This window comes from Bradyrhizobium sp. LMG 9283 (assembly GCF_045571415.1).
Taxonomy (GTDB): Bacteria; Pseudomonadota; Alphaproteobacteria; order Rhizobiales; family Xanthobacteraceae; genus Bradyrhizobium.
In genome coordinates this window covers 2,106,032-2,162,305 of record NZ_CP120691.1, presented here as the reverse complement: position 1 = coordinate 2,162,305, position 56,274 = coordinate 2,106,032, and the positions used below count along the sequence as shown (strand labels likewise).

Here is a 56,274-nt window from a genome sequence, read left to right as displayed (position 1 = left end):
CCGGCCACGCCGGCGCTTCGAGGACCGAGGTGGCGCCAACCAGAAGCTCGCCGTTGCGCAGACCTAGCGCCTGGAACACGTCCTTGGTGGCAACCGGCACGCGCGGATTGACCATGACGCAGGGCATGCTTGGCAGCGCGAGCGGCAGCAGCTGCTCGCCGACGCCGGTCATGTCGCAGGCGCGCGAGAGGAGGCACACCGGCACGTCGGCGCCGGTCGCGAGCGCGACTTTCTGAACGCGGGGATCATCGAGCGACAGATCGTTGAGACGCGCCAGGAGACGCAGCGCCGCTGCGGCATCCGCCGAGCCGCCGCCGATGCCGGCGGCAACCGGAAGCACCTTGTCGAGCGAGAAGGCGCCGAGCTTCAGGCCCGGCACGGCCTCGGCCAGAAGCTTGGCGGCCTTGAACACGAGATTGTCAGCGGTGTCGCCGCAAGCCGCAGCCAGCGGCCCGGTGGTGGTGAGCTTCAGCTCGCCGCCCGGCTCCAGCGTGAGCCGGTCAGCGCAATCGGCGAACGCGACCACGCTCTCGAGATCATGATAACCATCGGCACGACGGCCGACGACGCGAAGGCTCAAATTGACCTTCGCCCGCCCCTCTTCAATCAACGCCGGCATCGGCGACAGCCCCCAACTACACCCAGCTCAACCGCCCTTGCCGTCGTCCTTCTTCTTCTCGGCCTGCGCCGCGGAAGAGTTGGAATTGTCGTCGGTCAAACCGTTGGCGATCTTGGCCTCGATCTTCGGCAGCTCTTCCGGCTCGGGCTTGAGATCGCGCGCATGCGACCACTGGAATTTGGCTTCCAGCGTGCGGCCGACGCGCCAATAGGCGTCGCCGAGATGGTCGTTGATGGTGGGATCCTCGGGCTTGAGATCGATCGCGCGTTCGAGGTTCTTCACCGCCTCCTCATAATTGCCGATGCGGTAATAGGCCCAGCCGAGGGAATCAACGATGTAGCCGTCGTCGGGACGCTGCTCGACGGCGCGCTTGATCATCTTCATGCCCTCGTCGAGGTTGATGCCCTGGTCGATCCAGGAATAACCGAGATAGTTGAGGACATGCGGCTGGTCGGGCTGCAGCTCGAGCGCCTTCTTCATGTCGGCTTCGGCCTTGGCCCACTGCTTGGAGCGCTCCTCGCAGATGCCGCGATAATAGTACCAGACGCTGTTGGCCTTGTCGTTGCCGGCCGGCAGCACGTCGATGCCTTGCGAATAGGTCGCGCCACAGTCGCCAAACTTCTTGCGGCCGCGCTCGATGTTGCCGAGCGCCATGATGGCTTCAAGGTCCTTGGGATCCTCTGTGGTAACGCCTTTGAGGATCTTGATCGCCTCGTCGGTGCGGTCGGCGGCGTCGAGATCGATGGCGAGCTGAATCTGCGCATTGCGCTTGAGCGGCGAGGTCGCGGGCACGCGCTCATAGACCTTGATCGCCATCTGCGGCCGCTTCACCGATTCGTAGAGATCGGCGAGCGAGAGCAGCGCCAGCGGATGGCTCGGCTGCAGGTAGAGCGAGAGCTGGAGATAGACCAGCGCCAGATCCTCGCCGCCGCGGCGGGTCAGCGTGGCGCCGATGCCATAGAGCGCTTCCGCGGCGCCGGCCTGCGCGGAGTCGACGAGCGGCGGCATCTTCTTGCCGGCCTTGGTCTCGCGCAGACCTTCCTGGATCAGCGGATGGCGCGCGAGCTTCTTGTCGAAGGCCTGGTAGACCGTGGTCGCGGCGGCGGAATCCTTGTTGCGCGACAGCCAGCGCGCATAGGCCTCGGTCACGCGCAGCATGGAATCGTCGAGCTTGTAGGCACGCTCGAAGCGGGTGCCGGCGTCCTTCTCCTTGCCGGAGAGCTCCAGGATCATGCCGGCATGAAGGTCCTTGAACAGCGGATACCATTCCGGACCTGCCAGCTTGTCGATGGTGGCGACACCACCCTTGGCATCGCCCGCACCATAGGCGGCCCAACCCGACAGCAGCGTGGCGACGAGATCGGTAATCGGACCGCGGATCGACTGGTTGATGTTGGTCTGCGCGGCCGCGTACTTCTTCAGCTTGAGATCATGCACGCCGACGACGAGACGTGCGACGCGGTTGGTCTTGTCGATAGTGAGGATGCGCTCGGCGAGCTTGACCGCCTCGTCGATGTCGCCGTCCGCGACCGAGGAGATGAAGGCACGGTCGAGCAGCTCGTTGTTCTTCGGATCGGTGCGGAGCGCCGAACGGTAGAATGCGGCGGCGGACGCCGCGTCACGCTCAACGCTGGCGTGGCGCGCGGCGAGATAGCTGCCGGCACCGGTCAGCGATTTCAGATCGTTTCGGGTCGGAAACTGCGCCGCCGTGTTTTCCGGATGATCCGGCGTCTGCGCCAGGACCGCGCCGGGGACCGTCGTGATCGCGGTGCCCATAAGAACGATGGCGGCAGCAGTCCAGCGGTTGAAACGATTTGAAAACATCAGGGCTCGCCTTGAGTTGGTAGTGCCTGGGTTTGCAGCAGAAGGCCGTATCGCATGCGAACGCGGCCGGTGGCATCGGGACCCGGAACCGTCAGGCCGACAATGCCGCTTTTGGCGGTTCACCGCAAGGATTCGGACCGGGCGATCCCCTCCGCACGCCACAAACCGGCCATCCGCGCCCCAAGACGCCGCTACTATGGCCTTATCGTGGCCGCGGCGGGTCGCCGCGGCTCGGTTCTCACGCGAACGTGCGCCAGATCGCCAGTGCGGCCCCGCCCTTACATCGCCTCGTAGTTCGGGCCGCCGCCGCCCTCGGGGGGAACCCAGGTGATGTTGCCGTTGGGATCCTTCACGTCGCAGGTTTTGCAGTGGACGCAGTTCTGGGCGTTGATCTGGAAGCGCGGGCCGGAGCCCTCCTCGATCCATTCATAGACGCCGGCCGGGCAGTAGCGATTCGAGGGACCGGCGAAGACGTCGTGCTCGGAGGTCTTCTGGAGGGTCATGTCCGCCACCTTCAGATGGATCGGCTGGTCCTCCTCGTGATTGGTGTTGGACAAAAACACCGAGGACAGCTTGTCGAACGTGAGCTTGCCATCGGGCTTCGGGTAATTCCTGGGCGCGTGGCTCTTGGCAGGATCGAGTGTGGCGCGGTCATGCTTGAGATGCGACTGGGTGCCGAACAGCGAAGCGCCGAACAGCGTGTTGCACCACATGTCGAAGCCGCCGAGCGCGACGCCGAGCACGGTGCCGAACTTCGACCACAGCGGCTTGACGTTGCGGACCAGGAACAAATCCTTGCCGACCGACGACCTGCGCCAGGCATTCTCGTATTCGACGAGTTCGTCATTGGCGCGATCGGCGGCAAGCGCGGCTGCGACGTGCTCGGCAGCGAGCATGCCGGTGCCCATCGCATTGTGCACGCCCTTGATGCGCGGCACGTTGACGAAGCCCGCGGCGCAACCGATCAGCGCGCCGCCGGGGAAGCTCAGCTTCGGCACCGACTGATAGCCGCCTTCGGTGATGGCGCGCGCGCCATAAGCGAGCCGCTTGGCGCCTTCGAAGGTGCCGCGGATCGAGGGATGGGTCTTGAAGCGCTGGAATTCGTCGAACGGGGACAAATAGGGATCGTCGTAGTTGAGATGGACGACGAAGCCGACGGCGACGAGATTGTCGTCATAATGATAGAGGAACGAGCCGCCGCCGGTCTTCATGTCGAGCGGCCAGCCGAACGAATGCTGGATCAGGCCCTTCTGGTGCTTGGCGGGATCGATCTGCCAAACCTCCTTGAGGCCGATGCCGAATTTTGGCGGCTCGGCCTTGGCGTCGAGTGCGAATTTGTTGATGAGCTGCTTGGTCAGGCTGCCTCGGGCGCCTTCGGCAAACAGCGTGTACTTGCCGAGCAATTCCATGCCGCGGGTAAAGGAGTCCTTCGGCTTGCCGTCGCGGCCGATGCCCATGTCGCCGGTGGCGACGCCCTTGACCTTGCCGTCCTCGTCATAAAGCACTTCGGCCGCGGCGAAGCCCGGATAGATCTCGACGCCGAGCGCCTCGGCCCTGCGCGCCAGCCAGCGGCAGACATTGCCGAGCGAGCCGATGTAACAGTGATGATTGTCCATCAGCGGCGGCATCATAAAATTCGGCAGCTTGATCGCGCCGCCGCCGGTCATCCAGTAGAAGCGGTCGTCCTTGACCTGCGTCTTCAGCGGGCAGTCGGCATCCTCCCGCCAGTCCGGGATGAGCTTGTCGAGCCCGGCCGGGTCGATCACGGCGCCCGAGAGAATATGCGCGCCGACCTCGGAGCCTTTCTCCACCACGACGACGTTGAGATCGGCGTTGAGCTGCTTCAGCCGGATCGCGGCCGACAGACCCGAGGGGCCGGCGCCGACGATGACGACGTCGAATTCCATGGATTCGCGCGGGGGAAGTTCTTCGGTGCTCATCTGATCTCAGCCCTTGAGACGGTCCTCGGTCGTTTGCGCCCTCTTGTTTCCGATTTTTCCGGGTAGGACAACCTCGGAATCGCGTTCCGCCCGGATGCAAGACGCCCCAAACTGATATAAATGTCAGACTTTCCCATGCTCCCCGAACCCGCACCCACCGTCCGTGAGCTGCTCGCCTTCTATCTGGAGGCCGGAGTCGACTGCGCGCTGGCGGAGGAACCGATAGACCGCCTGGCGGAAATCGATGCGCCGCCACCTCCGCCACGCGCGGCACCGCTCGAGGCGCCGCGGCCGGTCGCCGCGCCCGCGGTCATGCGCGGCGAAGCCGCGCCTGCACCGGACGTCGCCATCGCCTCGGCGCGTGAGGGCGCGCGCACCGCGCCGACGCTGGAGGCATTGCGCGAGTTGATGCAGAATTTCGAGGGCTGCGCGTTGAAGCACACGGCGACGCGGCTGGTGTTCGCCGACGGCAATCCCAAGGCGCGCATCATGTTCGTCGGCGAGGCGCCCGGGCGCGACGAGGACATCGAGGGACTGCCCTTCGTCGGGCGCAGCGGCAAGCTGCTCGATCTGATGATAGGAGCTATAGGCCTCAACCGCACCACCGCCTATATCGCCAACGTCATTCCCTGGCGGCCGCCCGGCAACCGCACGCCGACGCCGCAGGAGACGCAGATCTGCCTGCCCTTCATCCAGCGCCAGATCGAGCTGGTGAATCCCGACGTGCTGGTGACGCTCGGCAATCCCTCGACCCAGACGCTGCTGGGAACGCGCGAGGGCATCATGCGCACCCGCGGGCGCTGGTTCGATTATGACACCGGCGCACGCACTATCCGCGCGCTGCCGACCTTCCATCCGGCGTATTTGTTGCGCTCGCCGTCATACAAGCGGCTGGCCTGGCAGGATCTGCGCGCGGTCGCGAAGGTGCTGGCGGGATGATGCGCTCGTGCCCCGGACGCGATGCAGCGCGTCGCGCTGCTTCGCGGAGCCGGGACCCAGGAAGCAACACAGTGCGATGCGGCGAGATGGGCCCCGGCTCTGCAGCGCACCGCCGAAGAGGCGCTGCGGTGCGTCCGGGGCACGAGACCGGCCTCACGTCCCCTTCGGCCGAACGATGGCCCAGCCGATGCGCAGCAGCGGCTGGCGACCCGTCACCAGCCATTCGAAGGCGCGCGGGACTTCCGGCACGATGCCGGGGAAGCGCTTGAGGATGTCCGGCGGCGGGGTGCCGGCGGTATCGGAGGCGCGCCAGACCACGACGCCGCCAGTCTCGCTGAACTTGGCCTGATTCATCCAGGGCGTACGCGCAGGATCGGCGTCGATGAAGAGATGCGGCCGGCCGGAATGCAGTGCGATCAGGCTGGCGAGTTGGGTCTCGCCGGCGACGGCACGCAGGCGATGGTTGGTGCGGCGGGCAAAGCTCTCGTCGAAGAAGTCCGAGATCGCGCGCGCCGGCATCGAGGTCGCAATCTCGTTGGCACCGGTCCAAGGCAGGAACAGCACGGCGAGCACCACGCCGGCGGCGGGTGCGACGACGGCGGCAGCCCAGACCATGCGCAGCATCCGCGCGCGGCGCATCGCGACGAGATCGCCGGCCGCGACGACCACGGCAAGCCCCGACATGACCAGCACGATACCGGCGCCGCCGACGACGGAGTCGAGCCCCAGCAAGCCGGAGATCAGCACCGCGCCGAGCGGCAGAGCCAGCGCGAAAAAGTAGACGAAGCTGCGCGCGAGCGGCTCGACCGGCGGGCGGTAGATGATCGGCGGCTCCTCGCCCTTGCGGGCGAACAGCCCGGTATTGAGAAAGGTCAGCGCCGGGATCGCCGCCGCCCCAAGCACCAATCCTCCGAGCAGCCAGGCCGCATGCAGCGCGCGGGCGTTGAGCTCGGCGACTTGCGGCAAAGCCGGCAGCGTCAACGTCTCGGCGCGCATCAGCCAGACCGCATAGGGCAGCGCCAGCACGCCGACGACGATCAGCGCAAACAGCGGATCGAGCCCGCGCAGCGTCCTGCGGCCGGCTGCAGTCGAGATCGCGAAGACGACGATCAGGAGGAGCAGAAAGATCGCCGCAGGCGTCGTCAGCAGCAAGAGCCCCGCTTCGATCGACCAGGCGAACCAGGCATTGCCGCGGCGCTGGCCGATGATCTGCCAGGAGTGCAGCAGCAGCAGCGCCCAGAGCGGCCGCGCCAGCACCAGCGGGCCGAAGTCGAGCGCGGACGAGGAGAACGCCAGCGCGGTCATGGTCAGGAGCACGGCGAGCACCGCGTGCTGGGAGCCGACCACGGCGCGAGACAGATGAAAGAGCGCGATGAAGGTCGCGATCTCGCACACCTCGGCAAGCACATAGACGCCGAACATATGACCGCCGGCCGCGCGATAGGCGATGTCGGCGAGCCAGACCGGCAGCGGCGGGCCGAGATCGGTGCCGACCTGGTACTCGCGGCCGAAGGCCAGCAGCGTCGCAAGAGTGCCGGGCGGGCTGCGGTAGAACACCAGCGCCACGAACAGCCACATCGCCGCCTGAAGCAGCACGGCGATCCACACGATCAGCCGCGGCCGGGCGCGAATGAGCTCGATGACCAGGGAGGTAAACCGCATGCAACGTCCGAATGATGCAGCCAGTCCAGCCGGCCCTATTCGCTCACATTCGTTTTGATAATGGGCGCTGCGCGTCGTGGCAACTTCGGTGTGCTCCCTCTCCCCGTTCTTACGGGGCCGCGACGAGCTTCGCTCGCGCTGGGAGGGTTGGGGTGAGGGGCTGTATCGGCAATCACGGCGACGGATGGGCTCGCGGAGAGTGCCCCTCACCCGGAAGCATCTTCTATGCATTCCGGCCTCTGCCCGCGTGCGGGGAGAGGCGAACAGACCGCGGCGGAATAGGAATGCTAGAGACCGGTGGAGACGTCGATCTCGACTTGCGCGTCCACCTGCACCTCGACCTCGGTCACCGAGAACAAGTCCCGCTCCGGCTCGACGGTCCAGGGCATGTGCTTGGCGCGGGCGGCGGCGACGGGGGCGAAGAAGCTGCGGTGGTGGATGGACGGGCCGAGACGGTCGAGCGCTTCGAGATGTTCGGGGACGGCATAGCCCTTGTGCTGCTCGAATCCGTAGCCGGGGCAGTCCTGCGCCAGCGCGCACATCAGCCGGTCGCGGGTGACCTTGGCGACAATGGATGCCGCGGCGATCGACAGCACGATGCCGTCGCCGCCGATCACTGCCTCGCAATCACATTCCGTGTCGAGCCGGTCGCGACCATCGACGAAGACGTGCCTGGGCGCCTCGGGCAGTGCCACCACGGCGCGCTTCAGCGCCCATAGCGAGGCGCGCAGGATGTTATCGCGGTCGATCCGCGTGGGCGAGGCGACGGCGACCGAGACCTGCGCGGTAGCGCAGATCTTGTCGAACAGTTTTTCGCGCTCCTCGGCGGTCAGGCGCTTGGAATCATCGATGCCGCGCGGAATGCGGTCGGGATCGAGAATCACCGCCGCCGCCACCACGGGGCCGGCGAGCGGGCCGCGGCCGGCCTCGTCGCAACCAGCGACCGGCCAGACGCCGCGTTTGATCAGCGCGCGCTCGCGGCGAAAGCTCGGGGGAGCAATGGCAATGATGCCTTTCTTGCCGGCAGCAACCTCCGGAGCCTTGACTGCAGACGTTTTGGCCACAGGCGTCTCAACCACTTTGTCAGGCGCGGCCTTCTTCGCGGCCTGCTTCTTGGGCGCGTCTTTGGCTGGGTTCTTGGCGGACTTGTCCCGAATCATGGCCGGGATCGTGCGCAAGGGGCTTCGCCAGCGCAACCTGGAACCCAGGATAATTCCCGTTATTCAGGCTGGCCGCCCCTACTCCGCCAGATGCACCCGCCGGTCCTCGCGCACTTCGATGCCGGGCGCGACCACGACCTCCCAGACATGTCCGTCGGGATCGGCAAAATAGCCGCAATAGCCGCCGTAATCCGTCTCGTGCGCCCCCTTCAGCAAGGCGGCTCCCTTCCCGATGGCGAAGGCCAGCACCTGGTCGACCTCCTCGCGCGTCGCGCAGTTCCAGGCGAGCGTCGTGCCACGAAAGGTCGTGGGCCTCGGCCGGTCCGGCAAGGATGCGTCGGCCGCGAGCCGATCCCAGTGATAAAGCGCGAGCACCGGACCGCCGGTGTCGTAGAACGCGACCGCCTCGCCGGTCGCCTTCAGCCGGCGCGAGAAGCCGAGTGCGTCGTAGAAGGCGATGCTGGCACGGATGTCGCTGACACCTAACGTAATGACAGTCAGTCGCGGCACGGGCACGGCGAGTTCCTTGATCATGCTATGCCTCTTCCGTTTTCCCGGTCAGAACAGGCTAAGCTGGTCGCCGTTCCGCTTCGGCCGCGCAAAGTGGTCCGTCGTCAGCTTGGAGCGCCGCTTGTTGAGGCCGAGCCTGTCGCAGGCGATCTCGAAACGGCGGCCGATGGTCCAGGCCATCGGACCGGTGCCCTTCATCCGCTCGCCCCATTTCGCATCGTAGTCGCGCCCGCCGCGCATGTCGCGAATCAGGGTGAAGACGTGGCGATAGCGGTCGGGATAGTTCGCCATCAGCCATTCGCGGAAGAGATCGCGCACCTCCAGCGGCAACCGCAGCAGGACATAAGAGGCTTCCTTGACGCCGGCATGGGCGGCGGCATCGAGGATGCGCTCGATCTCGGAATCGTTCAGCGCAGGGATCACGGGCGCAACCATCACGGTGGTGGGAATGCCGGCATCTGAGAGCTTCTTCAGCGTCTCCAGCCGCTTCGGCGGCGTCGAGGCCCTCGGCTCCATTGTGCGCGCCAGCTTCGGATCGAGCGAGGTGACCGAGATCGCGACCTTAGCGAGGTTGCGCTTGGCCATCCGCGCGAGAATGTCGATGTCGCGCACCACCAGTGCCGACTTGGTGACGATGCCGACCGGATGGCCGGCACGTTCCAGCACTTCGAGGATGCCGCGCATGATCTTTCGCTCGCGCTCGATCGGCTGATAGGGATCTGTGTTGGTGCCGATCGCTATCATCCGCGGCTCGTAGCCGGGCGCGGCGAGCTCCTTCTCGAGCAGCGCCGGTGCCTCGGGCTTCACGAACAGTTTCGATTCGAAGTCGAGCCCCGGCGAGAGGCCGAGATAGGCGTGGGTCGGCCGCGCGAAGCAATAGACGCAGCCATGCTCGCAGCCGCGATACGGATTGATCGACCGGTCGAAGCCGATGTCGGGGGAATCGTTCCGGGTGATGACCTTGCGCGAGGTGTCGACACCGACCGTGGTCTTGAACGGCGGCAGCTCCTCCAGGCTCTGCCAGCCGTCATCGAAAGCGACGCGCGCCTCGGCCTCGTAGCGGCCGCTGGCATTGGATTGTGCGCCCCGCCCTCGCCTGCGCGCGCGGTCGATGGCGACGCCGAGCTCGGAGAAATCTGAAGGCGCACCCGCCGGCTCGGAGGGCGCCGTGACCGGCGGGTGCTTGAGGGCACGAGAGGATGCTCGACTCATGAGGCCAAGATAGCACGCAAATGGAACAAATCAAGAACAAGAACAAAAAACGCGAAAACAAACCCATGCGAAGTAGCCGCCCAAATTTCGGGCGCGCGCCTTTGACCTCACGCAACCCGGCGGTCGCGACGATTTCGTTTGATCCCGCACAGGGATCGATCGCGCCGGAACAAAGTTGATGACGATCGCTGGGTGAAAGCCGACAGGAACATGACAATTCAACAAAAAACGGCCGCCGCGAGCGGCGACCTCGATCTGCTCGATCGCTATTGGCGCGCCGCCAACTACCTCTCCGTCGGGCAAATCTACCTGCTCGACAATCCGCTGCTGCGCGAGCCGTTACGGCCCGAGCACATCAAGCCGCGTTTGCTCGGCCATTGGGGCACGACGCCCGGCCTGAACTTCATCTATGCCCATCTCAACCGCGTCATCCGCGCGCTGGACCTCAACGTGATCTATGTCTGCGGTCCCGGCCATGGTGGACCGGGCATGGTCGCCAACACCTATCTCGAAGGCAGCTACAGCGAGATCTATCCCGACATCGCGCGCGATACACACGGATTGCGCAAGCTGTTCAAGCAGTTCTCCTTCCCCGGCGGCATCCCGAGCCATGCGGCGCCGGAGACGCCGGGCTCGATCCACGAAGGCGGTGAGCTCGGCTACGCGCTGGTGCACGCCTATGGCGCGGCATTCGACAACGCTGATTTGATCGTCGCCTGCGTCGTCGGCGATGGCGAGGCCGAGACTGGCCCGTTAGCCGCGTCCTGGCATTCGAACAAGTTCCTGAATCCGGCCCATGACGGTGCGGTGCTGCCGATCCTGCATCTCAACGGCTACAAGATCGCAAATCCCACCGTGCTTGGACGGATGCAAGATGCGGAGATCCGCGATCTCTTCCATGGGTTCGGCCATGAGCCGCTGTTCGTCGCGGGCGATGATTCCAAATTGATGCATCACGCCATGGCGGATGCGCTCGATGTTGCGCTCGCCAGTATCCGCTCGATCCAGCAGCACGCCCGTGACGGGCGCACAAGCGTCGAGCGGCTGCGCTGGCCGATGATCGTGCTGCGCAGCCCGAAGGGCTGGACCGGCCCGAAGGAAGTCGACGGCAAGAAGGTCGAGGGTTTTTGGCGCGCGCATCAAGTGCCGGTCGCGAGCTGCCGCGAGAACCCGGCGCACCTCAAGGTGCTCGAAGACTGGATGCGTAGCTATGAGCCCGAAAAGCTGTTCGACGCGAACGGCGCACTCATTCCCGAGCTCCAGGCGCTCGCGCCCGAAGGTGTCAGGCGCATGGGCGCCAATCCACATGCCAATGGCGGCCTCCTGAAGAAAGAGCTGAAGCTGCCCGACTTTCGCAGCTTCGCAATCGAGGTGCCGCAGCCCGGCGGCACCGTAGCCGAAGCGACGCGCGAGCTCGGTAAATTCCTGCGCGATGTCATTCGCCTCAACGCGCAACAGCGCAATTTCCGCATCGCGGGCCCGGACGAGACGGCGTCGAACCGGTTAGACGCCGTGTTCGAAGCCACCGAACGCGTCTGGATGGAGACGATCGAGCCTTACGACGTGCATCTCGCGCAGGATGGACGCGTGATGGAAGTCTTGAGCGAGCATCTCTGCCAGGGCTGGCTGGAAGGCTATCTGCTGACCGGACGGCACGGCTTCTTCTCCTGCTACGAGGCCTTCATCCACATCGTGGATTCCATGTTCAACCAACATGCCAAATGGCTGAAGGTCACGCGCGACCTGCCGTGGCGGCGCCCGATCGCCTCGCTCAATTATCTCCTGACCTCGCATGTCTGGCGGCAGGACCATAACGGCTTCAGCCATCAGGATCCCGGTTTCGTCGACCTCGTCGCCAACAAGAAGGCCGAGATCGTCCGGATCTACTTTCCGCCGGATGCCAACACGCTACTGTGGATCGCCGACCATTGCCTGCGCACCTACAACCGCATCAACGTGATCGTCGCCGGCAAGCAGCCGGCGCCGCAATGGCTGTCGATGCAGGACGCGGCGACGCATTGCGATGCCGGCATCGGAATCTGGACCTGGGCCGGAACGGAGGACGAAATGGGCGAGCCCGACGTGGTGATGGCCTGCGCCGGCGACGTGCCGACATTGGAGACGCTCGCCGCGGTCGATCTCTTGCGCAAGGCGCTGCCGGATCTGAAGATCCGCGTCGTCAACGTCGTCGATCTCATGACGCTGCAACCCAGGGAGCAGCACCCGCACGGACTCTCCGATCGCGACTTCGACGGCCTGTTCACGCGCGACAAGCCCGTCATCTTCGCCTATCACGGTTACCCCTATCTCATTCACCGGCTGACCTATAACCGCACCAACCATGCCGGCATGCACGTGCGGGGCTTTGCCGAGGAAGGCACCACCACGACCCCGTTCGATATGGTCGTTCTCAACGAGCTCGATCGCTACCACCTCGCCATCGAGGCGATCGAGCGCGTGCCCGGGCTCGCGATCAAGGCCGCGCAGGTGAAGCAGCAGTTCCGCGACAGACTGATCGAGCACTCCCGCTATGTCCGCGAACATGGCGAAGACATGCCTGAGGTCCGCGACTGGGTCTGGCCGAACAGCGCCGGCGGCAACACGCCGGCCGAAGCCGGCGACTAGCCATGTCGGACACGGTCCTCGTCCTCAACTCGGGATCGTCGAGCATCAAGTTCGGCCTGTTCGAGATTGCAGCGGCCGATCCCATCCTGCTGTGCAAGGGCCAGCTTGATGAACACGAGGCAAAACCCCGGCTCATCGTAAAGAGCGCCGCGGGCAAGGACCTGGTCGAGACGTGGAGAGACGCATCGGATGCCGACGACGGCCATCTGTTCGCCGACGTGCTCGCCTTCATCGAGGACCAGTTCGGCGAACGCAGTCTCCGCGCCGTCGGCCACCGCATCGTTCACGGCGGGCCGGATTATTCAGGCCCGGTCGTCCTGACGGACGACATCACCGCGAAGCTGCAGGCGTTGACGCCGCTGGCGCCGCTGCACCAGCCGCGCTGCCTTGCGCCGGTCCGCTCGCTCGCGGCGCTCCGGCCCGGGCTGACGCAGATCGCGTGTTTCGACACCGCCTTCCACCACGGCCTCGCGCCGCCGGCGAGCCGCTTCGCCATTCCGAGGTGCTTCGAGGCGCGTGGCGTCAGGCGTTACGGCTTCCACGGCCTCTCTTTCGAATATGTCGCAGGACGCCTGGCCGAGATCGCGCCGGAGCTCGCGGCCAGGCGCACCGTCATCGCGCATCTCGGCAACGGCGCCAGCCTCTGCGCATTGCGCGATGGCCGCAGCATCGACACCACGATGGGGCTGACGCCGCTCGACGGTCTCGTGATGGGCACGCGCTGCGGCACAATCGATCCCGGCGTGCTGCTGTATCTGCAGCAACACGAGAACATGTCTGTCGAGGATGTCCAGCACCTGCTCTATCACGAGTCGGGCCTTCTCGGCGTCTCCGGCACATCCGCGGACATGCGCACGCTGCTGGCAAGCAGCGAGGCTGCGTCGCGTGAGGCGGTCGACCTCTTCACCTTCCGTGCGGCGCAGCAGGTCGCGATGATGGCGACCACGCTCGGCGGCCTGGACTGTCTGATCTTCACTGGCGGCATCGGGGAGCATGCCAAGGAGATTCGCAGCGCGATCGGCGAGCGCTTGGCGTGGCTCGGCGTGCGCATCGACGCGGCCGCGAATGGCGAAGCGCGCGAGCGGATCAACGGGGGCGACAGTGCTATCGAAGTGTTCGTCATTCCAACGAACGAGGAACTAACAATCGCGCGGCACTGCGCAAGGATGCTGCGAGCGATGGGTACTCCAGCACTTAATTCATGATGAAATGCGGACGGCAGCTCCGCATCCCTTCTCCCCTTGTTGGAGAAGGTGGCGCGAAGCGCCGGATGAGGGGTTCTGTCCGCATTCACGTAAGCAATTCGCGGAGACAGGCCCTCACCCGAATGAGTTTGTGTCTCCTAGCATCGCTGCCCTCCCCCACAAGGGGCGAGGGCAGTCACGCGCATCTCGCTCGCGGATAAATCCATCCAGCGCTAATGAGTCCCCGACCATATCTGAAAACACCCGATCGCGACCTCGATCACGATCAGTACCACGATCGCGATCTCCAGGCGGAGCGAGCGCTGGGTGTCGATGATGTCGGTCAGTGCGTTGGCGGTCTCCGACACCGCGGTGAGCTTGCGCTCGAGCGTGTCGAGGCGCTCCTTCAACTCGTACTCGTCCTCCAGACGGGAATAGAGCCGATCGAGCTCTGGCTTCTCCCAGAGCACGTCGGGCTTTTCGGCGACCGCGACGCGGCCGGCGACGCGCTGCTGCACCAGCAGTGCATTACCGATCAATTGCAGAATGCCTTTGCGCCGGCGCGGCGTGCGGCCGCTTTCGGCGAGCTCCCGTGCGAACGGCTCGATCACGTCGAAGACCGCGGCGACGCGGCGCTCGTCGCGCGCTAGCGACGTGCTCTTGGCGAGCGCATCCGCGACCAGCAGCAGCCGGTCGTCGGAGAATTTGGCGAGGCAGATCGGCCCGCCCGGCTGGATCGTCTCGGCGGCTTCATCGTTGCAGAGCTGCACCAGCGCGATCTCCTCCTCGTACGGGCTGAGCTCTCCGGTCACACGCGACTTCAGGTTGTCGATGAGTACCTTCTCCTCGGACGGAAGCAGCCCGATCAGCACGACGACACCGTAGCGGAAGATTACGGCAAGGCCGGCATGGACGCGGAAGGCGGCCGGCGTCGAGGACACCAGCGTGCCGATCTCCAGGCTGGAAGCATTGATGCGGTCGCCCAGCATCAGCGCCCGGATCCGCAAGGTCGGCGCGGCGTCCGGCTTCGACGGCCTTGACGGCGCGCTAACAGCGATTTGATCGCCCTTCATGTAATGCCTCCGTGTCGTCCAGGTTGCGCATTCTTCCCGTTCGGACCGTCCTTGCAGTGTCGTCTTGCGCTTGCGGGGTGCCAATTGGACCGTGCACCGCACATTATGGCCGCAAAGCTCCGGATTAATACGGAGGGGATGAGCCTACCCTGAAACATTCGGCAATATTGCCGCCAGCGCCCGACCCATTTGCGGCGATCGGCCCCTCCATGGTTTACCATCGTCTACTGCCGCGCCGCCGAAAAGTTGCACTCGGCAGCGCCGCGTGTTTATGACAACACGATTACGAGCTACGCTTCTCCGAATTGCGGACATCGAAGCCCCGATCATGCTGAGCGTCATTATTTCGACCGAAGGCGTCGAGCAGACGGCGGTCGCGACTCTCGCCGCGCTGGTACCCGGTGCAGCCGCCGGCGTCATTCGCGAGGTGCTCTTGGTCGACGGCACGCGCAACGGCGTCATCGAACGCGTTGCGGACGTCGCTGGCTGCCGTTTCGTCGGCTTCGAGGGATCCTCGCAAGGTGCGGCGCTCGCCGCCGGGGCGCTCCAGGCCCGCTCACCCTGGCTGATGTTTCTGCCCGCGGGTGCCGTGCTGGAGACCGGCTGGATCGAGGAGACCACTCAATTCATCCAGGCCGTCTCGACCAGCGGACGGGATCGCGCGGCGGTATTTCGCTACGCGCGCTCACCTTACGTCGACACCGGATTGCGGTCCGTTCTCCGGGCCGTGGCGCGCAAGCTGATCGGCCCATTCGCCGATCAGGGGCTTTTGATTGCGCGCGATCACTACGACCGGATCGGCGGCTACCCGCCCCAGGCCCGCCGGTCCGAGGCGCGGCTGCTACGGCGGCTCGGCCGCTCAAGGACGCTGCTTCGCAGCCGGATCGTCATGGTCGGCTGAGACTCACCAGTTACTTGCCAACGTCAAATAATTATTTGACAATGGCAAATATTGAGGTGAAGCATGTCGGTCAACGGTACAGACGATCACATCGCGGCGATTCGCGCCTTCAACCGCTTTTATACCCGCAAGCTCGGTGTGCTCGACCAGCACCTTGGCAAGAGCCCGTTTTCGCTCAGCGAGGCGCGCGTGCTCTATGAACTCGCGCATCGCGAGCACCTTGCGGCAAAGGAGATCGGAAACGAGCTTGGTCTCGACCCCGGCTATCTCAGCCGCATCGTCCAGAGTTTTGACGAAAAAGGGCTGATCACGCGAACACCCCTGCCCGCGGATCGCAGGCAATACCAGCTCAGCCTCACCGCCAAGGGCCGCCAGGCTTTCGCCAAGCTGAACCTGAGCTCGCAAAACGAGGTCGCCGCGATGCTGGCTCAGCTTTCGCCCAGCGATGCAACGCGGCTCACGCAAGCCATGGCGACCATCGAGGCCGTGCTGGAGCAGCGTCGAAGCCGGCCCGCGGCTTTCATGCTGCGCAGCCACCGCGTCGGCGACATGGGCTGGGTCATCTCCCGGCAAGCCGCCGCCTATGCCGCGGACTACAACTGGGACATCAGCTACGAGGCGCTGGTCGCCGAGATCTGCGCAGAGTTCATCAAGAACTACGACGCCGCGCGCGAGCACTGCTGGATCGCGGAAGTGGAAGGCGAGCCGGTCGGCTCGATCTTTCTGGTCAAGGCCACGGACGAGATCGCCAAGCTGCGCCTGTTGCAGGTGGAGAAGAAAGCGCGCGGATTAGGTGTCGGCCGCGCGTTGGTCGAGCAATGCATCCAGGGCGCCCGCGAGAGGGGCTACCGCAAGATGACGCTGTGGACGCAGAGCATCCTGGTCGCCGCGCGCGGCATCTATCAAAGTGCAGGTTTCAAGCTCGTGAAGGAAGAGAAGCACCACAGCTTCGGTGCCGATCTGGTCGGCGAGACCTGGGAGCGGGATCTCTGATCTCGCAGCGGGCGCGATGCGCGTTGCTGTGACCTCTCCCCGTGCGGGAGAGGGCAGCGACGCTAGCAGACACACAGTCGCTCGGGTGAGGGGTATGCCTCCACGAGCATCAATGCACGTGGATAGATACCCCTCATCCGGCGCTTCGCGCCACCTTCTCCCACATCCGCCTTCGCCAAGGCTTCGGCGGACATGAGGGGAGAAGGAAGAAGAGCGACTACACCGTCGCGCCTTGCGCCTTTGGGCGGCGCAAATGCTCGTCCAGCCGCGGCATGATCTCGACGAAATTGCAGGGGCGCGTGCGATAGTCGAGCTGGGCTGCGAGGATGCCGTCCCAACCGTCGCGGCAGGCGCCTGGCGAACCCGGCAGGCAGAAGATGTAGGTCGCGCCCGCAACGCCGGCGGTGGCGCGGCTCTGGATCGTCGACGCGCCGATCTTGGCGTGGCTCAACATGTGGAACGCGATCGAGAAGCCGTCCATCCGCTTCTCGAACAGCGGCTCGATTGCCTCCGGCGTGACGTCGCGTCCCGTAAAACCGGTGCCGCCGGTGGTGATGACGACGTCGACGCCGCTATCTGCAATCCAGCGGCGGATCACGGCGCGGATCGCCTCGACATCGTCGGTGACGATCTCGCGCGCGGCGAGACGATGGCCCGCAGCCAGGAGACGGTCGACCAGGGTTTGGCCGGACTTGTCATCCGCAAGCGCGCGCGTGTCGGACACGGTGAGCACCGCGATGTTGAGCGGGATGAACTGCTTTGTTTCGTCGATGGAGGCCATTGCGCTTTCCTCTTGTGTCCCGCGATGCAGCGCGGAGCGGTGCAGCGCGGACCCGGGACCCATACTTTCGAAACCCTGGGGGGCGCCAGCATTGTGGGCCCCGGCTCTGCAGCGCATCACGCCGTGCTGCGCAGCGTCCCGGGGCACGAGATCGCCGTTACAACGCTCCCGCGCCGAACGTGTTGCAAGCCTGGACCGTGCCCTGCTCGTAGCCGGTCATGAACCACTGTTTGCGCTGCGCCGCCGAGCCGTGGGTGAAGGAGTCAGGCACGACGCGGCCCGTGGCCTGGCGCTGCAACGTGTCATCGCCGATCGCGCTCGCCGTCGTCAGCGCGGCGTCGATGTCGCCGGGCTCGAGGAAGTTCGGACGCTTCTTCGCCTCGCGATTGACCCAGACGCCGGACAGGCAGTCGGCCTGCAACTCCACCTTCACCTGGAGCGCATTGGCCTCGGCCTTGCTGCCGACCTGCTGCTGCAGCCGCGTCACGCGCGGAATGATGCCGAGCAGGTTCTGGATGTGGTGGCCGGCTTCATGGGCGATGATGTAGGCGGTGGTGAAATTGCACGCCGACTTGCCGGAGCAGCCGCGAAAGCGCGTCTCGACCTCGCGGAAGAACGAAGTGTCGAGGAAGATGGTGCGATCCGGCGGACAGTAGAACGGGCCCATCGCCGACTGCGCCATGCCGCAGCGGCCACCATTGGTGGCGTTGCGGAACAGCACGATCTTCGGCCCGGTATAGGACTGACCGCTGGCCTGGAAGATCTCGCTCCAGCGGTCGTCGATCTCGCCGAGGATGCCGGAGATCATGCTGCCCATCTCGTCGGTCGGCGCGCCGCGCTTGCCCGAGGACGCCTGACGGTCGGTCTGGTAGGTAGGCGCATGGCCGCCGCCGCTGAGGATCTCGGCGCCGCCGATCAGGATGCGCGGGTCGATGCCGAAGGCATAGCCGATCAGGCCGAGCACGATGATGGTGCCGATGCCGAGCCCGCCGCCGCCCATCGGCAGACCGAACCCGCCGCCTCCCCCACCGCCAAAGCCACCACCTTCATCGCGACGATCCTCGATGTCGTCGCTGCGGCGGAAGTCATCGTAGCGCATGGCGGCCTTTCCTCTGGGATCCCTGATTCAGTTTCGACGGCGCACAGAAACGCGAAAGTTCAACGCGCCACACACGTAAAATTTCCGTTGCTTTTATCAATATCGTGGCCGGCAAAAATTGCCTAGTGCGACAGCATGTCGATGCCAGCAAATTTTTCCGAGGGCCGAGCAACTTTTTCCGAGGGAAATTTGCAGCCTTTTTGCAGCCACGATTGCTGCCGCGAGCCGAGCAAACGCGAAATACACTGCAAAACACGGCAAATGCACACGACAACAAGCGGACAAACGGCGATGCACGGCCTGCTCACAAAAGCAGCGGGTTAAGTCGATTTTTACTTTGCCCCTTCAATGTAACGGCCAGTCGGTTGTTTGGTCCCGCGTCGCCGACAGCGTCGCCTGAGTCAGAGTTCTTGAGTCATGGTAGAGTCGCGTCGCGGGGCGTCTGCAAGGGCGCCCCGCACAAATTTTGAGTCTCCGTCGCATCGCATCATCGTCGGCGATTGCGTCGCCGAGATGTCGAAGCTTCAGGCAGGTAGCGTCGACCTGGTGTTCGCCGACCCGCCCTACAATCTCCAGCTCAAGGGCGATCTCAAGCGCCCCGACGAATCCCATGTCGATGCCGTCAATGACGACTGGGACAAGTTCGATTCGTTTGCCGCCTATGACAATTTCACCCGCGCCTGGCTACTTGCCGCCCGCCGCGCGATGAAGCCATCCGCGACGATCTGGGTGATCGGCTCCTATCACAACATCTTTCGCGTCGGCGCGATCATGCAGGACCTCGGCTTCTGGCTCCTGAACGATATCGTCTGGCGCAAGACCAATCCGATGCCGAATTTCCGCGGCCGCCGTTTCACCAACGCGCACGAGACCATGATCTGGGCCGCGCGTGACGAAAAAGCCAAAGGCTACACGTTCAACTACGAGGCGCTGAAGGCCGCCAATGAGGACGTGCAGGCGCGGTCCGACTGGCTGATCCCGCTCTGCACCGGCGAGGAGCGCCTCAAGGGCGCCGACGGCAAGAAAGTGCATCCGACGCAGAAGCCGGAAGGCCTGCTCGCGCGCGTGCTGCTGTCGTCATCGAAGCCCGGCGATCTCGTGATCGACCCCTTCAACGGCACCGGCACCACCGGCGCCGTCGCCAAGCGCCTCGGCCGCTCCTATATCGGCTTCGAACGCGACAAGTCCTATGCGAAAGCCGCGGAAGCTCGCATCGCCAAGGTCGAGCCGCTGCCGGAAGAGAGCCTTGCCCCGTTCATGACTGCGCGCGAGGCGCCGCGCGTTGCGTTCTCCGAGCTGATCGAGCGCGGCATGATCATGCCCGGTACGAAACTGTTCGACGCCAAGAAGAAGCTCGGCGCGCTGGTCCGTGCCGACGGCGCCATCATGTTCGGCGACAAGGTCGGCTCGATCCACCGCATCGGCGCCGTCGCCCAAGGCGCGCAGGCCTGCAACGGCTGGACCTTCTGGCACGTCGAGACCAAGAAAGGTCTCAAGCTGATCGACGAGCTGCGTGCCGAGATCCGCGCCGGCATGGCGGCGGAGTAGGTCCCCGATCGTCATTCCGCGGCTCGCCACCGGGTCCGCGCGCAGCGCGGCCCGATGACAGGCTCCGCTAGACCCCGGAATCCATCCAACCACAGCACATGCGGCCCAATGGATTCTCAGATGCGCAATTGCGCATCATAGCTCGCGCTTCGCACGTCCCGGAATGACGGCGGTGGTTGAACGCGGCCGCGCCGAGGACTAGATTCGCCTGGTCAGCCCCCGTCCTGACCTGGCCTGCTCCATGCGACGACAGTCCGAGACATTGCTGCTGGTGCCGCTGCTGCCGATTTTCCTGCTCGGCATGTTTCCGATGTTCCTGATCGCGCTGCTGGGATTTTTCGGCCTGGCGCTGTTCGGCATCCTCGTGATCTGCGTCGGGCTCGCCAGCAGCAACGAGGCGCACGACAATTTCAACCACGACGTCATCGTTCACGGCTACGCGCGCGGATCGGAGCGCGCGGCGCGGGCCTCCGACATGCATCTCGCCGCACGGCTCGGCCTGCGGCTGGAGGCCGTGGGCACGGCCATGGTCATTACGGCGGCAATCGGCCTCTGTTACGCCGCCTGATCTGCGCCACGCGCAGATACCGCCCGATAAACTCGCCGGTTGCTCTCCCGCAACAGGTTCAGGCAAGACAAGGCCCGCCCAACGCCACGTCCGCACGCGGCAACAGACACCGAGGAGATGTGTGATGCTCAAATTCTATTTCAACGGATCGCCGAACCCGACCAAGGTCGCGCTTTTTCTGGAAGAGTCCGGCCTGCCGTTCGAGCCGGTCGCGGTCGACACCCGCAAGGGCGAGCAGTTCACGCCGGAGTTCCTCAAGATCAATCCGAACGGCAAGGTGCCGGCGATCGACGATGGCGGCACCATCGTGTTCGATTCGAACGCCATCCTGCTCTATCTCGCCGAGAAGACCGGCAAGTTCTTGCCCTCGAACCGCGCCGAATTGCTGTCCTGGCTGATGTTCATTGCCACCGGCGTCGGGCCCTATTCGGGCCAGGCGGTGCACTTCAAGCATTTTGCGCCGAAGGACCAGAACCACGACTACGCCCATAACCGCTATCAGTACGAGACCGATCGCCATTACAAGATTCTCGACGGTCACCTCAAAGACCGCCGCTACATGGTCGGCGACAGCTATTCGATCGTCGACATGGCGCTGTGGGGCTGGGCACGGATGGTGCCGTTCAAGCTCGGCGACGACGCCTTTGCGAGATACCCGAATGTGAAGCGGCTCGTCGACGAGATTTCGGCGCGCCCCGCGGCGGCGCGCGCCATCGCCCTGAAGGACAAGTTCACCTTCAAGGCCGAGATGGACGACGAGGCGCGCAGCAACATGTTCAAGCACATGACGACCAAGGTCGCCTGATCGCGCCGCACTTCGAGGCCACGCCCATGGGCGTGGCCTCTTGCGTTTGATGTTTTAGGCGGCGTGGACCGAGCTCAGAAACTTGGCCACTTCGAGCTTGAGGCGGTTGCTGTCGGCCGAGAGCGAGCGCGCCGCCGACAGCACCTGCGAGGAGGCCGAGCCGGTCTCGGAGGCGCCGCGCTGCACGTCGCCGATGTTGGACGAGACGAGCTGCGTGCCTTGGGCCGCCTGCTGGACGTTGCGGGAGATCTCCTGCGTCGCCGCGCCCTGCTGCTCCACGGCGGCTGCGACCGTTGACGAAATCTCCGACAGCCGCTCGATGGTGCCGCTGATCTCCCGGATCGAGCCGACCGACTCCTCCGTCGCGGCCTGGATGCTGGAGACCTGCTGGGCGATCTCGCCGGTGGCCTTCGCAGTCTGCTCGGCGAGCGCCTTGACCTCGGAGGCGACCACCGCGAAGCCGCGGCCGGCTTCGCCCGCGCGCGCCGCCTCGATGGTGGCGTTCAGCGCCAGCAGGTTGGTCTGGCCGGCGATGGTGCTGATCAACTCGACCACATCACCGATCCGCGCGGCGGCCTTGGAGAGCGCGCCGACGCGCTCGTTGGTCCTGCTCGCCTGACCGACGGCCTCGGTGGCGATGCGGGCGGATTCCTGCACCTGGCGGGCAATCTCGGATACCGAGGAAGAGAGCTCCTCGGTCGCCGAGGCGACCGCCTGCACATTGGCCGAGGCCTCCTGCGACGCGCTGGCGACCTCCGTCGAGAGCTCCTGGGCCCGCGCGGCGGTCGTGGTCAAGGTGCCTGCGGAGGCTTCGAGCTCGCTCGACGCCGACGACACCGTGTTGACGATCTCACCGACTGCCTGCTCGAACTGATCGGCAAGCCCGACCATGTCTTTCTTGCGGCTCTCGGCCTGCCGCGCCTCGAGCTCGGTCTGCTCGGCGCGCATGCGCTCGGTCTCGATCATGTTGTCCTTGAACACCTGGATCGCCTTGGCCATGTCGCCGATCTCGTCGGCCCTGCCGCTGCCGGGAATCTCGATCTCGACATTGCCGCCGGCAAGCCGCCCCATCGCGTGTGTCATCGAGGTCAGCGGACCGACGATGCTGCGGGCGATCAGGAAGGCGACGATGCCGCCAAACAAGACGGCGAGGCCGCCGGCGATCTCCTGAACGGTCGTCGTTCCCGCGATCACGGCTTCGGCATTGTTGCGCGAGTCCTGATAATCCTTCTTCAGGGTCGTTTCCGCGGCCTTGAGCTTGCCGATGCTGTCGACGATGAGGGGCGCGAGGTTCTTATGGTAGATCTCGTCGGCCTGAAGCATCGCGGCGGACGTCGTCTCGAACGCCGATTTGTAGATTCCCAGCGAGGTCTTGACCGGCGCGAGCGTGGCGCGCAACTCCGCCGCCTGCGGGCTCTTTTCGATCGCTGCGAGCCGTTGCGCTGCCCTGTCCACACTCGCCCTGAAATTGGCCGGCCCCTGGGTATCGCGCAGGGCCAGGAAACGCCAGTTTGCGACCCTCACAAGAAGGACTCTCGATTCGAGGTCGGCGACCAGAGCCGCCGTGTCTTCGTCGACGCCAGCCCGGGCTGCATCGACCAGCTTGCCCATCTTGGCGGCCAGATCCTCTCCACCGGGTAGCAGCGTCGCCTTGCCGGTTCTCGCCTCGTTGACGGCGTCCCCGAGATTGTCACGCAAGCGTCGCATCTTGGCGATGTCGTCGATCAAGCCGTTATAGAGGGCTCGCCGCTCCTCGGAGAGCGTCCCCTTCGCGCCAACCCGCAGCAGCTCGGTCGCCGCGGTTTCCCGCTCTTGCGCCTCCTTCATTGCAGGCTCGTTGGCGTCGTAGACGTAGCGCAGGTTGGCCCGCTGGATCGCCTGCAAATGGGCTGATATTTCCAGCACCCGCGCCGTGCTGTCCGAGAGGGCGGATTGTCTTGCGACCTGATCCTGCACGTCCCGCAAATTCCAGACGGCAACCACTGCCATCACGAGACCGACCGCCACCAGGGCCATGAAGCCTGCGTACAGGCGTCCCCTGATCCGCAAACGAAATTTCGGCATTCCCACTGTCCACCCAGATGCATGTGAATTCGAGGGGCCGGACAATTCCGGCGATCCTCACGGCCACTCCGGCAGCCGCACGCCGCGCCCTGGCGACCCACGCTGCACCGCGACACAATGGGGGACACTCCTTAATTGAACCTTCAAATTCTTCGCGGGCGTGCGCATCAGCGCACGATAATTTGCTGATTTGTCGGCAATTGAGCAGGGTTTCGCGCAGACCAGCAGCCGCATGCAGTGCGGTGCATGCGTTTGCCGGGTGAGTACCTATTGGGTGGGTCGGGCGGACTGCTGCGGCCTCGGCCTGCGCGGCGGGCTCCTGCGCTGGAAGGTGTGAATAAAAAGAGGTTGCATCCTGTACCGCTCTATTTCCGCCGGACGGGCTTCTTCAGCTCGTACGCGATCTCCGACCGCGTCATTCCGAAATCCATAAGCTCCCGCTCGCTCATGGCGGCGAGCTGGCAGTGCATCCGCGCGCGCTCTCGCCGCAGCCGGATGATCTCCGCCAGCTTGCGCCAGACCGATACGACCCCTCGCAGGCCGCAACGAATGGCGCCAGCCGGCAAACCAGATCGTGCTCAAGCCGTCAGCCCGCGGCCGTTTGTGGAAATGGGCCAAGCGCCTTCTCGGTCAGCACCGAGTCGCAGTACTCGCGGATCTCCTTGATCTTGCCGTCCTCGAGGCGAAACACCAGACAATAGTCGTTGTCGTAGCGCACGCCTTCGGGTGTGACGTTGTCACCCTTGGCTTCGACCACGACGATATCGCCATCGGCGATGAAGCGGTGGGCGATGGTGCGCGTGCGGTCGCGCAGGCGCGAGCGCACATAGCCGTGCAAATCGTTGAGGATCGCCTCCTTGCCCGAAAAGGTACGGGACCAGGAATATTGCCCGGTCACGATCCATTTGGCGTCGTCGGCAAGACTCGCGGTGAACAGCGCGCGATCGCGTGCGGCCGGATCGGGATTGGCGGCGGCGGCAAAGATATCCTGCATCAGTTTCTTGTTGGCGGTCGCGCTCATGGCGGCATCTCCGTGGTGTGACATCGCGAAGATCATCGCCGGCCGATCAGCATTCTTCAAATCGATAGTAGATATGATATATATTCACGTAATGAATTTGAATTCGCTTGACCTCAATCTGTTGACCGCCCTCGACGCGCTGCTGCGCGAGGCCAATGTCAGCCGCGCCGCGTTACGGCTCGGGCTGTCGCAGCCGGCGGCGAGCCATGCGCTCCAGCGCCTGCGCGACATTTTTGGCGATCCGCTTTTGGTGCGCACCGGCGCGCGAATGGAGCTGACGCCGCGGGCCCAGGCCCTGCGCGCGCCGCTGGCGCAGGCGCTCGACCAGGTGCGCGGGCTGTTCGTGCCTGACGAATTCGATGCCGCGCGCAGCGAGCGGCAATTCCGCCTGATGATGCCGGACCTCGCGGTCGAGCTGTTGATGCCTCCCCTGATGGAGAAGGTGACGCGGGCCGCACCGAACGTCCGCATCGACGTCGTGCCGTGGCGGGGATCTGCGATCTTCCACGCCGAATTCGCCCGCACCATCGACCTCGTGATCTCGATCGGCAATGCCTTCACGGGCTTTCACCGCCAGCTGCTCTACACTGACAGCGACGCGCTGGCGGTGCGGCGCGGCCATCCTGTTGGAGCGAAGCTGAAACGGCGCGAGGCGTTCCTGGCCGCACGCCATGTCGGCGTGATCATCCGCGGCAGCGCTGAGGACCTGATCGACACCTGGCTGCGCAGCAAAGGCATCGAGCGGCACATCTCGTTGGTGGTGTCAGGCTATCTCGAAGCCTTGCACGTCGCCGCCCGCACCGATCTCGTCGCCTTCGTGCCGCGCCGGCTGATCGCCGCGCTGTCGAAGCAGCTCGGCCTCGTCACGGTGACGCCGCCGCTCGACCCCGGGATCGACGAGCAGTTCATGTTTCACCCGACGCGGGCCCAGATGGACCCGGACTCGATCTGGCTGCGGCGGCTGATGCTGGAGACCGGACGGGAGCTGGAGCAAGCCAAGCGTAAGCTCCCGTAGGGTGGGCAAAGCGAAGCGTGCCCACCTCTTATCGAAAAACTTGGAAAGATGGTGGGCACGGCGCTTTGCGCCTTTGCCCACCCTACGAGAGCTTCGCTCCCTACGCCTTCTGCGCGGCCATCACCTTTGCCACGGCGGGGCGGTCCGACATGCGCTTGAAATGGTCGGCGATCTTCGGCGTCGCATTGATGTCGACGCTGTCGCCTTCGAGCCAGGTCGAAAGTGTGTAGAGATAGGGATCGCAGATCGTGTACTGCTCGCCCATCACCCAGGGCCCCCGAAACATCTTCTGCTCGATGAGCTTGAAGCAGGCCGCCATGGTCTTCGGCACCATCGCCTTCATGTCGGCGAATGAGCTCTCCTCCGTCGCCCAGCGCGCGCCGCGCATCTTGTGAGCGTGGTTGATGTGCACGGTCGAGCAAAGATAGGAGTTGAACGACTGCACCTGGGCGAAATCGAAGGGATCGTCGAGCGGCGCGAGCTTGGCCTTGGGGAACACTTGCGCGATGTAAGCCAGCATCGCCGGCGTTTCGGTCAGGACGCCGCGATCGGTGACCAGCGCAGGCACGCGGCCCTTCGGGTTGATGGCGAGATAGTCCGGGCTGTTCTGCTGGTTGTCCTTGAAGCTCAGCCGTTCGGCCGTGTAGTCGGCGCCGGCCTCTTCCAGGGTGATGTAGGTGGCGAGCGCGCAGGTGCCGGTGGCGTAGTAGAGCTTGAGCATGTCGAACCTCATGGGAAAGCTGGAAAATAACGGCTGTCGACCCCAAGGTCCATAGCACAACATCCTCTTCGCAGTTGCCCACCTCCGCCCGGCTGTGCCAAGACGCCTGCAATTGGAGGGGTTTTCTCATGACGGTACTCATCGCCGGTGGCGGCATCGGCGGGCTGACCCTTGCGCTCAGCCTGCATCAAACCGGCGTTCCCGTGAAAGTGTTCGAGAGCGTCGCGGAGCTGAAGCCGCTCGGCGTCGGCATCAATGTACTACCGCATGCGGTGCGCGAGCTGATCGAGCTCGGCCTGATGGACAAGCTCGACGCCAGCGGCGTGCGCACCAGCGAGCTCGCCTATTTCTCCAAGCACGGCAAGCCGATCTGGAGCGAGCCGCGCGGGCTGGAGGCCGGCTACAAATGGCCGCAATTCTCGATCCATCGCGGCACGCTGCAACAACTGCTGCTCGACACGGCGGTCGAGCGGCTCGGCCGCGAGAATATCCTCACCAGCCATCATCTGACTGGCTGGGCCGAGACGGCGAGCGGCGTGCGCGCCGACTTCATCGACAAGGCGACCGGCAAGGCCGCAGGCACTTACGACGGCGCGATCCTGATCGCCGCCGACGGCATCCATTCCGCCGCGCGAGAAAAGCTCTATCCCAATGAAGGCCCGCCGATCTGGAACGGCCGCATCCTCTGGCGCGGCGTCACGCCGGCAAAGGCCTTCCTGACCGGCCGCACCATGATCATGGCCGGCCACGAGATCCTGAAATTCGTCTGCTACCCGATCTCGAAAGAACCGGACGCAAACGGCAACCACCTCATCAACTGGGTCGCGGAGCGCCACATGCCGCCGACCTATCAGTGGCGCCGCGAAGACTATAACCGCACGGCGCGGCTCGAAGAATTCCTGCCCTGGTTCGAGAGCTGGCAGTTCGATTGGCTCGACGTCCCCGGCCTGATCCGGAACTGCCCGCACGCCTATGAATATCCGCTGGTCGACCGCGATCCGGTATCGCAATGGACCTTCGGCCGCGTCACGCTGATGGGCGATGCCGCGCATCCGATGTACCCGATCGGATCGAACGGCGCCTCACAGGCGATCCTCGATGCCCGTGTCATCACGCGCGAGATTCTCGCGCACGGCCCGACGCAAGCAGCGCTGCTCGCCTACGAAGCCGAGCGCCGGCCCGCGACCACCGACCTCGTCCTGCTCAACCGCAAGAATGGTCCCGAGCAGGTGATGCAGCTGGTCGAGGAGCGCGCGCCCGGCGGCTTTGAGGTTGTCACCGACGTGCTGTCGCAAAAGGAGCTGGAAGACATCGCCGCCAACTACAAGCGTGTTGCAGGGTTTCAGGTCGAAGCGCTGAATGCGAAGCCGCCGATCGTGAGCAAGGATGCGCGCGCGGGAGCTTGACGGGCCGGTCGATCATTCGCCGCGCGCTCCACTTCACCTCTCCCCGCCTGCGGGGAGAGGTCGGATCGCTCTTGCGATCCGGGTGAGGGGGTACAGGTCTCACGTGGATCTCCCGTGTTGAGAGAGGCCCCTCACCCCACCCTCTCCCCGTAAGAACGGGGCGAGGGAGCGACAGAGGATGCCCGCCTTACTTGACCACCCTTGCCGCTTCCAGCAACCGCTCGCTCGCGCTCGCGGTCGCGAGCACGGTGCCGTCCTTCGCCATCAGCTTGCTTTCGACGAAGGCGATGGTCTTACCGAGCTGCGTCACCTTCGCCTCGCCGATGATTGGGCCAGGCTTGGCGGGCGCCAAAAAGTTCACGGTCATGCTGATGGTGGTGGTGTAGAGCCGGCCCTCACTCATCACCAGCACGGCGGGACCCATGGTGTCATCGAGCATGGCCGAAAGCATGCCGCCCTGGATGAAACCCGCGGGGTTGCAGAATTCAGGTTTGCCCTCGAAGCCCAGTCTGATCCAGCCCTCCTCCGGGCGGGCATCGAGCAGGCGCCATCCGAGCAGCTCGGCACAGGGCGGCCTTGGAAAATCGTCGAGCGCGGTCTTGATCATGCGGGCCTCCATCGCACCGTGATAGCGCAGCGCTGCTGCCAGCGTGCTGTCAGGAGGATGGGCCGATCAAACATCCAGCGCGTGCGCAATCACCTTGCGCATGACGTTGGGCAGCGCTTCGCCCGCGAGGGTCGCGATCGGCACCCAGCGCATGCCTTCGGGCGCGCGGGTGCGGGCTTCGGCTTTCGCGGTGTAGACCACCAGCTCCAGCGGGAAATGCGTGAAGACGTGGGTGACGACGCCCAGCTTGCGCTGCCAGCGCGACAGGCCCTTCAATTCCGGTGCCTGCTGCTTCGCCCTCGCGTCGTCCTGATCGGCGAGCCAGTCCGAGCCCGGCACTTCCGTCATGCCGCCGAGCAGACCCTTCTCGGGCCGCGAGCGAACCAGCAGTTCGGCCCCGCGCGTCACCACGAAGGCTGCGCCGCGCCTGAGCGTCCCGCTCTTCTTCGGCGCCTTGCGCGGGAACGTCTCCTGGGTGCCTTGCGCGCGCGCCGTGCAGTCCTCGTTCAGCGGGCAGAGCGAGCAGGCCGGCTTCTTCGGCGTGCAGATCGAGGCGCCCAAATCCATCAAAGCCTGTGCGCTGTCACCGGCGCGGGAATCCGCCAGCAGCGTCGCCGCCAATGGCTGGATCAAAGGTTTTGCCTGCGGCAGCTCCTCCTCGACCGCAAACAGGCGCGACACCACACGCTCGATGTTGCCGTCGACCGGCATGGTGCGGCTGTCGAACGCGATCGCGGCGATCGCCGCCGCCGTGTAGGGCCCGATCCCCGGCAGCGCGCGCAGGCCTTCCTCGGTATCCGGAAACACGCCCCCGTGCTCGCGCGTCACCGCGACCGCGCAGGCGTAGAGATTGCGTGCGCGCGAATAGTAACCGAGCCCCGCCCACATCCGCAGCACGTCATCGAGCGAAGCCCGCCCCAGCGCCGTGACGTCAGGCCAGCGTGCGACGAATTTTTCGAAATAGGGCCCGACCGCCTTCACCGTGGTCTGCTGGAGCATGATCTCCGACAGCCAGACGCGGTAGGGATCCGACGCCTCGCCAGGCGCGGCGCGCCAGGGCAGCCGGCGGCGATGGCGGTCGTACCATTGGAGGAGCAGCATCGGACGCGATGAGGTCTCCGGTCGAACTGGTTCCGATTTCAGGTTCAGGGCGGATCTGCGGCTCATCCGCTCACTGTAACGACCCCACAGCAATCTCTCCACGTCGTGCCCGCGCTGGTCGCGGACATCCACGTCTTTCTTCGTGGTGGCCCGCCCGAGGTGCTATAAAGCGCTCCATGTCCAAATCCGGTCCCATCTTCAAGCCCGGCCCCATCAGCGCAAAACCGCTCGGGATCCTGCTCAACGACGTCTTTGCGGAGGCTTATGCCAAGCAGGGCTTTGCGGCGCGCGAGCTGGTGACGCGGTGGGCGCAGATCGCGGGGCCCGAGATCGCGGCCCATGCCGAGCCGCTCAAGATGCAATGGCCGCGCCCGGTCGAGGGTCAGCCGCAGGAGCCGGCAACCCTGGTGCTGCGGGTCGAGGGGCCGATGGCACTGGAGATCCAGCATTCCGCCGATGTGATCCTGGAACGGGTCAACCGCTTCTTCGGCTGGAGCGCGGTCGGCAAGCTGGCTTTCCGCCAGGCCCCCCTGTCGCGGCCGAGGGCCCCGAAGCGGCCCGGCCCGCCGGCCCCCAAGGCAGTCGCCAAGGTGGCGGAGAGCCTGACCGACATCGAAGATGAACAATTGAAGACGGCGCTGGCGCGGCTCGGGGCCGCCATCAAGCGAAATTGAGCCTCATTCCGCAGCCAAACTGGACCCGTCCTTGTCGCCCGCCATTGCCTCAAGCGACGTTTCGAGCTAGCGACAGGCCGCCCGAACGGGAACCTCGGGCAATACTTTGCCAATCCGGGAGCCGACCTTGATCATCACCCGCCGCGCCTTCACCACGATGCTGTCGCTGACCGGGCTTGCCGCGCTCGCCGGGCTCTCGCCGCTGCGGTTCATCTCCGAGACGATGGCGCAGTCCGCCGCCGATGTGGCCAAGCCCGTCTCGCTGCCCGACATGGCGCTCGGCCCGAAGGACGCCGCCGTCACCATCACCGAATATGCCTCGATGACCTGCCCGCACTGCGCCGCCTTCAACGAGCAGGTGTTCCCGAAGATCAAGAAGGAATACATCGACACCGGCAAGGTGCGTTACATCTTCCGCGAGTTCCCGCTCGACATCAAAGCCGCCGCCGGCTCGATGCTGTCGCGCTGCATCGCCAAGGACGACGCGCCGAAATACTTCGCGGTCACCGACATGCTGTTCCGCCAGCAGAACGACTGGGTGGTGAAGAACACCACCGAGACGCTGACGCGGATCGGCAAGCAGGCCGGCCTCACCCAGCAGCAGGTCGAGGCCTGCCTGAAGGACCAGGCGCTGCTCGACAAGATCGCCGCCGACCAGAAATATGCCAGCGACGTGTTGAAGGTGGATTCGACGCCGACCTTCTTCATCAACGGCGAGAAGATCAAGGGCGAGGCCTCGTTCGAGGAGTTCGCCAAGAAGATCAATCCGCTGCTGAAGAGCTGATTCGCTCGTCGACAGCCTGATTCGCATCTCGAAAGCCGTATCTTTCCCGGCATAAATCCCTTGGGAAAAGCGGCTTTCGCTGGTTGCCCTCGCGGCGCACCGCGGCCATTGTCCAGCCGCATGAGCCGCCTCGCGCGACTCACCCAGACAGCGACATTGCCTTCCATGGTATTGTCCAGGCAGGGGGATTCGTGCCTGCCAACAGAGATGCGTGCTTATGAAAATCACCCGCCTGCGCCTTCACGGTTTCAAGTCCTTCGTTGAGCCCACGGACTTCGTCATCGAGCCCGGCCTGACCGGCGTGGTCGGTCCCAACGGCTGCGGCAAGTCGAATCTCGTCGAAGCGCTGCGCTGGGCGATGGGTGAGACCTCGTACAAGTCGCTGCGCGCCGCCGACATGGACGCGGTGATCTTCGCCGGCTCCGGCAACCGTCCCGCGCGTAACCATGCCGAAGTGACGATGACGATCGACAACGCCGATCGCACCGCGCCGGCGGCGATGAACGACAGCCAGATTCTCGAGATCTCCCGCCGCATCGAGCGCGAGGCGGGCTCAGTCTATCGCATCAACGGCCGCGACGTGCGCGCGCGCGACGTGCAGATCCTGTTCGCGGACGCCGCTACCGGCGCGCGTTCGCCGGCCCTCGTCCACCAGGGCAAGATCGGCGAGATCATCCAGGCCAAGCCCGAGCAGCGCCGCCGCGTGCTGGAAGATGCCGCCGGCGTCGCCGGCCTGCATGCCCGCCGTCACGAGGCCGAACTGCGGCTGAAGGCGGCCGAGACCAACCTCACCCGCGTCGAGGACGTGATCGGCCAGCTCTCCGGCCAGATGGAAGGCCTAAAGAAGCAGGCCCGCCAGGCCGTGCGCTACCGCGAAGTCGCGGCCAAGGTGCGCAAGGCCGAAGCTACGCTGTTCCATCTGCGCTGGATCGGCGCCCATGCCGACGTCAACGAATCCGGCCAGACCCACGATCTCGCGGTCCGCGAGATGGCCGAGCGCACCCAGCACCAGGCCGAAGCCGCCCGCATCCAGGCGATCCGCGCCGCCGAGATGCCGGCGCTGCGCGATGCCGAAGCGCGCGCCGCCGCCGGCCTGCAGCGCCTCACCAATGCCCGCGAGCAGCTCGACCGCGAGGAAGAGCGCGCCAAGGAGCGCGTCGCCGAGCTCGAGCGCCGCCTCGCCCAGTTCGAAGGCGACATCTCGCGCGCTCAGCAGCAGACCATGGACGCCGACGTCGCGCTGCAGCGGCTCGACACCGAAGACGCCGAGCTGAAGGAAGAGATCAAGTCGCGCGTCGAGAAGCGCTCCGGCGTCGACGAGCGCGTCGCCGAAGCCGAGGCAGTGCTGACCGAGACCGAACAGCGCTTCGCCGAGCTCACCACCGCGCTCGCCGACCTCACCGCCAAGCGCAACCAGTTAGAAGCCAACGTCCGCACCCACCGCGACAAGCTCGCCCGGCTCGACCAGGAGATCGCGAACGTCGCCGCGGAAGAGCAGAAGCTCGCCGAGGAGACCGGCGGCTTCGGCGATCTCGACGAGCTGACCGCACTGGTCGAGACCGCGGAGCAGACGCTGGCAGCTTCCGAAGCCGCGGCGCAGGCAAGCGAAACCGCGCATGCCGCGGCACGCCAGACGCTGGAATCCTCGCGCTCGCCGCTGGTCGAAGCCGACAAGCGCGTGCAGCGGCTCGAGACCGAAGCGCGCACGATCTCCAAAATCGTCAACGGCGAGACCAAGAATCTGTGGCCGCCGATCATCGACGGCATCACCGTCGACAAGGGTTTTGAGAAGGCGATCGGCGCCGCGCTCGGCGACGATCTCGACGCGCCGATCGATCCGTCGGCGCCGATGCGCTGGACCAATGTCGGCCACACCGAGGGCGATCCGGAGCTGCCCGAAGGCGCCGTGCCGCTTTCCAATCACGTGCAGGCGCCGGCCGAGCTGGCGCGCCGCCTGGCCCAGATCGGCGTCGTGCCGCGCGAGCGCGGTGCCGAGCTGGTGTCGCAGCTCAAGACCGGCCAGCGGCTGGTCTCCCCCGAAGGCGACGTCTGGCGCTGGGACGGCTTTGTCGCCGCGGCGCACGCGCCGACCGGCGCCGCGCGGCGCCTGGCCGAGCGCGCCCGCCTCGTCGACATCGAGAACGAGCTGGAGCAGGCCCGCATCGACGCGCAGATCAAGCGCCAGGCGCTCGAGAATGCCGAGTCCGAGCTGCAGATGGCCGCGAGCACCGAAGGCGCCAGCCGCGAGGCCTGGCGCGCCGCGCAGCGCGAGGTCAACGCCGCGCGCGAGCGCCATGCCGCCGCCGAGCGCGAGATCAGCCGCCACGCCGCGCGCAAGGCGACGCTGTCGGAAGCGCACAGCCGTCTCGCCGCCGATCGCGCCGAGGCCGAGGCCGCCTACGAATACGCCGCGGCCGGCATCAGCGAGCTGCCGTCGAGCGAAGACACCGAGACCCAACTCGCCGCCGTCCGCAGCGACATCGAGGGCCGCCGCCGCATGGCCGCCCAGGTCCGCGCCGAGGCGCAGGCGCTGGCACGCGAGGCCGAGCTCGCCGACCGCCGTGTGCAGGCGATCCTCGCCGAGCGCACCGAGTGGCAGAACCGCAAGGAAAGCGCGGCCTCCCATATCGACACCATCCAGGCCCGTATCGCCGAACTCACGATCGAGCGCAGCGAGCTCGAAAACGCGCCGCAAGTGTTCGCCGAGAAGCGCAGCGCGCTGATCACCGAGATCGAATACGCCGAGAACGACCGCCGCATGGCCGCCGACGCGCTCGCCACCGCGGAAAGCGCGATGGCGGAGACCGATCGCGTCGCCAAGCTGACGCTCGAGGCACTGTCGAGCGCCCGCGAGGCCACCGCGCGCGCCGAGGAGCGCATGGAAGGTGCGCGGCGCCGGCTGGAGGACATCGAGCGCGAGATCCGCGACATGCTCGAGGTCGAGCCGCAGGCCGTTGCCGGCCTCGCCGAGATCGAGCCCGGCGCCGAGCTGCCGCCGCTGCACGAGATCGAAGAAGACCTCGAAAAAATGCGGCGCGACCGCGAGCGGCTGGGCGCCGTCAACCTGCGCGCAGAGGAAGAGCTGCGTGAGGTCGAGACCCAGCATACCGGCCTCGTCACCGAACGCGACGACCTCGTCGAAGCCATCAAGCGGCTGCGCCAGGGTATCCAGAGCCTGAACAAGGAAGCGCGCGAGCGGCTCCTGACCTCGTTCGAGGTCGTCAACAACCACTTCAAGCGGCTGTTCGTCGAGCTGTTCGGCGGCGGCGAGGCCGCGCTGCACCTGATCGAGAGCGATGACCCGCTGGAGGCCGGCCTCGAAATCATCGCCAAGCCGCCGGGCAAGAAGCCGCAGACGCTGTCGCTGCTCTCAGGCGGCGAGCAGGCACTGACCGCGATGGCGCTGATCTTCGCGGTGTTCCTCACCAACCCCTCGCCGATCTGCGTGCTGGACGAAGTCGACGCGCCGCTCGACGACCACAACGTCGAACGCTACTGCAACCTCTTGCACGAGATGACCGGCTCGACCGACACGCGCTTCATCATCATCACCCACAACCCGATCACGATGGCGCGGATGAACCGGCTGTTCGGCGTCACCATGGCCGAGCGCGGCGTCTCGCAGCTGGTGTCGGTGAGCCTCGCCGAGGCCGTGGACATTCTCGACCAGAACGTGGCGTGATATCTCTGCCGTCATTCCGGGGCTCGCGAAGCGAGAACCCGGAATCTCGTACCACAATCTCGAACTTCCGGGCTCGCGCTAAGCGCGCCCCGGAATAACGGTGGGCCAAGATGATTTCCCCCACCCTCCCCGCCGAACTGAAAGCCGCCCTCGACGGCAAGCTACAAGGCTTCTCCCGCACCGACGCCGCGCAACGGTCGCAAAAAATCTCGACCGCCTATCGCGCCGGCGGCGGCTCCGGCACGATCAAATCGGAGGCCGATGCGCTCGCCTATGCGCTGGCGCGCATGCCGGCGACCTACGCGGCTGTGGCAGCCAGTCTCAATGCGCTCACCGAGATCGCGCCTGATCTCGCCCCGGAGACATTGCTCGACGTCGGCGCAGGTCCAGGCACCGCGAGCTGGGCTGCTGCCGAGGCGTTTCCGTTACTGCAGGATTTCACCCTGCTCGATGCGAACGCCACGCTGAGCCGGCTCGCGCTCGAACTGGCACGCGACAGCACGCGGTTGGCGGAGTGCCGCCATCTGCCCGGCGACGCCGGCAGCAATCTCGCCGAGGTCTCGCCAGCCGATCTTGTCGTTGCCAGCTACATCATCGGCGAGCTCGGCGAGAGCGACCAGCGCGCGCTGACAGAGGCGATGTGGGCGAAAGTGCGCCAAGCACTGGTCGTGATCGAGCCCGGCACGCCCGCCGGCTACGCCCGCATCCTTGCGCTGCGCCAGCAGCTGATCGCCGCCGGCGCCTTCGTCGCCGCCCCCTGCCCGCACGACAAGCCCTGTCCGCTCATCGCGCCCGACTGGTGCCATTTCTCCCAACGCCTGCCGCGCTCCCAGGCGCATCGCCAGATCAAGGGCGCCGAGGTGCCGTTCGAGGACGAGCGCTTCATCTACGTCGCCCTGACCCGCGCGCCGCCCGCGACGCGCGCCGCGCGCGTGCTGGCGCCGCCGGAGGTCGGCAAGGCCGAGATCAAGGCGAAGCTCTGCACGGAGGGTGGGGTCGCGCTGACGAAAGTCCCGCGGCGCGACAAGGCGGCCTATGCGGAGGCCCGGCGCTGGCGCTGGGGCGACGTGATCATGTCCGAAAGTTAACCTCGTTCGGCAGTTTCGGCTTGAACTAGGAAGGCTCCCCATTCGACCAAGTCCTACCTCCCCTCTGTGCCGGGCTCTCGCTTCGCGCCAATTTGGTCTACCCTAGCGCCCAGCTTCTTTCCTCTTCAGGAGTCTTCCATGTCGACCGGCTGGATCGTTCTCGGCGTCATCGTCGTCCTCGTGCTGCTCGCCTTCAGCGCCTACAACCGTCTGGTAGCGCTGAGCCAGCGCGTCAGCCAGGCCTTCGCCGACATCGACGTGCAGCTCAAGCAGCGTCACGATCTGGTCCCCAACCTGGTCGAGACGGTGAAAGGTTACGCCTCGCATGAGCGCGGCACGCTCGACGATGTCATCAAGGCGCGCAATTCGGCGATGTCGGCGCAGGGACCGGCGCAGGTGTCCGCGGCCGAGACCCAGCTCTCCGGCGCGCTCGGCCGGCTGATCGCGCTGTCGGAGGCCTATCCCGACCTCAAGGCGAACGCCAATTTCCAGCAGCTCGCCAGCGAGCTGTCGGACCTCGAGAACAAGATCGCAGCCAGCCGCCGCTTCTTCAACAACGCGGTCCAGGAATACAACACCGGCATCCAGCAGCTGCCCGCTGCGCTGTTCGCCGGCATGTTCGGCTTCACCAGGAAGGACTTCTTCGATCTCGGCACGAGCCGCACCGAGGTCGAGGCCGCGCCGCAGGTGAAGTTCTGATTGCTGCGTGACCTGCCCCTCAAATTCGTCATTCCGGGGCGCGTCGAAGACGCGAACCCGGAATCTCGACCGAGACACTAAGCTCCAGATTCCGGGTTCACGCCGTTGGCGTGCCCCGGAATGACAGGAGCAAACGGAAGCAGTCATGGCCGCGTATGGTCTCTACACGCACATCGCCTCGAACAAGTTTCGTTCGATGCTGCTGCTCGCCGGCCTGTTCATGCTGGTCTACGTGCTGGTTTATGCCGGCGCGCTGGTGGCCGAGGTCGTCATCAACGGCAACGGCACGGTCGCTTATTATCTGAGCCGCGCCTTCGCCGACCTGCTCAAGGCTGCGCCGTTTGCGACCATGGCCGTGATCGCCTGGATCGCGATCGCCTATTTCTTCCATCAGTCGATGATCGATGCGGTGACCGGCGGCCACGATGTCACCCGGCAGGAGGAGCCGCGACTCTACAATCTGCTGGAAAACCTCTGCATCTCGCGCGGCATCACCATGCCGAAGCTGAAGATCATGGAGAGCCCGGCGCTGAACGCGTTCGCGACGGGCCTCAATCCGCGGCAATATTCCATCACCGTCACCACCGGTCTCCTCGACGCGCTGAACGACAAGGAGATCGAGGCGGTGCTGGGCCACGAGCTGACCCACATCAAGAACGGCGACGTGCAGCTCATGGTGGTCGCCGTCATCATCGCCGGTGTGGTCGGCTTCTTCGGCGAATTGTTCTTCCGCCTGTTCACGAACTTCGATTGGAGCCCGAGCTCCGGCGGCTCGTGGTCCTCGGGCTCCTCCTCGTCGTCGCGGTCGTCCTCGTCGTCGAGCGACAGCAAGAGCTCCGGCGGCGGTGCGATCATCGTCATCATCATCGCGATCGTGCTGATCGTGCTGGCCTGGCTGCTGTCGCAGGTGGTGAAGCTCGCGCTATCGCGGTCGCGCGAGTATCTCGCCGATGCCGGCTCGGTCGAGCTGACGAAAGACCCTGATGCCATGATCTCGGCGCTGCGCAAGATCGAGGGCCGAGGCGAGTTACCCGGCGCGACCTCGGCGGTGATGGAGCTCTGCGTCGACAATCCGCGCGAAGGCTTTGCCGATTTGTTCGCGACCCACCCTTCCGTGCGGTCCCGGGTCGACGCGCTGGTCAAGTTCGCCGGCGGCCGTGACCCCGGTCCCCTGCCAGACCCCACTGAAGAGACCGGTCAACCCGAGATGGAACAGCCCGGGGCACAGGATACCCCGCCGCCGCTGTCGCACGGGCCATGGGGCGATGCAGCCGCTCCGGTCAATCCGCCGCCCGTTCCCACACCAAGCCGCTCAGGCGCCCCGGCAGCCAATCCGATGGGACCGTGGGGCCGCCACTGAGCCACGCGATCGGGCGCGCTGCGTGGCAGGTTTGACACCGATCGGGAAAAACCTCGGGAATTGCCGCAACAGGGGCGCAAGGAATTGAATTCTCCCTTGTTTCTGCCATGTTCGCGCCCAACAGCAGACTCGGGACATCGATTTGGGGCCCGGCCGATTGCGACCTCGCGATCGGGGGCGCGTTAGGGGACAGCAATGGCAAAGCCGGCAGTGGTTGTGGTGGGCGCGGATAAGGGCGGGGTCGGCAAGACCACGGTATCGCGTACCTTGCTCGATTATTTCTCAGCTAACAACGTGGCGACGCGCGCGTTCGACACGGAGTCACCGCGCGGAACCCTGAAGCGCTTCCACCCCGACATTACCGAAATCGTCGACATGACGACGACGTCCGACCAGATGAAGATCTTCGACACGCTCAACACCGTGAGCCCGTCGGTGACCGTGATCGACGTCCGCGCCGGCCTGCTCTCGCCGGCGCTGGCCTCGCTGCGCGATATCGGCTTCCTCGACGCCGCCAAGGCCGGCCAGATCACCTTCGCCGTGTTCCACATCCTGGGCCCCTCGATCGCCTCGCTGGAGGAGATCGCCGAGACCGCCGGCTTCATGGGCGGTGCAAAATATTTCCTGGTGAAGAACTTCATCAACGACACGCAGTTCTTCCAATGGGACCAGGCGACCTACAATTCCTACTTCCACCGCATCAAGGACGCGACCGAGCTGACCATCCCCAAGCTCAACGAAATGGCCTATGAGCAGGTCGAGGTGTCTTCCGTCCCGTTCCTGAAATTCGTCGCCAACAAGGGCATCAACGACGATGCCGCCAACTATTCGTTCGTGCTGCGCGGCTATGTCCGGCACTGGCTGGCGAACGTCTGGAGCGAGTTCGACCGCATCCGCCTGACCGACATCGTCGGTTCGAAGCCGGTGACCCGCAACAGCGAAAAATAGTTGCGAAGCCCGGGCGGATACGGCTGGATTGGGCGGTGAGTTGGCCTGATATAGCTGTCAATGCCCGCAACGCCCGTCTACATCATCTGCTCGCCCCGCCCGCAGGTCGGCAAGACCCTGCTGGCGCGGCTGCTCGCCGAATTCCTGCTGCTCAAGAACGGCAATGTCGCGGCCTTCGACGTCAACCTGAAGGAGCCGTCGCTGCTCGATTATCTGCCGAAGGTGACCGAGACTGCCGACGTGATCGACACGTATGGCAAGATGCAGCTGATGGATCGCGTCATCGTCGATGATGGGCTTGCCAAGGTGATCGACCTCGGCTTCCACGCCTTCGACGAGTTCTTCAAGATGACCGAGGAGATCGGCCTGCTCAAGGAAGCGGCCCGCCGCCATGTCGCGCCGCAGATCCTGTTCGTCGCCGACACCGACCGCGTCTCGGCCCGCGCGCATGAGATGCTGCGGGGGCAGATCCCACGGATGAACCTGATCACGGTTGACAACGAATATGTCGTGCGCGGCGAGCTGCCGCCCGCCATGGCCGGCGGCCGCCTGTTCCGCCTGCCGGCGCTGCCCGGCTTCCTCAAGACCTATATCGACCGGCTGACCTTCTCCTTCACCGGCTATCTGCGCCAGGAGAAGGACTCTTCCACCGAGCTGCACCAATGGACCCGGCGGAATTACATCGCCTTCCGGGAGCTCGAGCTCAGTCTGATCCTGCAGCGGTCGTAGGCTTTTTTGGCCGAGAGCTGAGTGCCCACCTCTCCCGACGACGGGAAGAGGTGAACCGAGGCCGCAGCCAATGGCGCTACAAGGCGGACGATATTCTTCGCTCGCTCAGTGTCCCTCGAACGTCATCAGCGTGCGCACCGGCACATCCATTGCGCGCAACTTCGCGGCGCCGCCGAGCTCGGGCAGGTCGATAATGAAGCAGGCGGCGACCACATTGGCGCCGATCTGGCGCAGCAGCTTCACCGCGCCTTCCGCGGTGCCGCCGGTGGCGATGAGATCGTCGACCAGGATCACGCGCTCGCCAGGCGCGACCGCGTCGACATGCATCTCCATCTCGTCGATACCGTACTCCAGCGAGTAGGCGATGCGCACGGTGGTGTGGGGCAGCTTGCCCTTCTTGCGGATCGGCACGAAGCCGGCCGAGAGCTGGTGCGCCACCGCGCCGCCGATGATGAAGCCGCGCGCCTCCATGCCGGCGACCTTGTCGATCTTGTTGCCGGCCCACGGATTGACCAGCTCGTCCACGGCGCGGCGGAACGCGCGCGCATCCGCAAGCAAGGTCGTGATGTCGCGGAACATGATCCCCGGCTTGGGATAGTCCGGAATAGTGCGGACGCTCGCCTTGATGTCGTGGTCAAAAGTCATTCGTTTCTCATCTCAGTTGTCATTCCGGGGCGATGCGTCAGCATCGAACCCGGAATCTCGAGATTCCGGGTCTGGTGCTTGCGCATCATCCCGGAATGACGAGGTGAAATATCCTGCACTCAATTCGCCCCCGCATCCAGCCGGAACGCGTTTTCGACAATGCGTAGTCCCACCTCGCCGCCAAGCGACATCAGCGATTCCGGGTGGAATTGCACGCCGGCGACCGGCAGGGTCTTGTGCTCCAGCGCCATGGCGACGCCGTCTTCGGTGCTGGCGGTGACGGACAACACCTCCGGCATGCTGTCGCGCTCGACATAGAGCGAGTGATAGCGGCCGATGACGATCTCGTTCGGCAGGTTGCGCATCAGGCGGCCGCCGCGCACCTGCACCCGCGAGGGCCGGCCGTGGGCGGGATGGGTGAGCTGGCCGAGCTCGCCGCCGAAATATTCGCCGATGGCCTGCACGCCGAGGCAGACGCCGAACACTGGCAGCTTCTGCTCCAGCGCCGCATCGATGGTCTTCTTGATCCCGAAATCCTCAGGACGCCCGGGGCCGGGCGACAGCACCAGCAAATCCCACCTCTTCTGCTTGAGCATGTCGAGCGCATGCACATAGCGGACCACGGTGACGCTGGCGCCGACCTGGCGGAAATAATCGGCGAGCATATGGACAAAGCTGTCGTCGTGATCGATCAGCAGCACCTGCTTGCCCGAGCCAGTCGCGTCTGGCGCGAAAGTAGACAGCGATTTCGGCGGATCGCCGCGCAACGCCTGGAACAGGGCCGCCGCCTTGACCTGGCACTCGCGGTCTTCCGCGGCGGGGTCTGAATCAAACAGGCAGGTGGCGCCGACGCGCACTTCGGCGAGGCCATCCTTCATGCGGATGGTGCGGATGGTGAGGCCGGTGTTGATGCTGCCGTCGAAATTCACCGCGCCGATCGCCCCCGCATACCAGCGCCGCGGCGAACGCTCGTGATCCTCGACGAACTGCATCGCCCAGAGCTTTGGCGCGCCGGTGACGGTGACCGCCCAGGCATGGGTGAGGAAGGCGTCGAGCGCATCAAAGCCGGGGCGCAGCATGCCTTCGACGTGATCGACGGTGTGGAACAGTTTTGAGTAAGTCTCGATCTGGCGGCGCGCCAGCACCTTGATCGTGCCGGGCACGCAGACTCGCGCCTTGTCGTTGCGGTCGACATCGGTGCACATGTTGAGCTCGAACTCGTCTTTCTCCGAGTTCAGGAGCTGGCGGATCTGCTCGGCATCGCCGATCGCATCGGTGCCGCGCGCGATCGTGCCCGAAATCGGGCAGGTCTCGACGCGGCGGCCGTCCGAGCGCACGAACATTTCGGGCGAAGCCGAGACGAGAAACTCGCCCTCGCCGAGATTCATCAGCGCGCCATAGGGCGACGGGTTGATGACGCAGAGGCGCTGGAACACTTCGGCCGGCGAGCGGTCGCACGGCTCGGAGAAGAGCTGGCCCGGCACCGCCTCGAACAGATCGCCCCGCGCGAAGGCTGCGCGCGCGGTCTCGACGGTGGCCTGATATTCGCCGGGGGCATGGTCGGCAAAGCCCTGGCGCGGCGTCTTCAGGTACGGGCTGTCGGCGGTCTCGCGCGGCAGGCCTTCGGTCGACTTGCCCTTCCAGGCGAAATCGTAAGCGAGCACCACGCCCCGGCCGGTGGCGCGATCATAGGCGAGCAAGCGATCAGGAATATAGAGCACGATGTCGCGCTGGTCGGACTCGCGCGGGCGCTTCTGCACGAGGTCCTCGATCTGGAAGACGAGGTCGTAGGCGAAGGCGCCGAACAGACCGAGCAGCCCGTCGTCATTGGCGGAGAAGGCGGCGACGAGGTCGCGCACCAGCGACATCACGCTCGCGCGCCGCGTGCGCTGGTCTTCCTCGACCGGCGCATCGCCGCGGATGATGTGGCCGGCAAGCCGCGTCGCCGTCCTCTCGGAGATCACCACGCAGGGCTCGCGCAGGACGTCGCCGAGGAAGGCGATCAGCACCTCTCCGCGCGCGTTCAGCGCTTCGAGCTTGAAATTGACGCCTGTGGTCTCGAGCTTGAGCGGCGGATCGGAGAAGCCGAGGTCGAAGCTCTCGTAGCGGCCCGGCACGGTCGTGCCCGAGGACAGCACCACGCCGCGGCGACGGTCGAGCAGGCTGACGAGATCGTCGAGCTTGTTGGCGCCGCCGGTGAATTGCTCGGCCACGCGCGCGATCGCAAGACCCGCGCGTGTCGCGTACTCACTTCTGGCCGGAAGGGCAAAGACGGTCCTGTTCATGTGGTCCTCTTACGAAACTTGCCGAGGGAACGCCACACAGGACAAACGATCAGGCCGCCGCACTGCGTTGGCGACCTTCGACGATTTTGAGAAAAGAAATCGCACCGGCCACCTCGTCAGGAGGTGCGCCACCAAAGACGGGCTGGGCGGACGGCGGTGCTCATGGGGCGGATACTCACCATGGCGCGGGGGCGGCGTCAAGGGCGGGGCAACGGAGCTGTAGCCCGGATGGGGTGCAGCGCAATCCGGGGTTCGAGCCACAATTCGAAAGTCCCCGGATTACGCTGCGCTCCATCCGGGCTACGAGTGACTACCCCAGATGCTTCCTGAAAAACTCCGTCGCCCTGCCCCAGGCGAGCTCGGCGGCTTCGCGGTCGTGCACGGCCTGGCGCTGCTCGTTGACGAAGGCGTGCTCGGCATCGTAGCGGAACAGCTCCAGCGACTTGCCGGCGGCCTTCATGGCCTTCTCGAAGCCGCTGACCAGCTCCGGCGTGCACCAATCGTCCTTGTTAGCGAAATGGGCCTGGAGCGGAATCTTGACGTCCGCGGGCTTGGCCGCCTGCTCCGGCGGAATGCCGTAGAACACGACGCCGGCCGCGAGCTCCGGGATCTTGGTCGCGCCGATGATGGTCACGGCGCCGCCGAGGCAGAATCCGGTCAGCCCGACCTTGGCGCCGTTGCGCGACAGATACTGCGTGGCGCCGCGCACGGTCTGCGTGGTCGCGTCCATGAAGTCGAGCGAGTTCATCTCCTTGTTGGCGCTCTCCGTGTCGTGATAGGGCACCACCTTGCCCTTGTAGAGATCGGGCGCCAGCGCATCGAAACCCGCGAGCGCAAAGCGGTCGCACAGGCCCTTGATCTGGTCCGACAGGCCCCACCATTCCTGGATCACGACCACGCCCGGCGCATTGCCGCGCGCGGCATTGGCGAGATAGCCCGAAGCGTCCTTGCCGTCCGGACGCTTGAAGGTGATGGTGGTTCCCATGGTGTCCTCCGATGAGTTTCTAAGGGAGCGCTTGGCGGCATTTTGGCGGTTGGGAGGGCGTGAGGCAATCGCCGCACAAACAAACTCTCGTGCCCCGGATGCTGCGCAGCACGGAGACCTTTGCACTGTGGTGCGCTGCTGATCCGGGGCCCAACCCGCGCATTCTGGGTCCCGGCTCGCGCTTCGCGCGTCCGGGACACGGATCCAATCGGGATAGGGGGAAGCCTCGCGGCTTCTCCCCTCCCACACCACCGGACATACGGGTCCGTATCCGGCGGTTCGGTAGATTATGCTGGTTGCTGTGCCGCGACGGAAGCCAAGCCGAGTGCCCTGAAGAACGCGATTGGCATGGCGATGGTGAGCGCGGGGCTGTTCGCGAGCCGCCAGGGGCCATGTGGGTTGCCGACGGTTTGTGCCGCCAGATTCCGGCCGATGCCGCGACGTCGCAACTCGGCGAAGCGGGTGCTCCCACGCTTCCATTGCTTCCAGGCGATGGCGCGCAACCGCCGCCTAGTCCACTCATCAAGTGCCTGCAACACCGACGGCGTTTGGCAGAAGCCAAAGTAGCCGCGCCATCCCTTGAGATAGACCGACAGCTCTTTGACGATCTGCGCGAGGCTTCGGCCGCACGTGCGCCGCGTCAGCTCCCGGACTTTCGCTTTGAAGCGGGTGAGTGCCTGGGGCGCGATGCGCCGCCGCGGCTCTGTCCCGCCGGTGAATCTGAAGCCCAGGAACTTGCGAACGCTCGGTTTGGCAACCGCGCTCTTGGCCTTGTTGATCTTGAGCTTGAGGCGCTTTTCCAGGAACTTCTCGATGCCCGCCAACACCCGCTCGCCCGCCTTCTGACTGCGCACATAGATGTTGCAGTCGTCGGCGTAGCGTCCGAAGCGATGGCCGCGCTTCTCCAGTTCCTTGTCCAGTACATCCAGCATCAGATTCGACAATAGCGGCGAGAGCGGGCCGCCCTGCGGCGTGCCCTCGTCCGTCGAACTGACCAGCCCTCCTTCCATCACACCCGCATTCAGGAACGCGCGGATGAGCTTCAGGAGGCGCTTGTCAGTGACCCGCTTCGCGACCAGCCCCATCAGGATGTCGTGGTTGACCCGGTCGAAGAACTTCTCCAGATCGATGTCCACGACAACGGCGTGCCCGGACGCGATATACGCCTGCGCCCGTTCCACCGCCTGATGTGCCGAGCGGCTCGGCCGGAAGCCGAAGCTCGCCTCGGAGAACGTCCCGTCCCAATCCGCCTGCAGCACCTGCAGCACCGCTTGCTGGATGAAGCGGTCGAGCACCGTCGGGATGCCGAGCGGCCGCAGGCCACCCGACGCCTTCGGTATCTCCACCCGCCGCACCGGTTGTGGCTTGTAGGTCCCGTCAAGCAACTGGGCGCGGATCGCGAGCCAGTGCTCCTTCAGGTGGGCCGGCAACTCGCCGACAGTCATCCCGTCGACGCCCGCCGTCCCCTTGTTGCGCGTCACTTGCGCCAACGCATTCTTCAGATTCTCACGCTCGACCACTGCTTCCATCGTCGGCCCTGCGACCGCCGGGCGTTCAAGACTGGTCTTCGCCGCGCTTGCTTCGATCTCTCGGGCGGCGGCGCTTTGGGCTTCACCCTCCGCGCCGGTGCCCGAGTTCAGTTCGACCTGACTTTTCTGTCGCATGGCTCGCGCGAGATGGACTGCTCTACTAACCACTTCCACCGTTCGGGCCTTCGGCGGCGCGCCGCCGCCTACTATGCCCTCGGCTGACTTCTGCGCTGCGGTCAGGCCGCCTTACGGCCGCCTCAGTCCCGTTACCGGGACACAGCGCAGACCTCCCGAGGTAAGACCGACCGCCTTCACCGCACGCCCGCCGGATTTACCACCCCGACCTTTGATGACCATGGACTTCGCAATCATGTGCTTGCTCGTCCGGCCGGGTAGGCCTCATTATCCGGTTCTTGTCCATCGGGTCGCGGCTTTGCCCCGCGCTGTCTTCAGACCCCATCTCGCGATGACGCCCTTGCGCTTCGCTAATCCTTCGCCGTCATCAGGCTGGATAGAGGACTTCCACCTCCAAGCTGTCGTCATACTCGGCACACACAAAAAAGCCCCCTCGCGGGGGCTTCTTCATTTCTCGTCTCGCGCCGATCAGTGCGAGGCGGCCCAGACCTTCTTTTTGGTGAAGTACATCAGGCCCGCGAAGATGATCAGGAACACGAATACCTGGAAGCCGAGGCGCTTGCGCGCTTCCATGTGGGGCTCGGCGGTCCACATCAGGAACGTGGTGACGTCCTTGGCGTACTGCGCGACCGTGGTCGGCGAGCCGTCGTCATAGGTCACTTGGCCGTCGCTGAGCGGCTTCGGCATCTTGATGGCGTGGCCCGGGAAGTACTTGTTGTAGTACGAGCCCTCCGGGATGGTGACGCCCTCCGGCGCCTTCTCCTCGAAGCCCTGAAGCACCGCCGCGACATAGTCCGGACCCTGCTCCTGGTACTGGGTGAAGAAGTCGAAGACGAACCAGGGGAAGCCGCGCTTATAGGAGCGCGCCTTGGTGATCAGGGACAGGTCGGGCGGCGCCGCACCGCCGTTCGCGGCACGCGCAGCCTGCTCGTTCGGGAATGGCGAGGGGAAATAGTCCGCCGGCCGGCCCGGACGCTCGAACATGTCGCCCGCATCGTTCGGACCATCCTTGATCTTGTAGTCCGATGCGAAAGCCGCCGCCTGCGCTACCGAATAGCCTGGGCCGCCGGGCTCGGCGAGGTTGCGGAAGGCGACATAGGACAGTCCGTGGCAGCTGGCGCAGACCTCCTTGTAGACCTTCAGGCCGCGCTGCAGCGCGCCGCGATCGAACTTACCGAAAGGGCCCGCGAACGACCATTTGTTCGCCGGCGGCGTGTCGCTGCCCTCAGACGCCTTCGCGCTGTCGATCGAGCCCGCGAACAATGATCCGGCGAGCGCCAGCACGATCGCGGTCGAGACCATCGGCGTCGCCCTGCTGCCGGTTTTGGCGAGGACGGCATCCGAGATCGAGTTCGGCACCGGCCGCGGCTTCTCGATGCGCGCGAGCAGCGGCAGCACGATCAGGAAGTAGGCGAAGTAGCACACCGTCAGGACCCGGCCGGCAATGACGTAGATGCCTTCCGGCGGCTGCGCGCCGAGATAGCCGAGCAGGATGCAGACCACGACGAAGATCCAGAAGAACTGCTTGGCGAGCGGGCGATATTTCGACGACCTGGTCCTGGCGCTGTCGAGCCAGGGCAGGAAGCACAGGATGATGATCGCCCCGAACATCGCGACGACGCCGGCGAGTTTATTCGGGATCGAACGCAGGATCGCGTAGAACGGCAGGTAATACCATTCCGGCACGATGTGCGGCGGCGTCACGCCTGGATTCGCCGGAATGTAGTTGTCGGCGTCGCCGAGATAGTTCGGCATGTAGAAGATGAACCAGGCGTACAGCAGCATGAAGCAGGCGACGCCGAACATGTCCTTGATGGTGGCATGCGGCGTGAACGGCACCGTGTCCTTTTCCGTCTTCGGCTCGACGCCGTCAGGATTGTTCTGACCGGCGACGTGCAGCGCCCAGACGTGCAGTACGACGACGCCCGCGATCACAAACGGCAAGAGATAGTGCAGCGAGAAGAAGCGGTTCAGCGTCGGGTTACCGACCGCATAGCCACCCCACAGCAGCGTCACGATGCTCTCGCCGACATAGGGAATGGCGGAGAACAAATTGGTGATGACGGTGGCGCCCCAGAAACTCATCTGGCCCCACGGCAGCACGTAACCCATGAAGCCGGTCGCCATCATCAGGAGGTAGATGATGACGCCGAGGATCCACAACACCTCGCGCGGCTCCTTGTACGATCCGTAGTAAAGGCCGCGGAACATATGGACGTAGACGGCGACGAAGAACATCGAGGCGCCAACCGCGTGCATGTTGCGCAACAGCCAGCCGTAGTTCACGTCACGGACGATCAGCTCGACCGACTTGAAGGCGAGATCGGCTTGCGGCGTGTAGTGCATCGCCAGGATCACGCCGGTCAGGATCTGCATCGCCAGCATGAAGGAGAGGATGGCGCCGAAAGTCCACCAATAGTTCAGGTTGCGCGGGGTGGGATAGGCGACGAAGGAGGAGTGGATGAGACCAAAGATCGGCAGACGCCGCTCGATCCATTGCAGGGCCGGATTGCTCGGCTGGTAGTCGGATGGTCCGCTCATGATGCGATCCTGAGGAAATAAAACGACGAGACGGCGCGAAGCTTCGGACGATAGTCCGAGGCTCAGCCGATCTGGATTTTGGTGTCGGAAACGAACTGGTACGGCGGCACCGGCAGGTTCGCGGGCGCGGGCCCCTGGCGGATGCGGCCGGACGAGTCGTACTGCGAACCATGGCAGGGACAGAAGAACCCGTCGTAATTGCCCTCATGGGCGATGGGGATGCAACCGAGATGGGTGCAGATGCCGATCACGACCAGCCACTGCTCATGGCCCGGCTTGACCCGGGCCTCGTCGGACTGCGGATCGGGCAGGCTCGCCACGTTGACGGCGCGCGCCTCGTCGATCTGCTTCTTGGTGCGGTGGCTGATGTAGATCGGCTTGCCGCGCCAGAACACCTTGAGGTCCTGGCCCTCGGCGATCGGGCTGAGATCGACCTCAATCGGCGCGCCGGCGGCGATGGTCGAGGCATCCGGATTCATTTGGGAGATGAAGGGCCACAGCGCAGCCGCGCCCCCTACTGCTGCAGCTGCCCCCGTTGCAACGAATAAGAAATCACGGCGTGTCGGATGGTCCGCCGAAGACGCTGTCGTCACGATTCCAACCCTTTCTTCTTATGCGACCGGTGGAACCGCTCCGGGGGGCGCCCATGAGGTCCCCGGAAAGGCTGCCGGCGCCCGCGGCCCCCGCGGCGGCAGAACTTTGCTTGCTCACGCCCAAACGGGGAAAACAGCAGTCCAGAATCGTTCTATTGGCACCCTTGCCGGGCGAGCGCAAGCCCGCTATCGGCGCGGGAGCGTGCATTGCACGAATTCCCGGGGATGCGATGTTTTATTGAGACATTTTGCGCCCGCAACCAGCCCGCCACCGCCCATGCAGATAGCGCTTTTCCAGCCTGACATCCCCCAGAACACCGGCACGATTCTCAGGCTCTGCGCCTGTCTGGGTATGCCCGCCCATATCATCGAGCCCGCCGGTTTCCCCTTCTCCGACCGCTTGTTCCGCCGGGCGGGAATGGATTATCTCGACCATGTCAGCGTGACCCGTCACGACTCCTGGACGAAATTCGAGGACTGGCGCGCAGGCCAGGGCTACCGGCTGCTGCTGTTCACGACCAAGGCCGCCACCGACTACCGCGATTTTCGTTACCAGAGCTCGGACATCCTGCTATTCGGGCGCGAGAGCGCCGGCGTCACCGACGCGGTGGTCGAGGCCGCCGATGCGCGCCTGGTGATCCCGATCAAGGCGGGGCTGCGGTCGCTCAATGTGGCGATGAGCGCGGCGATGGCCGCAGGAGAGGCGCTGCGGCAGATCCGGAACGCCGAAGAAGGATTGAGGAGAGAGACTTGAGTTACGCGGTCAAGGAAATCTTCCTGACCCTGCAAGGCGAAGGCGCCCATGCCGGGCGCGCGTCCGTGTTCTGTCGCTTTGCCGGCTGCAACCTCTGGAGCGGCCGCGAGGCCGACCGCGGGGAAGCGACCTGCAAGTTCTGCGACACAGATTTCGTCGGGACCGATGGCACCCTCGGCGGCCGCTACGGCTCGGCCGCGGAACTCGCCGACACCATCGCCGCGCAATGGGCGGCATCGACCGACAACCGCTACGTGGTTCTGACCGGCGGCGAGCCGCTGCTCCAGGTCGATGCCGCGCTGATCGACGCGCTGCACGCGAGAGGTTTCGAGATCGGCGTCGAGACCAATGGCACGATCGCAGCTCCTGAGGGGCTCGACTGGATCTGCGTCAGCCCCAAGGGCGGCAGCGAGCTGGTCCTGCGGCGCGGCCACGAGCTGAAGCTGGTCTATCCCCAGGCGCTGGCGATGCCCGAAACATTTGAGGATCTCGCCTTCGAGCGCTTCTCGCTGCAGCCGATGGACGGGCCCGAGGTCATCGAGAACACCGCGCGCGCGATCGACTATTGCCTGCGCCATCCGCAATGGCGGCTGAGCGTGCAGACGCACAAATCGCTCGGCATCAGGTAGGACGCGGGAATGCAGATGGACGTTACGGCAATCGAAGACCGCAAGGCCCGCGCCCGCGCCTGGTTCGAGCGCTTGCGCGACGACATCTGCGCGAGCTTCGAGCGGCTCGAGGACGACGCACCGCAAAGCCTCTATCCGGGCGAAGCCGGCCGCTTCAAGCGTACGCCCTGGCAGCGCACCGACCACACTGGCGCGGCCGGCGGTGGTGGGGTGATGTCGATGATGTATGGCCGCCTGTTCGAGAAGGTCGGCGTGCACTGCTCGACCGTGCACGGCGAATTCGCCCCCGAGTTTCGCGCCCAGATTCCGGGCGCCGCGGAGGATCCAAAATTCTGGGCCTCCGGCATCTCGCTGATCGCCCATATTCGCAATCCGAACGTGCCTGCCGTGCACATGAACACGCGCTTCGTCGTCACCACAAAAGCCTGGTTCGGCGGCGGCGCCGACCTCACGCCGGTGCTGGAGCGAAGGCGGACACAGGACGATGCCGACAGCGTTGCCTTCCACGCCGCGATGAAACAGGCCTGCAGCCAGCACGACAGCGTCGCCGATTACGACAAATACAAGAAATGGTGCGACGAGTATTTTTACCTGCCGCACCGGAAAGAGGCACGCGGCATCGGCGGCATCTTCTATGACTGGCACGACAGCGGCGACTGGGATGCAGACCTCGCCTTCACCCAGGACGTCGGCCGCGCCTTCCTGAAGATCTATCCCGAGATCGTGCGGCGCAATTTCGCGACAAGCTGGACCGCGACGGACCGCGAGGAGCAACTGATCCGGCGCGGCCGCTATGTCGAGTTCAACCTGCTCTACGACCGCGGCACCATCTTCGGACTCAAGACCGGCGGCAATGTGGACTCGATCCTGTCGTCACTGCCGCCGGAGGTGAAGTGGCCGTGACCACAATGAAGCCCGCCGCAAAGCCGCTCCCCCGCGCCATGCTGATTGACATGGACGACACCATCCTGTCGGCCTATGGCCGGCCCGAGATCGCCTGGAACACGATCACGGCCGAGTTCGCCGAGGAACTGGCGCCGCTGCCGCCGCCGCAAGTCGCAACTGCGGTGCTCGCTTTCGCGCGAAACTTCTGGGCGAACGCGGAACCGGCGTGGCGGATGAAGCTCGCGGAGGCCCGTCACCTCACGGTGAAGGGCGGTTTTGCCGCACTCGCGGCGGCCGGCCACCGCGCCCTTCCCGACGACCTCGCCATTCGCCTCGCCGACCGCTTCACCGCCTATCGCGAGGAGGAGATGTTCGTCTTCCCCGGCGCGCATGAGGCGATCGACCGGTTCAAGGCGCTCGGCATCAAGCTCGCGCTGGTGACCAACGGCGCCGCGGACATGCAGCGCGCCAAGGTCGAGCGTTTCGAGCTGGCGCACCGCTTCCACCACATCCAGATCGAAGGCGAGCACGGCTTCGGCAAGCCCGAGGAGCGCGCCTATCTGCACGCGATGGAGGCGCTCGGCGTCACCCCTGAGGATACCTGGATGATCGGCGACAATCTGGAATGGGAGGTCGTGACGCCGCAGCGTCTCGGCATCTACTCGATCTGGATGGACGTGCATGGCGAGGGCCTGCCCGAAGGCTCGACGGTCAAGCCCGACCGCATCATCCGATCGCTCGGCGAGCTGCTGCCTGACCAGACGTAGCCAGGCGCGACAACAAAAATGGCGAAAACAACCCCATGCACAGTAGCCAGCCGCTGCAAAATCAAAGGCTTACGGATTTTACGAATCGCCTTTGACTCGTCGGGCAAAACAGGGGCATATTGCCATCGTCGCGGGACTTGCGAAGCTTCTGCGTGAGCCGCCTCCGCAACCAGTGCCTGCCGAACCAGCCGATCACGAGCGCGCGCAGCTGAGATCGTAGCGCAACGCGCCGGCGGAATTTCCGGTGCGCGCAGCCGGCGTGATCGGCATGTCATGACGGCCTGTTAGCCTCACGGCCGCGTCGATCAACCCGAAAGGACAATCCATGGATCTGAAAGCCGGCGATGTCGTGATGCTGAAATCCGGCGGCCAGCCGCTGACCGTCGCGGAGGTGAAGGAAAACGAGGCGCTCTGCCTATGGATGGGCATGGAAGGCGATCTGTTCCGCGAGACACTGCCGCTCGCCGTGCTCGTGCAGGTCGAGGAAGATGAGGACGAGGAAGAAGACGAGGATGAGGAGGACGACGAAGAGTAGGGACGAAGACCACATCCTGAACGGAGCGCTCCGCTCCGGCGCTTCCGATGTCCGCTTCTCTGCCAGCAATGATGCGATGGCGGCCATCGGTGGATGTCGCAGAAGGGCCAGATGCGGGAGTGAGGCGTCGGTCGAACAGACCAGGACCAATTCAGGAGGCACGACGCGTCCCGGAACTCCCGGGCTCGCGGAGTGATCATTTCAGATCATCTGGATCGTTGCTCTCCAGTTTCTTCCGAAGAGCCGTGACCACGCGGTGAACGGCTTGCAGGTCCTTGATCGCGAGTCCTTCCGAAAGGCCGTTGACCCACGGCGCCTGCAAAGCCATGGCGGCATCGAAAGCGCGCCGTCCCTTCTCGGTCAAGACGACAAGTTGGGCGCGCCGATGGTGGGGGTTGGCCTCGAACGCCACCAGCCCTTCCGCGTGCAGATCGTTGACGATCCGCTGCACGTTCTGACGATTGGCACCGAGATCGCGGGCAAGCCATGCGACTGGCTGGGATCGCTCGGCGTGAACAATTGCGCCAAGGATTTGCCAGCGCGCGCTCGTTAGCCCAAGCCGGGCCACCAAGCGGTCGCCTGCGGTCAACAGCAGACTATTCAGCCGGAACAGGTCGAGCATGAAGTCGGTCAAAGCATCGCCGGCCGGCGTTCGCTGGGATTTCAGCATCTGTCACCACAATGTGATATTGACATCATTATGTCAATTTCATATCTTGAGCATCGTACCATATTGACATCATGCACCCAAACCCAGGAGGCTTTCATGTCGTTCCTGCGCCCTCTCGACCCCACCTTTCCGATCGATCGCCAACTCGGCATCGATGCCGGTCCCGTTGTGCTGGTGAATGTCTTCACACTCGACAATGCCGACGAGCAAAGCTTCCTCCAGGTCTGGCAGGACGACGCTGCCTTCATGAAGCGGCAGCCCGGCTTCATCTCCACCCAGCTGCACCGCGCGATCGGCGACAGCCCGACCTACCTGAACTATGCCGTCTGGGAATCGACCGCCCATTTCCGCGCCGCGTTCACGCACCCTGAATTCAGATCGAAGGTCTCGGCTTATCCCTCTTCCGCCGTCGCTTCTCCTCACCTGTTCCAAAAAGTCGCGGTGCCGGACATCTGCGTCGCGTGATCGCCCGGCACGCGGTGGAGTTGGACAATGGCCAAGATTCTTCATCCCATGGCCGGCGCGACGGCACTGGTGATGATTGCAACCTTATGGATCTCCACGGTTCTCACGGAAGTGCTTGCGTCACACGCGAGCGTCACGGTGATCAAGACGGCGATACCGTGGGCTTCCTGCTATTGGTCCCGGCGCTGCGGTGACAGGAGGTTCTTCCTCGCCAAGGAAGGGCGCGCCGGACTCATCGATGCGAAGATCAAACGCATGCCTTTCGTCGCCGGCAACGGCATCCTCGTTCTGATTCCTGCCGCCCTGTTTCTCGCTTCCAACCGAGTTCGACTCGACGTTCTATGCAGTGCAGACGCTCAAACTGCTTGCCGGGCGACAAACATCTTTCTTCTCCGCCTCAATATGAGGGACGGCTTCAAGATGAAGGGGCGATTCCGCGCCAGCCGACGCGATCGCTTCAACGCCCATCCTGTGGTGTGAGGCCACCGCGAAGCGCCGCGCTCACGACCAGAACTGGAAGATTATACAATTTCCGAAATACATGAATTATGACTTCACACGCGCAGAAGGTAGTCTGGCGGCTCCAGCCAAACGGGACTACTCTGACGGTATGAAGGATTGCTGTTGTGCCCCGCCGCCACTCGATCTAGGCGGCAAGCAAAAGCGGAACGAAGCCTTCCGGCGCGTCCTCTGGGCGCTGCTGCTGATCAACGCCACTATGTTCACTGTGGAGATCGCAGCTGGATTGGCTGCTGGTTCGGCATCCCTCCAGGCCGATTCCCTCGACTTCCTTGGGGACGCGGCGAACTACGCCATAAGCCTGCTGGTCGTCGGAATGGCGCTTCGGTATCGCGCTTCCGCCGCGCTGGCAAAGGGCGCGACGATGGGCGTGTTCGGCCTGTGGGTTATCGGAACCGTTATTTGGCACTCCCTGCACGGGACCCTTCCCAGTGCATTCACGATGGGTACCGTCGGCCTGGCGGCATTGGCGGCCAACGCTGCATCGTTCGGATTGCTTTGGACTTACCGAGAAGGCGAAGCGAACATGCGGTCGGCATGGATTTGCACGCGCAATGACGTGCTCGGGAACGTCGCGGTGCTGCTGGCCGCGGCAGGCGTCTTCGGAACGGGGACGGGCTGGCCGGACGTTACGGTGGCCGCGATCATGGCCGTACTCGCGATGCAAGGCGCATTCCTGGTAATCATGCAAGCAGTTGCCGAATTGCGCTCGGGATCGCTCGCGATGGCGGAATAGTCTGCAGCAGACTGATTTCCGTCTCGGGGGCAAGATGCGAAGAACCCAGCACGATTTCGGTGTAGGGGCATAAGCACTCGACGGAGTCGCGGCTATTCCCTTCCGCTCTGGCTCAATGAACCGACGGTCTAAAGCTACGTCCGGGCTTCGTGTTCGAGCCAGATAGAACGAGAACAATGCTTAGCGGCGCAAGCGATGGGGTTCGCAGGGCTCTCCCCATCCTACGCGCTACAACGGATTAACCAATCTGGACCTATGCCACCCAGCCGTTCCGGCAAGACGCTGGCACCATCAGCTCGCCCCTTAATCAGTTATTGCTGCAATTTCCTTAGGTCGGACGACAGCATTTGGCCAATGTCGATTTGGCCGGCGCGTCCGGGCTCACCTGCTGACGTGCCCAGCACGACCGCGATCTTCGCCTTTGGTCACACTCCGAAATGAAACACGGTGTGGGAATAGAATTGCCGATTTGGTGGGCTGGACGCCAAAGTCGTTGCTCATATCGCCTGAACTAGAGAACGGAATTGTCCGCTGAGCAGCCTAAAGTTGCGGAAGTGCAAAGGTGGGCAGGCGATGAACGGTATCCGAACGGGATTTTTGGACTCCATCGGCAACACGCCATTGATCAGGCTGCGAATGGCGTCGGAGGCCACAGGCTGCGAGATCTACGGCAAGGCCGAGTTTCTCAATCCTGGTGGATCGATCAAGGATCGCGCGGCCCTCGCCATGGTCAACGATGCTGAGCGACGCGGCAAGCTCAGGCCGGGTGGCGTCATTGTCGAAGGCACAGCGGGAAATGTCGGCATAGGCATTGCGCTCGTCGCGAATGCACGCGGCTATCGAAGCGTGATCGTGATGCCTGACACACAAAGCCAGGAGAAGAAGGATATGTTGCGGTTGTGTGGTGCGGACCTGCGACTGGTCCCCGCCGTTCCGTATTCAAATCCTGGTCATTACGCTCGTTATTCCGGTCAGCTCGCCGAAGAACTCGGTGCATTCTGGGCTAACCAGTTCGACAACGTTGCCAATCGCGAGGGCCACTACCGCACGACCGGGCCGGAGATTTGGGAACAAACGAACGGAAAGATTGATGGCTTTACCTGTGCTGTCGGCAGCGGCGGGACTTTGGGTGGGGTTGCGCGAGCCCTCAAGGAGCGCAATCCGGCCATCAGGATTGCGCTCAGCGATCCCATGGGGGCCGCTCTCTATAACTGGTTCACCAAGGGAGAACTCGCGACCGAAGGAGACTCGATCACTGAAGGGATAGGACAAGTGCGGGTGACCAGGAACCTGGAAGGCACGCCAATTGATGCAGCGTATCAGATCACGGACGAGGAGGCGTTGCCCATTCTATTCGATCTGATCGAGCATGAAGGGCTTGTGCTCGGTGGATCGAGCGCCATCAACATTGTTGGAGCGATGCGACTAGCGCGCGACCTCGGTCCGGGCAAGACCATAGTGACCATCCTTGCGGATGGCGGACAACGCTATCAATCCAAACTGTTCAACCCGGAATTTCTGCGCAAGAAGAACCTGCCCACCCCACATTGGATGGGATAGCAACCGGCATCGAGAGCCCCGGCTTCGGCCACAGGCAGACATGCCGAACAAACTCGACATTCCCAGACTGCCGGGCAATGATTTGAGAATGGACCAGGTCAAACTCTTCCCCATCCTTAGCCAAGAGGAAATTCGGGTCCGTGCCTGGGCGGAGGTTCGGGAAGCGTTGGAGCTTCAGCTCGCTCCGCGAGGCCGGCGCGCCTTGGAGGCAGTCACGGTTCGTCCTGGTGAAAGCGTATTGGACATAGGGTGTGGTGGGGGCGAGACAGCGCTTGACCTTGCCCGCGCGGTTGCGCCGGACGGCTCAGTCCTCGGGATCGATTTGTCGAGCGAGGTGCTGAGGTTTGCGCGGCGAGCGGGGAACGGATGCAGGCGACTCCGCTTCGTTCAAGGAGACGCGCAAGTTTTCCCATTCGAACCAGCCTCATTCGACGTCGCCTTCTCGCGATTTGGCGTGATGTTTTTCGCCGATCCAACTGCAAGCGGACATCATTCGATCACCTCGTCGGCGCCAGCGAGGAGTGTCGGCGTCATCTCGAGGCTGAGCGCTTTGGCAGCCTTCAGATTGATGACCAACTGGAATTTGTTGGGCCGATAGATCGGGATGTCGCCCGGCTTGGTCCCGTTTAGGATCTGATGCACGTCGATGGCCAGGCGCTGGGCAAGCTCGCCCAGATCCGGCGCATAGCTCATCAGCCC

Annotated in this window: 53 protein-coding genes (2 of these 53 only partly in view); 29 read left to right on the top strand and 24 right to left on the bottom strand. The window is 64.7% G+C overall.

Annotation, left to right across the window (positions count from 1 at the left end; all coding sequences use genetic code 11):
• From P6U29_RS10015 to P6U29_RS10005, 3 genes are all read right to left on the bottom strand, one after another.
• A protein-coding gene (locus P6U29_RS10015) for a 4-(cytidine 5'-diphospho)-2-C-methyl-D-erythritol kinase (RefSeq protein ID WP_407117445.1) crosses the window boundary here: on the bottom strand, positions 1–619 show its 5' portion. It extends 266 nt beyond the left edge of the window; only the first 619 of its 885 coding nucleotides appear in the window; the start codon lies at positions 617–619; its stop codon lies beyond the left edge, outside the window.
• Between the two features lie 27 nt (positions 620–646).
• The gene (locus P6U29_RS10010; RefSeq protein WP_407117444.1) at positions 647–2,443 is read right to left on the bottom strand and encodes a tetratricopeptide repeat protein; all 1,797 of its coding nucleotides are present in this window, start codon (positions 2,441–2,443) and stop codon (positions 647–649) included.
• A gap of 278 nt (positions 2,444–2,721) precedes the next feature.
• A complete protein-coding gene (locus tag P6U29_RS10005) occupies positions 2,722–4,383 on the bottom strand; it encodes an electron transfer flavoprotein-ubiquinone oxidoreductase (RefSeq protein ID WP_407117443.1) in 1,662 nt (553 codons plus the stop codon).
• A gap of 135 nt (positions 4,384–4,518) precedes the next feature.
• Here P6U29_RS10005 and P6U29_RS10000 point away from each other — a divergent pair, with 135 nt between their 5' ends.
• Positions 4,519–5,322, top strand: coding sequence for a uracil-DNA glycosylase family protein (locus P6U29_RS10000; protein WP_407117442.1), 804 nt, complete (start codon positions 4,519–4,521; stop codon positions 5,320–5,322).
• A 153-nt stretch (positions 5,323–5,475) separates the two neighbouring features.
• Here P6U29_RS10000 and P6U29_RS09995 read toward each other — a convergent pair whose 3' ends face one another.
• The 4 genes from P6U29_RS09995 to P6U29_RS09980 form a co-directional block, all read right to left on the bottom strand.
• Positions 5,476–6,984: a glycosyltransferase family 39 protein gene (locus P6U29_RS09995; protein ID WP_407117441.1), complete on the bottom strand. Its 1,509-nt coding sequence runs from the start codon at positions 6,982–6,984 to the stop codon at positions 5,476–5,478.
• A gap of 287 nt (positions 6,985–7,271) precedes the next feature.
• Positions 7,272–8,144 (bottom strand): ribonuclease HII, encoded by an 873-nt coding sequence (locus tag P6U29_RS09990; RefSeq protein WP_407117440.1) that lies wholly within the window; start codon positions 8,142–8,144, stop codon positions 7,272–7,274.
• 78 nt (positions 8,145–8,222) lie between these two features.
• Positions 8,223–8,678, bottom strand: coding sequence for a VOC family protein (locus P6U29_RS09985; protein ID WP_407117439.1), 456 nt, complete (start codon positions 8,676–8,678; stop codon positions 8,223–8,225).
• Between the two features lie 24 nt (positions 8,679–8,702).
• Positions 8,703–9,866, bottom strand: a complete 1,164-nt coding sequence (locus P6U29_RS09980) for a PA0069 family radical SAM protein (RefSeq protein WP_407117438.1) — start codon at positions 9,864–9,866, stop codon at positions 8,703–8,705.
• Positions 9,867–9,886: 20 nt separating this feature from the next.
• On the opposite strand from P6U29_RS09980, the gene P6U29_RS09975 reads away from it, so the two are divergent.
• Genes P6U29_RS09975 through P6U29_RS09965 form a run of 3 tightly spaced genes read left to right on the top strand, consistent with a single transcriptional unit; the run spans position 9,887 to position 13,696 of the window.
• The gene (locus tag P6U29_RS09975; protein WP_407117437.1) at positions 9,887–10,045 is read left to right on the top strand and encodes a hypothetical protein; all 159 of its coding nucleotides are present in this window, start codon (positions 9,887–9,889) and stop codon (positions 10,043–10,045) included.
• A 31-nt stretch (positions 10,046–10,076) separates the two neighbouring features.
• Complete coding sequence (locus P6U29_RS09970; protein WP_407117436.1) at positions 10,077–12,491, top strand: phosphoketolase; 2,415 nt, start codon at positions 10,077–10,079, stop codon at positions 12,489–12,491.
• A 2-nt stretch (positions 12,492–12,493) separates the two neighbouring features.
• Entirely contained in the window at positions 12,494–13,696 is a 1,203-nt protein-coding gene (locus tag P6U29_RS09965; RefSeq protein WP_407117435.1) for an acetate/propionate family kinase, read from the top strand.
• Between the two features lie 212 nt (positions 13,697–13,908).
• On the opposite strand, the gene P6U29_RS09960 is transcribed toward P6U29_RS09965, so the two are convergent.
• Positions 13,909–14,748 carry an RMD1 family protein gene (locus tag P6U29_RS09960; protein WP_407117434.1) on the bottom strand — a complete coding sequence of 280 codons (840 nt, stop codon included), beginning with the start codon at positions 14,746–14,748 and terminating at the stop codon, positions 13,909–13,911.
• A 328-nt stretch (positions 14,749–15,076) separates the two neighbouring features.
• On the opposite strand from P6U29_RS09960, the gene P6U29_RS09955 reads away from it, so the two are divergent.
• Both P6U29_RS09955 and P6U29_RS09950 read left to right on the top strand, forming a co-directional pair.
• Entirely contained in the window at positions 15,077–15,649 is a 573-nt protein-coding gene (locus P6U29_RS09955) for a glycosyl transferase (RefSeq protein ID WP_407117433.1), read from the top strand.
• Positions 15,650–15,712: 63 nt separating this feature from the next.
• Positions 15,713–16,642, top strand: a complete 930-nt coding sequence (locus P6U29_RS09950; protein ID WP_407117432.1) for a GNAT family N-acetyltransferase — start codon at positions 15,713–15,715, stop codon at positions 16,640–16,642.
• Positions 16,643–16,859: 217 nt separating this feature from the next.
• Here P6U29_RS09950 and moaB read toward each other — a convergent pair whose 3' ends face one another.
• Both moaB and P6U29_RS09940 read right to left on the bottom strand, forming a co-directional pair.
• A complete protein-coding gene (moaB, locus tag P6U29_RS09945) occupies positions 16,860–17,423 on the bottom strand; it encodes a molybdenum cofactor biosynthesis protein B (protein WP_027574946.1) in 564 nt (187 codons plus the stop codon).
• 157 nt (positions 17,424–17,580) lie between these two features.
• Complete coding sequence (locus tag P6U29_RS09940) at positions 17,581–18,522, bottom strand: neutral zinc metallopeptidase (RefSeq protein ID WP_407117431.1); 942 nt, start codon at positions 18,520–18,522, stop codon at positions 17,581–17,583.
• Between the two features lie 417 nt (positions 18,523–18,939).
• Between P6U29_RS09940 and P6U29_RS09935 the strand changes: the two genes are divergently transcribed.
• From P6U29_RS09935 to P6U29_RS09925, 3 genes are all read left to right on the top strand, one after another.
• Positions 18,940–20,070 carry a site-specific DNA-methyltransferase gene (locus P6U29_RS09935; protein ID WP_407117430.1) on the top strand — a complete coding sequence of 377 codons (1,131 nt, stop codon included), beginning with the start codon at positions 18,940–18,942 and terminating at the stop codon, positions 20,068–20,070.
• A 241-nt stretch (positions 20,071–20,311) separates the two neighbouring features.
• Entirely contained in the window at positions 20,312–20,638 is a 327-nt protein-coding gene (locus P6U29_RS09930; RefSeq protein WP_407117429.1) for a hypothetical protein, read from the top strand.
• 124 nt (positions 20,639–20,762) lie between these two features.
• Complete coding sequence (locus P6U29_RS09925) at positions 20,763–21,443, top strand: glutathione S-transferase family protein (protein WP_407117428.1); 681 nt, start codon at positions 20,763–20,765, stop codon at positions 21,441–21,443.
• Between the two features lie 54 nt (positions 21,444–21,497).
• Here P6U29_RS09925 and P6U29_RS09920 read toward each other — a convergent pair whose 3' ends face one another.
• The 3 genes from P6U29_RS09920 to P6U29_RS09910 form a co-directional block, all read right to left on the bottom strand.
• On the bottom strand, positions 21,498–23,507 hold the full coding sequence (locus tag P6U29_RS09920) for a methyl-accepting chemotaxis protein (protein WP_407117427.1): 2,010 nt from the start codon (positions 23,505–23,507) through the stop codon (positions 21,498–21,500).
• A 365-nt stretch (positions 23,508–23,872) separates the two neighbouring features.
• A complete protein-coding gene (locus P6U29_RS09915; RefSeq protein ID WP_407117426.1) occupies positions 23,873–24,073 on the bottom strand; it encodes a DUF1127 domain-containing protein in 201 nt (66 codons plus the stop codon).
• 20 nt (positions 24,074–24,093) lie between these two features.
• Positions 24,094–24,528: a nuclear transport factor 2 family protein gene (locus P6U29_RS09910; protein WP_407117425.1), complete on the bottom strand. Its 435-nt coding sequence runs from the start codon at positions 24,526–24,528 to the stop codon at positions 24,094–24,096.
• A gap of 91 nt (positions 24,529–24,619) precedes the next feature.
• On the opposite strand from P6U29_RS09910, the gene P6U29_RS09905 reads away from it, so the two are divergent.
• Entirely contained in the window at positions 24,620–25,543 is a 924-nt protein-coding gene (locus P6U29_RS09905; RefSeq protein WP_407117424.1) for a LysR family transcriptional regulator, read from the top strand.
• Between the two features lie 100 nt (positions 25,544–25,643).
• Here the strand turns inward: P6U29_RS09905 and P6U29_RS09900 are convergent, their stop codons facing one another.
• Positions 25,644–26,264, bottom strand: a complete 621-nt coding sequence (locus P6U29_RS09900) for a glutathione S-transferase family protein (protein WP_407117423.1) — start codon at positions 26,262–26,264, stop codon at positions 25,644–25,646.
• Positions 26,265–26,392: 128 nt separating this feature from the next.
• On the opposite strand from P6U29_RS09900, the gene P6U29_RS09895 reads away from it, so the two are divergent.
• Positions 26,393–27,670 carry a flavin-dependent oxidoreductase gene (locus P6U29_RS09895; protein ID WP_407117422.1) on the top strand — a complete coding sequence of 426 codons (1,278 nt, stop codon included), beginning with the start codon at positions 26,393–26,395 and terminating at the stop codon, positions 27,668–27,670.
• 187 nt (positions 27,671–27,857) lie between these two features.
• Here the strand turns inward: P6U29_RS09895 and P6U29_RS09890 are convergent, their stop codons facing one another.
• The gene (locus P6U29_RS09890; RefSeq protein WP_407117421.1) at positions 27,858–28,277 is read right to left on the bottom strand and encodes a PaaI family thioesterase; all 420 of its coding nucleotides are present in this window, start codon (positions 28,275–28,277) and stop codon (positions 27,858–27,860) included.
• A 66-nt stretch (positions 28,278–28,343) separates the two neighbouring features.
• On the bottom strand, positions 28,344–29,444 hold the full coding sequence (gene mutY / locus P6U29_RS09885) for an A/G-specific adenine glycosylase (RefSeq protein WP_407117420.1): 1,101 nt from the start codon (positions 29,442–29,444) through the stop codon (positions 28,344–28,346).
• A 110-nt stretch (positions 29,445–29,554) separates the two neighbouring features.
• On the opposite strand from mutY, the gene P6U29_RS09880 reads away from it, so the two are divergent.
• The 8 genes from P6U29_RS09880 to P6U29_RS09845 all read left to right on the top strand — a co-directional run bounded on the left by P6U29_RS09880 (position 29,555) and on the right by P6U29_RS09845 (position 39,342).
• The gene (locus tag P6U29_RS09880) at positions 29,555–30,052 is read left to right on the top strand and encodes a DUF721 domain-containing protein (protein WP_407117419.1); all 498 of its coding nucleotides are present in this window, start codon (positions 29,555–29,557) and stop codon (positions 30,050–30,052) included.
• Positions 30,053–30,179: 127 nt separating this feature from the next.
• Positions 30,180–30,836 (top strand): DsbA family protein, encoded by a 657-nt coding sequence (locus P6U29_RS09875; RefSeq protein WP_407117418.1) that lies wholly within the window; start codon positions 30,180–30,182, stop codon positions 30,834–30,836.
• A gap of 217 nt (positions 30,837–31,053) precedes the next feature.
• Entirely contained in the window at positions 31,054–34,518 is a 3,465-nt protein-coding gene (gene smc / locus P6U29_RS09870) for a chromosome segregation protein SMC (protein ID WP_407117417.1), read from the top strand.
• Positions 34,519–34,628: 110 nt separating this feature from the next.
• Positions 34,629–35,606, top strand: a complete 978-nt coding sequence (locus P6U29_RS09865; protein ID WP_407117416.1) for a small ribosomal subunit Rsm22 family protein — start codon at positions 34,629–34,631, stop codon at positions 35,604–35,606.
• A gap of 138 nt (positions 35,607–35,744) precedes the next feature.
• Positions 35,745–36,305, top strand: coding sequence for a LemA family protein (locus P6U29_RS09860; RefSeq protein WP_407117415.1), 561 nt, complete (start codon positions 35,745–35,747; stop codon positions 36,303–36,305).
• Positions 36,306–36,450: 145 nt separating this feature from the next.
• A complete protein-coding gene (locus P6U29_RS09855; protein WP_407117414.1) occupies positions 36,451–37,665 on the top strand; it encodes a M48 family metallopeptidase in 1,215 nt (404 codons plus the stop codon).
• 195 nt (positions 37,666–37,860) lie between these two features.
• The gene (locus P6U29_RS09850; protein WP_407117413.1) at positions 37,861–38,613 is read left to right on the top strand and encodes a hypothetical protein; all 753 of its coding nucleotides are present in this window, start codon (positions 37,861–37,863) and stop codon (positions 38,611–38,613) included.
• A gap of 60 nt (positions 38,614–38,673) precedes the next feature.
• On the top strand, positions 38,674–39,342 hold the full coding sequence (locus P6U29_RS09845; RefSeq protein WP_407117412.1) for a hypothetical protein: 669 nt from the start codon (positions 38,674–38,676) through the stop codon (positions 39,340–39,342).
• A 105-nt stretch (positions 39,343–39,447) separates the two neighbouring features.
• Here the strand turns inward: P6U29_RS09845 and P6U29_RS09840 are convergent, their stop codons facing one another.
• From P6U29_RS09840 to petA, 6 genes are all read right to left on the bottom strand, one after another.
• Positions 39,448–39,987, bottom strand: coding sequence for an adenine phosphoribosyltransferase (locus P6U29_RS09840; RefSeq protein WP_407117411.1), 540 nt, complete (start codon positions 39,985–39,987; stop codon positions 39,448–39,450).
• Between the two features lie 119 nt (positions 39,988–40,106).
• Complete coding sequence (locus P6U29_RS09835) at positions 40,107–42,272, bottom strand: anthranilate synthase component I (RefSeq protein ID WP_407117410.1); 2,166 nt, start codon at positions 42,270–42,272, stop codon at positions 40,107–40,109.
• 310 nt (positions 42,273–42,582) lie between these two features.
• On the bottom strand, positions 42,583–43,257 hold the full coding sequence (locus P6U29_RS09830) for a dienelactone hydrolase family protein (protein WP_122404827.1): 675 nt from the start codon (positions 43,255–43,257) through the stop codon (positions 42,583–42,585).
• Positions 43,258–43,544: 287 nt separating this feature from the next.
• Complete coding sequence (gene ltrA, locus P6U29_RS09825) at positions 43,545–44,921, bottom strand: group II intron reverse transcriptase/maturase (protein ID WP_407117409.1); 1,377 nt, start codon at positions 44,919–44,921, stop codon at positions 43,545–43,547.
• 468 nt (positions 44,922–45,389) lie between these two features.
• The gene (gene fbcH, locus P6U29_RS09820; protein WP_407117408.1) at positions 45,390–47,462 is read right to left on the bottom strand and encodes a cytochrome b/c1; all 2,073 of its coding nucleotides are present in this window, start codon (positions 47,460–47,462) and stop codon (positions 45,390–45,392) included.
• A 62-nt stretch (positions 47,463–47,524) separates the two neighbouring features.
• Entirely contained in the window at positions 47,525–48,055 is a 531-nt protein-coding gene (gene petA / locus P6U29_RS09815) for a ubiquinol-cytochrome c reductase iron-sulfur subunit (protein ID WP_407117407.1), read from the bottom strand.
• 277 nt (positions 48,056–48,332) lie between these two features.
• On the opposite strand from petA, the gene P6U29_RS09810 reads away from it, so the two are divergent.
• From P6U29_RS09810 to P6U29_RS09790, 5 genes are all read left to right on the top strand, one after another.
• Positions 48,333–48,809, top strand: a complete 477-nt coding sequence (locus tag P6U29_RS09810; protein WP_407117406.1) for a tRNA (cytidine(34)-2'-O)-methyltransferase — start codon at positions 48,333–48,335, stop codon at positions 48,807–48,809.
• A complete protein-coding gene (gene queE, locus P6U29_RS09805) occupies positions 48,806–49,438 on the top strand; it encodes a 7-carboxy-7-deazaguanine synthase (RefSeq protein ID WP_407117405.1) in 633 nt (210 codons plus the stop codon). Before P6U29_RS09810 ends, queE begins: the two co-directional genes overlap by 4 nt.
• Positions 49,439–49,453: 15 nt before the next feature.
• Positions 49,454–50,341, top strand: a complete 888-nt coding sequence (gene hemF / locus P6U29_RS09800) for an oxygen-dependent coproporphyrinogen oxidase (RefSeq protein WP_407119285.1) — start codon at positions 49,454–49,456, stop codon at positions 50,339–50,341.
• A 5-nt stretch (positions 50,342–50,346) separates the two neighbouring features.
• A complete protein-coding gene (locus P6U29_RS09795) occupies positions 50,347–51,090 on the top strand; it encodes an HAD family hydrolase (RefSeq protein WP_407119284.1) in 744 nt (247 codons plus the stop codon).
• Positions 51,091–51,415: 325 nt separating this feature from the next.
• Complete coding sequence (locus P6U29_RS09790) at positions 51,416–51,625, top strand: DUF2158 domain-containing protein (protein ID WP_407117404.1); 210 nt, start codon at positions 51,416–51,418, stop codon at positions 51,623–51,625.
• 196 nt (positions 51,626–51,821) lie between these two features.
• Here the strand turns inward: P6U29_RS09790 and P6U29_RS09785 are convergent, their stop codons facing one another.
• Positions 51,822–52,295 (bottom strand): MarR family winged helix-turn-helix transcriptional regulator, encoded by a 474-nt coding sequence (locus P6U29_RS09785; RefSeq protein ID WP_407117403.1) that lies wholly within the window; start codon positions 52,293–52,295, stop codon positions 51,822–51,824.
• A 96-nt stretch (positions 52,296–52,391) separates the two neighbouring features.
• On the opposite strand from P6U29_RS09785, the gene P6U29_RS09780 reads away from it, so the two are divergent.
• From P6U29_RS09780 to P6U29_RS09760, 5 genes are all read left to right on the top strand, one after another.
• Positions 52,392–52,760 (top strand): antibiotic biosynthesis monooxygenase family protein, encoded by a 369-nt coding sequence (locus P6U29_RS09780; RefSeq protein WP_407117402.1) that lies wholly within the window; start codon positions 52,392–52,394, stop codon positions 52,758–52,760.
• A 27-nt stretch (positions 52,761–52,787) separates the two neighbouring features.
• Entirely contained in the window at positions 52,788–53,240 is a 453-nt protein-coding gene (locus tag P6U29_RS09775; RefSeq protein WP_407117401.1) for a hypothetical protein, read from the top strand.
• 130 nt (positions 53,241–53,370) lie between these two features.
• A complete protein-coding gene (locus tag P6U29_RS09770) occupies positions 53,371–54,015 on the top strand; it encodes a cation transporter (RefSeq protein WP_407119283.1) in 645 nt (214 codons plus the stop codon).
• Positions 54,016–54,588: 573 nt separating this feature from the next.
• Positions 54,589–55,575, top strand: coding sequence for a cysteine synthase A (locus tag P6U29_RS09765; RefSeq protein ID WP_407117400.1), 987 nt, complete (start codon positions 54,589–54,591; stop codon positions 55,573–55,575).
• Positions 55,490–56,173 (top strand): class I SAM-dependent methyltransferase, encoded by a 684-nt coding sequence (locus P6U29_RS09760; RefSeq protein ID WP_407117399.1) that lies wholly within the window; start codon positions 55,490–55,492, stop codon positions 56,171–56,173. Before P6U29_RS09765 ends, P6U29_RS09760 begins: the two co-directional genes overlap by 86 nt.
• Here the strand turns inward: P6U29_RS09760 and P6U29_RS09755 are convergent.
• A protein-coding gene (locus tag P6U29_RS09755) for an ABC transporter substrate-binding protein (protein WP_407117398.1) crosses the window boundary here: on the bottom strand, positions 56,065–56,274 show its end. 864 nt of this gene lie beyond the right edge of the window; the window shows 210 of its 1,074 coding nt (coding positions 865–1,074); its start codon lies off the right edge, out of view; the stop codon is at positions 56,065–56,067. The genes P6U29_RS09760 and P6U29_RS09755 overlap by 109 nt on opposite strands.

Excerpts from the sequence above, each read along its gene's own strand:
- P6U29_RS09780 (WP_407117402.1), top strand. The coding sequence starts at position 52,392 with ATGTCGTTCCTGCGCCCTCTCGACCCCACCTTTCCGATCGATCGCCAA.
- P6U29_RS09860 (WP_407117415.1), top strand. The coding sequence starts at position 35,745 with ATGTCGACCGGCTGGATCGTTCTCGGCGTCATCGTCGTCCTCGTGCTG.
- P6U29_RS09890 (WP_407117421.1), bottom strand. The coding sequence starts at position 28,277 with ATGATCAAGACCGCGCTCGACGATTTTCCAAGGCCGCCCTGTGCCGAG.
- P6U29_RS10000 (WP_407117442.1), top strand. The coding sequence starts at position 4,519 with ATGCTCCCCGAACCCGCACCCACCGTCCGTGAGCTGCTCGCCTTCTAT.
- hemF (WP_407119285.1), top strand. The coding sequence starts at position 49,454 with ATGGACGTTACGGCAATCGAAGACCGCAAGGCCCGCGCCCGCGCCTGG.
- fbcH (WP_407117408.1), bottom strand. The coding sequence starts at position 47,462 with ATGAGCGGACCATCCGACTACCAGCCGAGCAATCCGGCCCTGCAATGG.
- P6U29_RS09910 (WP_407117425.1), bottom strand. The coding sequence starts at position 24,528 with ATGAGCGCGACCGCCAACAAGAAACTGATGCAGGATATCTTTGCCGCC.
- P6U29_RS09970 (WP_407117436.1), top strand. The coding sequence starts at position 10,077 with ATGACAATTCAACAAAAAACGGCCGCCGCGAGCGGCGACCTCGATCTG.
- P6U29_RS09935 (WP_407117430.1), top strand. The coding sequence starts at position 18,940 with ATGGTAGAGTCGCGTCGCGGGGCGTCTGCAAGGGCGCCCCGCACAAAT.
- P6U29_RS09955 (WP_407117433.1), top strand. The coding sequence starts at position 15,077 with ATGCTGAGCGTCATTATTTCGACCGAAGGCGTCGAGCAGACGGCGGTC.
- mutY (WP_407117420.1), bottom strand. The coding sequence starts at position 29,444 with ATGAGCCGCAGATCCGCCCTGAACCTGAAATCGGAACCAGTTCGACCG.
- P6U29_RS09925 (WP_407117428.1), top strand. The coding sequence starts at position 20,763 with ATGCTCAAATTCTATTTCAACGGATCGCCGAACCCGACCAAGGTCGCG.
- P6U29_RS09835 (WP_407117410.1), bottom strand. The coding sequence starts at position 42,272 with ATGAACAGGACCGTCTTTGCCCTTCCGGCCAGAAGTGAGTACGCGACA.
- P6U29_RS09775 (WP_407117401.1), top strand. The coding sequence starts at position 52,788 with ATGGCCAAGATTCTTCATCCCATGGCCGGCGCGACGGCACTGGTGATG.
- P6U29_RS09895 (WP_407117422.1), top strand. The coding sequence starts at position 26,393 with ATGACGGTACTCATCGCCGGTGGCGGCATCGGCGGGCTGACCCTTGCG.
- P6U29_RS09765 (WP_407117400.1), top strand. The coding sequence starts at position 54,589 with ATGAACGGTATCCGAACGGGATTTTTGGACTCCATCGGCAACACGCCA.
- P6U29_RS09865 (WP_407117416.1), top strand. The coding sequence starts at position 34,629 with ATGATTTCCCCCACCCTCCCCGCCGAACTGAAAGCCGCCCTCGACGGC.
- P6U29_RS09980 (WP_407117438.1), bottom strand. The coding sequence starts at position 9,866 with ATGAGTCGAGCATCCTCTCGTGCCCTCAAGCACCCGCCGGTCACGGCG.
- P6U29_RS09990 (WP_407117440.1), bottom strand. The coding sequence starts at position 8,144 with ATGATTCGGGACAAGTCCGCCAAGAACCCAGCCAAAGACGCGCCCAAG.
- P6U29_RS09840 (WP_407117411.1), bottom strand. The coding sequence starts at position 39,987 with ATGACTTTTGACCACGACATCAAGGCGAGCGTCCGCACTATTCCGGAC.
- P6U29_RS09930 (WP_407117429.1), top strand. The coding sequence starts at position 20,312 with ATGCGACGACAGTCCGAGACATTGCTGCTGGTGCCGCTGCTGCCGATT.
- P6U29_RS09790 (WP_407117404.1), top strand. The coding sequence starts at position 51,416 with ATGGATCTGAAAGCCGGCGATGTCGTGATGCTGAAATCCGGCGGCCAG.
- P6U29_RS09905 (WP_407117424.1), top strand. The coding sequence starts at position 24,620 with ATGAATTTGAATTCGCTTGACCTCAATCTGTTGACCGCCCTCGACGCG.
- P6U29_RS10005 (WP_407117443.1), bottom strand. The coding sequence starts at position 4,383 with ATGAGCACCGAAGAACTTCCCCCGCGCGAATCCATGGAATTCGACGTC.
- P6U29_RS09900 (WP_407117423.1), bottom strand. The coding sequence starts at position 26,264 with ATGCTCAAGCTCTACTACGCCACCGGCACCTGCGCGCTCGCCACCTAC.
- P6U29_RS09985 (WP_407117439.1), bottom strand. The coding sequence starts at position 8,678 with ATGATCAAGGAACTCGCCGTGCCCGTGCCGCGACTGACTGTCATTACG.
- P6U29_RS10010 (WP_407117444.1), bottom strand. The coding sequence starts at position 2,443 with ATGTTTTCAAATCGTTTCAACCGCTGGACTGCTGCCGCCATCGTTCTT.
- P6U29_RS09855 (WP_407117414.1), top strand. The coding sequence starts at position 36,451 with ATGGCCGCGTATGGTCTCTACACGCACATCGCCTCGAACAAGTTTCGT.
- P6U29_RS09920 (WP_407117427.1), bottom strand. The coding sequence starts at position 23,507 with ATGCCGAAATTTCGTTTGCGGATCAGGGGACGCCTGTACGCAGGCTTC.
- P6U29_RS09810 (WP_407117406.1), top strand. The coding sequence starts at position 48,333 with ATGCAGATAGCGCTTTTCCAGCCTGACATCCCCCAGAACACCGGCACG.
- P6U29_RS09795 (WP_407119284.1), top strand. The coding sequence starts at position 50,347 with ATGAAGCCCGCCGCAAAGCCGCTCCCCCGCGCCATGCTGATTGACATG.
- P6U29_RS09995 (WP_407117441.1), bottom strand. The coding sequence starts at position 6,984 with ATGCGGTTTACCTCCCTGGTCATCGAGCTCATTCGCGCCCGGCCGCGG.
- P6U29_RS09975 (WP_407117437.1), top strand. The coding sequence starts at position 9,887 with ATGGAACAAATCAAGAACAAGAACAAAAAACGCGAAAACAAACCCATG.
- P6U29_RS09785 (WP_407117403.1), bottom strand. The coding sequence starts at position 52,295 with ATGCTGAAATCCCAGCGAACGCCGGCCGGCGATGCTTTGACCGACTTC.
- P6U29_RS09830 (WP_122404827.1), bottom strand. The coding sequence starts at position 43,257 with ATGGGAACCACCATCACCTTCAAGCGTCCGGACGGCAAGGACGCTTCG.
- P6U29_RS09960 (WP_407117434.1), bottom strand. The coding sequence starts at position 14,748 with ATGAAGGGCGATCAAATCGCTGTTAGCGCGCCGTCAAGGCCGTCGAAG.
- P6U29_RS09950 (WP_407117432.1), top strand. The coding sequence starts at position 15,713 with ATGTCGGTCAACGGTACAGACGATCACATCGCGGCGATTCGCGCCTTC.
- P6U29_RS09940 (WP_407117431.1), bottom strand. The coding sequence starts at position 18,522 with ATGCGCTACGATGACTTCCGCCGCAGCGACGACATCGAGGATCGTCGC.
- ltrA (WP_407117409.1), bottom strand. The coding sequence starts at position 44,921 with ATGCGACAGAAAAGTCAGGTCGAACTGAACTCGGGCACCGGCGCGGAG.
- P6U29_RS09850 (WP_407117413.1), top strand. The coding sequence starts at position 37,861 with ATGGCAAAGCCGGCAGTGGTTGTGGTGGGCGCGGATAAGGGCGGGGTC.
- moaB (WP_027574946.1), bottom strand. The coding sequence starts at position 17,423 with ATGGCCTCCATCGACGAAACAAAGCAGTTCATCCCGCTCAACATCGCG.
- P6U29_RS09965 (WP_407117435.1), top strand. The coding sequence starts at position 12,494 with ATGTCGGACACGGTCCTCGTCCTCAACTCGGGATCGTCGAGCATCAAG.
- smc (WP_407117417.1), top strand. The coding sequence starts at position 31,054 with ATGAAAATCACCCGCCTGCGCCTTCACGGTTTCAAGTCCTTCGTTGAG.
- P6U29_RS09760 (WP_407117399.1), top strand. The coding sequence starts at position 55,490 with ATGGCGGACAACGCTATCAATCCAAACTGTTCAACCCGGAATTTCTGC.
- P6U29_RS09770 (WP_407119283.1), top strand. The coding sequence starts at position 53,371 with ATGAAGGATTGCTGTTGTGCCCCGCCGCCACTCGATCTAGGCGGCAAG.
- P6U29_RS09880 (WP_407117419.1), top strand. The coding sequence starts at position 29,555 with ATGTCCAAATCCGGTCCCATCTTCAAGCCCGGCCCCATCAGCGCAAAA.
- P6U29_RS09845 (WP_407117412.1), top strand. The coding sequence starts at position 38,674 with ATGCCCGCAACGCCCGTCTACATCATCTGCTCGCCCCGCCCGCAGGTC.